At 52.7% G+C, this 57,671-nt stretch carries 53 protein-coding genes (1 of these 53 only partly in view); 30 read left to right on the top strand and 23 right to left on the bottom strand.

Translation table 11 applies throughout. The annotated features are described in order from the left end of the window. Together Q4563_RS09280 and mobA are read right to left on the bottom strand one after the other, a co-directional pair. Window positions 1–133: the 5' end (the start) of a SulP family inorganic anion transporter gene (locus tag Q4563_RS09280; protein WP_215975126.1), read on the bottom strand. The gene continues 1,352 nt to the left of window position 1, outside the view; only the first 133 of its 1,485 coding nucleotides appear in the window; it begins with the start codon at window positions 131–133; the stop codon falls past the left edge of the window. Window positions 134–265: 132 nt separating this feature from the next. After that, entirely contained in the window at window positions 266–892 is a 627-nt protein-coding gene (gene mobA / locus Q4563_RS09275) for a molybdenum cofactor guanylyltransferase MobA (protein WP_215975127.1), read from the bottom strand. A gap of 212 nt (window positions 893–1,104) precedes the next feature. Between mobA and pdxH the strand changes: the two genes are divergently transcribed. From pdxH to tadA, 6 genes are all read left to right on the top strand, one after another. Further along, window positions 1,105–1,746: a pyridoxamine 5'-phosphate oxidase gene (gene pdxH, locus Q4563_RS09270; protein ID WP_215975128.1), complete on the top strand. Its 642-nt coding sequence runs from the start codon at window positions 1,105–1,107 to the stop codon at window positions 1,744–1,746. A 40-nt stretch (window positions 1,747–1,786) separates the two neighbouring features. Then, the gene (locus Q4563_RS09265; RefSeq protein WP_303604339.1) at window positions 1,787–2,758 is read left to right on the top strand and encodes an NAD(P)H-quinone oxidoreductase; all 972 of its coding nucleotides are present in this window, start codon (window positions 1,787–1,789) and stop codon (window positions 2,756–2,758) included. Beyond that, window positions 2,748–3,968 carry a CaiB/BaiF CoA transferase family protein gene (locus Q4563_RS09260; RefSeq protein WP_303604338.1) on the top strand — a complete coding sequence of 407 codons (1,221 nt, stop codon included), beginning with the start codon at window positions 2,748–2,750 and terminating at the stop codon, window positions 3,966–3,968. Before Q4563_RS09265 ends, Q4563_RS09260 begins: the two co-directional genes overlap by 11 nt. 412 nt (window positions 3,969–4,380) lie before the next feature. Then, window positions 4,381–7,662, top strand: coding sequence for a TonB-dependent receptor (locus Q4563_RS09255; RefSeq protein ID WP_215975131.1), 3,282 nt, complete (start codon window positions 4,381–4,383; stop codon window positions 7,660–7,662). 122 nt (window positions 7,663–7,784) lie between these two features. Continuing rightward, a complete protein-coding gene (locus Q4563_RS09250) occupies window positions 7,785–9,317 on the top strand; it encodes a tryptophan halogenase family protein (protein ID WP_303604337.1) in 1,533 nt (510 codons plus the stop codon). Between the two features lie 65 nt (window positions 9,318–9,382). Continuing rightward, complete coding sequence (gene tadA, locus Q4563_RS09240) at window positions 9,383–10,135, top strand: tRNA adenosine(34) deaminase TadA (RefSeq protein ID WP_442903749.1); 753 nt, start codon at window positions 9,383–9,385, stop codon at window positions 10,133–10,135. Here the strand turns inward: tadA and Q4563_RS09235 are convergent. After that, on the bottom strand, window positions 10,132–10,575 hold the full coding sequence (locus Q4563_RS09235; protein ID WP_303604336.1) for a hypothetical protein: 444 nt from the start codon (window positions 10,573–10,575) through the stop codon (window positions 10,132–10,134). The genes tadA and Q4563_RS09235 overlap by 4 nt on opposite strands. 61 nt (window positions 10,576–10,636) lie before the next feature. Further along, window positions 10,637–12,151 (bottom strand): membrane-bound lytic murein transglycosylase MltF, encoded by a 1,515-nt coding sequence (mltF, locus tag Q4563_RS09230; protein WP_303604335.1) that lies wholly within the window; start codon window positions 12,149–12,151, stop codon window positions 10,637–10,639. Window positions 12,152–12,612: 461 nt separating this feature from the next. Between mltF and purL the strand changes: the two genes are divergently transcribed. The 8 genes from purL to Q4563_RS09190 all read left to right on the top strand — a co-directional run bounded on the left by purL (window position 12,613) and on the right by Q4563_RS09190 (window position 25,025). Next, window positions 12,613–16,485, top strand: coding sequence for a phosphoribosylformylglycinamidine synthase (gene purL, locus Q4563_RS09225; protein WP_303604334.1), 3,873 nt, complete (start codon window positions 12,613–12,615; stop codon window positions 16,483–16,485). Between the two features lie 309 nt (window positions 16,486–16,794). Continuing rightward, window positions 16,795–19,008: a catalase/peroxidase HPI gene (katG, locus tag Q4563_RS09220; RefSeq protein WP_303604333.1), complete on the top strand. Its 2,214-nt coding sequence runs from the start codon at window positions 16,795–16,797 to the stop codon at window positions 19,006–19,008. A 167-nt stretch (window positions 19,009–19,175) separates the two neighbouring features. Next, window positions 19,176–21,860, top strand: a complete 2,685-nt coding sequence (locus Q4563_RS09215) for a bifunctional acetate--CoA ligase family protein/GNAT family N-acetyltransferase (protein ID WP_303604332.1) — start codon at window positions 19,176–19,178, stop codon at window positions 21,858–21,860. Between the two features lie 88 nt (window positions 21,861–21,948). Continuing rightward, the gene (locus tag Q4563_RS09210) at window positions 21,949–22,281 is read left to right on the top strand and encodes a hypothetical protein (RefSeq protein WP_303604331.1); all 333 of its coding nucleotides are present in this window, start codon (window positions 21,949–21,951) and stop codon (window positions 22,279–22,281) included. Further along, window positions 22,278–22,520, top strand: a complete 243-nt coding sequence (locus Q4563_RS09205) for a Rho-binding antiterminator (protein WP_303604330.1) — start codon at window positions 22,278–22,280, stop codon at window positions 22,518–22,520. The genes Q4563_RS09210 and Q4563_RS09205 overlap by 4 nt, the downstream gene beginning before the upstream one ends. A gap of 759 nt (window positions 22,521–23,279) precedes the next feature. Next, the gene (locus Q4563_RS09200; RefSeq protein WP_303604329.1) at window positions 23,280–23,552 is read left to right on the top strand and encodes a hypothetical protein; all 273 of its coding nucleotides are present in this window, start codon (window positions 23,280–23,282) and stop codon (window positions 23,550–23,552) included. Window positions 23,553–23,776: 224 nt separating this feature from the next. Further along, a complete protein-coding gene (locus Q4563_RS09195; protein ID WP_336623032.1) occupies window positions 23,777–24,466 on the top strand; it encodes an ankyrin repeat domain-containing protein in 690 nt (229 codons plus the stop codon). Between the two features lie 82 nt (window positions 24,467–24,548). Continuing rightward, window positions 24,549–25,025: a GNAT family N-acetyltransferase gene (locus tag Q4563_RS09190; protein WP_303604327.1), complete on the top strand. Its 477-nt coding sequence runs from the start codon at window positions 24,549–24,551 to the stop codon at window positions 25,023–25,025. Between the two features lie 204 nt (window positions 25,026–25,229). Here the strand turns inward: Q4563_RS09190 and Q4563_RS09185 are convergent, their stop codons facing one another. The 5 genes from Q4563_RS09185 to Q4563_RS09165 form a co-directional block, all read right to left on the bottom strand. Then, window positions 25,230–26,156: a histone deacetylase family protein gene (locus Q4563_RS09185; RefSeq protein WP_303604326.1), complete on the bottom strand. Its 927-nt coding sequence runs from the start codon at window positions 26,154–26,156 to the stop codon at window positions 25,230–25,232. A gap of 36 nt (window positions 26,157–26,192) precedes the next feature. Further along, the gene (locus tag Q4563_RS09180) at window positions 26,193–27,398 is read right to left on the bottom strand and encodes a DUF5009 domain-containing protein (RefSeq protein ID WP_303604325.1); all 1,206 of its coding nucleotides are present in this window, start codon (window positions 27,396–27,398) and stop codon (window positions 26,193–26,195) included. Between the two features lie 58 nt (window positions 27,399–27,456). Continuing rightward, window positions 27,457–28,248, bottom strand: a complete 792-nt coding sequence (gene nagB, locus Q4563_RS09175; protein WP_215975143.1) for a glucosamine-6-phosphate deaminase — start codon at window positions 28,246–28,248, stop codon at window positions 27,457–27,459. Window positions 28,249–28,263: 15 nt separating this feature from the next. After that, window positions 28,264–29,415, bottom strand: coding sequence for an N-acetylglucosamine-6-phosphate deacetylase (gene nagA / locus Q4563_RS09170; RefSeq protein WP_303604324.1), 1,152 nt, complete (start codon window positions 29,413–29,415; stop codon window positions 28,264–28,266). A gap of 252 nt (window positions 29,416–29,667) precedes the next feature. Further along, window positions 29,668–30,486: a universal stress protein gene (locus Q4563_RS09165; RefSeq protein ID WP_303604323.1), complete on the bottom strand. Its 819-nt coding sequence runs from the start codon at window positions 30,484–30,486 to the stop codon at window positions 29,668–29,670. A gap of 277 nt (window positions 30,487–30,763) precedes the next feature. On the opposite strand from Q4563_RS09165, the gene Q4563_RS09160 reads away from it, so the two are divergent. Next, window positions 30,764–31,237, top strand: coding sequence for a MaoC family dehydratase (locus Q4563_RS09160; RefSeq protein WP_215975146.1), 474 nt, complete (start codon window positions 30,764–30,766; stop codon window positions 31,235–31,237). Between the two features lie 11 nt (window positions 31,238–31,248). Here Q4563_RS09160 and rnt read toward each other — a convergent pair whose 3' ends face one another. Both rnt and pyrC read right to left on the bottom strand, forming a co-directional pair. Then, the gene (gene rnt, locus Q4563_RS09155; protein WP_215975180.1) at window positions 31,249–31,857 is read right to left on the bottom strand and encodes a ribonuclease T; all 609 of its coding nucleotides are present in this window, start codon (window positions 31,855–31,857) and stop codon (window positions 31,249–31,251) included. A gap of 54 nt (window positions 31,858–31,911) precedes the next feature. Next, window positions 31,912–32,952 (bottom strand): dihydroorotase, encoded by a 1,041-nt coding sequence (pyrC, locus tag Q4563_RS09150; RefSeq protein WP_303604322.1) that lies wholly within the window; start codon window positions 32,950–32,952, stop codon window positions 31,912–31,914. 134 nt (window positions 32,953–33,086) lie between these two features. Between pyrC and Q4563_RS09145 the strand changes: the two genes are divergently transcribed. From Q4563_RS09145 to Q4563_RS09130, 4 genes are all read left to right on the top strand, one after another. Further along, entirely contained in the window at window positions 33,087–33,983 is an 897-nt protein-coding gene (locus Q4563_RS09145; RefSeq protein ID WP_303604321.1) for a MotY family protein, read from the top strand. Between the two features lie 255 nt (window positions 33,984–34,238). Further along, window positions 34,239–35,609: a Do family serine endopeptidase gene (locus Q4563_RS09140; RefSeq protein WP_303604320.1), complete on the top strand. Its 1,371-nt coding sequence runs from the start codon at window positions 34,239–34,241 to the stop codon at window positions 35,607–35,609. A 106-nt stretch (window positions 35,610–35,715) separates the two neighbouring features. Continuing rightward, window positions 35,716–35,961, top strand: coding sequence for an FAD assembly factor SdhE (locus tag Q4563_RS09135; protein WP_215975150.1), 246 nt, complete (start codon window positions 35,716–35,718; stop codon window positions 35,959–35,961). Further along, window positions 35,930–36,427 (top strand): protein YgfX, encoded by a 498-nt coding sequence (locus Q4563_RS09130; RefSeq protein ID WP_215975151.1) that lies wholly within the window; start codon window positions 35,930–35,932, stop codon window positions 36,425–36,427. The genes Q4563_RS09135 and Q4563_RS09130 overlap by 32 nt, the downstream gene beginning before the upstream one ends. On the opposite strand, the gene nadB is transcribed toward Q4563_RS09130, so the two are convergent. After that, entirely contained in the window at window positions 36,408–38,036 is a 1,629-nt protein-coding gene (gene nadB / locus Q4563_RS09125; protein ID WP_215975152.1) for an L-aspartate oxidase, read from the bottom strand. The genes Q4563_RS09130 and nadB overlap by 20 nt on opposite strands. Before the next feature lie 269 nt (window positions 38,037–38,305). Here nadB and rpoE point away from each other — a divergent pair, with 269 nt between their 5' ends. The 4 genes from rpoE (at window position 38,306) to Q4563_RS09105 (ending at window position 41,301) form a co-directional block, all read left to right on the top strand. Continuing rightward, window positions 38,306–38,899, top strand: a complete 594-nt coding sequence (gene rpoE, locus Q4563_RS09120; RefSeq protein ID WP_215975153.1) for an RNA polymerase sigma factor RpoE — start codon at window positions 38,306–38,308, stop codon at window positions 38,897–38,899. Between the two features lie 189 nt (window positions 38,900–39,088). Continuing rightward, the gene (locus tag Q4563_RS09115) at window positions 39,089–39,748 is read left to right on the top strand and encodes a sigma-E factor negative regulatory protein (RefSeq protein WP_215975154.1); all 660 of its coding nucleotides are present in this window, start codon (window positions 39,089–39,091) and stop codon (window positions 39,746–39,748) included. A gap of 86 nt (window positions 39,749–39,834) precedes the next feature. Further along, window positions 39,835–40,842, top strand: a complete 1,008-nt coding sequence (locus Q4563_RS09110; RefSeq protein ID WP_215975155.1) for a MucB/RseB C-terminal domain-containing protein — start codon at window positions 39,835–39,837, stop codon at window positions 40,840–40,842. 3 nt (window positions 40,843–40,845) lie between these two features. Continuing rightward, a complete protein-coding gene (locus Q4563_RS09105) occupies window positions 40,846–41,301 on the top strand; it encodes a SoxR reducing system RseC family protein (RefSeq protein WP_215975156.1) in 456 nt (151 codons plus the stop codon). Window positions 41,302–41,325: 24 nt separating this feature from the next. On the opposite strand, the gene Q4563_RS09100 is transcribed toward Q4563_RS09105, so the two are convergent. Beyond that, window positions 41,326–42,396, bottom strand: coding sequence for an MJ1255/VC2487 family glycosyltransferase (locus Q4563_RS09100; RefSeq protein WP_215975157.1), 1,071 nt, complete (start codon window positions 42,394–42,396; stop codon window positions 41,326–41,328). Continuing rightward, the gene (locus Q4563_RS09095) at window positions 42,396–42,929 is read right to left on the bottom strand and encodes a phosphatase PAP2 family protein (protein ID WP_215975158.1); all 534 of its coding nucleotides are present in this window, start codon (window positions 42,927–42,929) and stop codon (window positions 42,396–42,398) included. Before Q4563_RS09095 ends, Q4563_RS09100 begins: the two co-directional genes overlap by 1 nt. A 97-nt stretch (window positions 42,930–43,026) precedes the next feature. Between Q4563_RS09095 and Q4563_RS09090 the strand changes: the two genes are divergently transcribed. The 6 genes from Q4563_RS09090 to Q4563_RS09065 all read left to right on the top strand — a co-directional run bounded on the left by Q4563_RS09090 (window position 43,027) and on the right by Q4563_RS09065 (window position 49,800). Next, the gene (locus Q4563_RS09090; protein WP_215975159.1) at window positions 43,027–43,395 is read left to right on the top strand and encodes a diacylglycerol kinase; all 369 of its coding nucleotides are present in this window, start codon (window positions 43,027–43,029) and stop codon (window positions 43,393–43,395) included. Between the two features lie 213 nt (window positions 43,396–43,608). Then, window positions 43,609–44,715, top strand: a complete 1,107-nt coding sequence (locus Q4563_RS09085) for an efflux RND transporter periplasmic adaptor subunit (protein WP_303604319.1) — start codon at window positions 43,609–43,611, stop codon at window positions 44,713–44,715. Continuing rightward, window positions 44,708–47,836: an efflux RND transporter permease subunit gene (locus tag Q4563_RS09080; protein WP_303604318.1), complete on the top strand. Its 3,129-nt coding sequence runs from the start codon at window positions 44,708–44,710 to the stop codon at window positions 47,834–47,836. The genes Q4563_RS09085 and Q4563_RS09080 overlap by 8 nt, the downstream gene beginning before the upstream one ends. Before the next feature lie 58 nt (window positions 47,837–47,894). Further along, window positions 47,895–48,206 (top strand): BolA family protein, encoded by a 312-nt coding sequence (locus Q4563_RS09075; RefSeq protein ID WP_303604317.1) that lies wholly within the window; start codon window positions 47,895–47,897, stop codon window positions 48,204–48,206. Window positions 48,207–48,348: 142 nt separating this feature from the next. Then, on the top strand, window positions 48,349–49,296 hold the full coding sequence (gene trhO / locus Q4563_RS09070) for an oxygen-dependent tRNA uridine(34) hydroxylase TrhO (protein ID WP_215975163.1): 948 nt from the start codon (window positions 48,349–48,351) through the stop codon (window positions 49,294–49,296). A gap of 138 nt (window positions 49,297–49,434) precedes the next feature. Further along, window positions 49,435–49,800 carry a hypothetical protein gene (locus Q4563_RS09065; protein WP_215975164.1) on the top strand — a complete coding sequence of 122 codons (366 nt, stop codon included), beginning with the start codon at window positions 49,435–49,437 and terminating at the stop codon, window positions 49,798–49,800. Here the strand turns inward: Q4563_RS09065 and Q4563_RS09060 are convergent. From Q4563_RS09060 to Q4563_RS09045, 4 genes are all read right to left on the bottom strand, one after another. Then, a complete protein-coding gene (locus Q4563_RS09060) occupies window positions 49,790–50,323 on the bottom strand; it encodes a hypothetical protein (RefSeq protein WP_215975165.1) in 534 nt (177 codons plus the stop codon). The two genes, Q4563_RS09065 and Q4563_RS09060, sit on opposite strands and share 11 nt — an antisense overlap. 204 nt (window positions 50,324–50,527) lie before the next feature. Then, a complete protein-coding gene (locus tag Q4563_RS09055) occupies window positions 50,528–51,103 on the bottom strand; it encodes a DUF4202 domain-containing protein (RefSeq protein WP_303604316.1) in 576 nt (191 codons plus the stop codon). Continuing rightward, entirely contained in the window at window positions 51,096–51,857 is a 762-nt protein-coding gene (gene fnr / locus Q4563_RS09050) for a fumarate/nitrate reduction transcriptional regulator Fnr (RefSeq protein ID WP_215975167.1), read from the bottom strand. The genes Q4563_RS09055 and fnr overlap by 8 nt, the downstream gene beginning before the upstream one ends. 154 nt (window positions 51,858–52,011) lie before the next feature. Further along, entirely contained in the window at window positions 52,012–52,800 is a 789-nt protein-coding gene (locus Q4563_RS09045; protein WP_303604315.1) for a glutaminyl-peptide cyclotransferase, read from the bottom strand. A gap of 123 nt (window positions 52,801–52,923) precedes the next feature. Here Q4563_RS09045 and Q4563_RS09040 point away from each other — a divergent pair, with 123 nt between their 5' ends. Beyond that, window positions 52,924–53,574, top strand: coding sequence for a DUF502 domain-containing protein (locus Q4563_RS09040; protein ID WP_215975169.1), 651 nt, complete (start codon window positions 52,924–52,926; stop codon window positions 53,572–53,574). A gap of 23 nt (window positions 53,575–53,597) precedes the next feature. Here Q4563_RS09040 and Q4563_RS09035 read toward each other — a convergent pair whose 3' ends face one another. The 5 genes from Q4563_RS09035 to trmL form a co-directional block, all read right to left on the bottom strand. After that, window positions 53,598–53,996 (bottom strand): late competence development ComFB family protein, encoded by a 399-nt coding sequence (locus Q4563_RS09035; protein WP_303604314.1) that lies wholly within the window; start codon window positions 53,994–53,996, stop codon window positions 53,598–53,600. Between the two features lie 103 nt (window positions 53,997–54,099). Further along, window positions 54,100–56,151 carry a bifunctional tRNA (5-methylaminomethyl-2-thiouridine)(34)-methyltransferase MnmD/FAD-dependent 5-carboxymethylaminomethyl-2-thiouridine(34) oxidoreductase MnmC gene (gene mnmC / locus Q4563_RS09030; protein WP_303604313.1) on the bottom strand — a complete coding sequence of 684 codons (2,052 nt, stop codon included), beginning with the start codon at window positions 56,149–56,151 and terminating at the stop codon, window positions 54,100–54,102. After that, window positions 56,148–56,669 carry a flavodoxin FldB gene (gene fldB / locus Q4563_RS09025; RefSeq protein ID WP_303604312.1) on the bottom strand — a complete coding sequence of 174 codons (522 nt, stop codon included), beginning with the start codon at window positions 56,667–56,669 and terminating at the stop codon, window positions 56,148–56,150. Before fldB ends, mnmC begins: the two co-directional genes overlap by 4 nt. Continuing rightward, the gene (locus Q4563_RS09020; protein WP_303604311.1) at window positions 56,666–57,112 is read right to left on the bottom strand and encodes a flavodoxin domain-containing protein; all 447 of its coding nucleotides are present in this window, start codon (window positions 57,110–57,112) and stop codon (window positions 56,666–56,668) included. Before Q4563_RS09020 ends, fldB begins: the two co-directional genes overlap by 4 nt. 53 nt (window positions 57,113–57,165) lie before the next feature. Then, the gene (gene trmL, locus Q4563_RS09015) at window positions 57,166–57,639 is read right to left on the bottom strand and encodes a tRNA (uridine(34)/cytosine(34)/5-carboxymethylaminomethyluridine(34)-2'-O)-methyltransferase TrmL (RefSeq protein ID WP_303604372.1); all 474 of its coding nucleotides are present in this window, start codon (window positions 57,637–57,639) and stop codon (window positions 57,166–57,168) included. Window positions 57,640–57,671: the final 32 nt, after the last annotated feature.

Raw genomic sequence — 57,671 nt, 5'->3', positions numbered from 1 at the left:
CGACCTTGGGGTCGACGCCGGCAATAATAGAAAAGGCAATGGCCTCGGGGATCAGCGCCAGAGCCACTACGGCGCCAGAGAGCACATCGCCGCGAATATTGCTGAACCAGACTTCTTTAAGAGAGTTTTGCATAGTTGACTGCCGCCTTGGGCGGGGGTTACCTATATTTGAAACGACTGGGTGGGAGCGGGGCCAAAGGTCGGTGTACTTATTAGCAGAGCTCGCCGAGAAGGCGCAGCATTATACACGGCTTTGACGGTGTTTTCAGAGGTTGTCATGCTCGGCGAGAAGGTCTTCGGCCGCGTATAGATCCTGGGGGGTATTGATATTTGTAAACGGATCGCAGGGCTCGGTGTCAAACTCTACCGCAACATGGGGTCTATCCCGAATCCAGTGCTGCAGCCAAGGCACCTCATTTTGGTCCAGGGTGGCGCTTATTGTGGGTAATAGGTCAGTGTGCCAAAGAGCAAACACAGGGTGCATGCGGCCATCTGAGACGCACACTGCAATTTGACTATCCGCCTCTAGCGCGTCGACTAATGTCGACACCATGTCGCGCGGGAAAAAGGGCGTATCGCAGGCAAAACTTGCCAGCCAATTGCTCTGGGGCTGATGTTCCTGCATCCAGCAAAGCGCGGCGTGGATACCCGCCATAGGGCCGGGAAAATCCCGATATTCGTCTGGGACCACTGCCAAGCGTGTGCGAGCAAAGCGCAGTGCATTGCCGTTGGCGCTCAGCAGTAAGTCGCTAACCTGAGGTTGTGCACGCTCAATGCTGCGGCTAAGCAGGGTTTTATCCCGCAGGGGGAGTAAGCACTTGTCGCCTCCGCCCATGCGTCTTGCCCGGCCTCCGGCCAGTAAAACGCCGGTCGGTAGAATGTTTGCGCTCATGAGACCTCTAGTGTGGATAAGTGCGCCAAGCAGTATACGGGGAACTTATTATTGAGTGTAGCCTTGAACGTGACTTTTTACCTGTGCGGCACTCCACAGGTGGGTAAGTCCAACCAGTGCGCTGCTACGTATCTTTCAATAGCGATCGTTTACGCCGGTAGTGTGTAACCTTACCGTATAATAGAACAGATAAGTGAATAGTTGAGGTAACTATGAGTCATATGTTTGAAGCCAAGCGCCGGGAGTACACACAAGGTGGTTTGCGCCGCACAGGACTGACTGCGTGTCCGTTTGAGCTATTTGCTCGCTGGTTTGATCAAACCGAAGCGGCGGAATTGGTTGATCCCACCGCTATGGTACTGGCGACCGCCGATGCTATGGGGCAGCCGTCGCAGCGTATTGTTTTGCTCAAGCATCTAGATAAAGACGGTTTTGTGTTTTACACCAATCAGGCCAGCCGCAAGGGACGCGAACTGCGTGAGAACCCCAAAGCCAGTTTGTTATTCCCTTGGCATGCGCTGGATCGTCAAGTAAAAGTGGCGGGTAGAGTTGAGTCGGTGAGTCAGCAAATGGCCGCCGACTATTTTGCCTCGCGGCCCCGGCAGAGCCAGTTAGCAGCATGGTCCTCGGCCCAAAGTGAGGTGATAGACTCACGCCAAGTTTTGCTCGACACCTATGAGCGAATGGAAAAAGAATTCGACCAGGTTCAGATTCCCATGCCAGAAAGCTGGGGTGGGTACCGCGTCATTCCTGAGCGCATAGAGTTCTGGCAAGGTGGAGCCTATCGACTACACGATTGTTTCTGCTATATCCGCAGCGATGAGGGCTGGAGCGTTGAGCGACTAGCCCCTTAGTTTGACGTCAGCGTTACGCCGCTTCACTCATGGAGATAATATGCAAGCAATAGCTTATGCTGGCCCAGCAGCCACCGACTTGTACTTGGAGGAGGTGCGCATTCCCGAGCCCGCGGCCGACGAGGTGTTAATCAAAGTAGCGGCAGCAGGGGTCAATCGCCCCGACATTCTACAGCGACAAGGCTTGTATCCACCGCCTCAGGGAGCGTCCGAGCGTTTGGGGTTGGAGGTTGCCGGTGAAATCGTCGCGTGTGGCCGTGGAGGTAGTCACTGGCAGCCAGGGCAGCAGGTGTGTGCACTGGTCAATGGCGGCGGCTACGCTCAATATTGTGTGGCTAAAGCCGCTCAAACACTGCCGGTGCCCGAGGGAATGAGTATTCTCAGCGCCGCTGCCTTACCGGAGACTTTTTTTACCGTTTGGCACAACTTATTTCAGCGCGCGCAGTTGCGCCGTGGCGAGCGGGTTTTAATTCATGGAGGTAGCGGTGGTATTGGCACAACGGCGGTGCAAATGGCTACCGCAATGGGAGCACAAGTGATTACCACGGCGGGTAGTGACGCGAAATGCGACTTGTTGCGTACACTGGGTGCTCAGACCGCAGTGAACTATCGGCGTCAGGATTTCGTCGAAATAACCCGCAACTTGGGCGGCGCCAACGTTATTCTAGATATGCTGGGGGGCGATCATATTGCGCGCAATATTAAAGCGGCGGCGGCCGATGGCCGCATTGTGAATATCGCCTACTTAAAGGGCGCGGTGGTGGAGGTTAATTTTACCCCGGTTATGCTGAAACGTTTGACGCTTACCGGCTCGACGTTGCGCGCGCAAACTGACCGGGCAAAACAAGATATTGCGCAACAACTGCAGGAGCATATTTGGCCGTTATTAGCCGATGGCCTTATCGCCCCGGTTATCCATAAACATTTTAAGCTCGGCGAAGCTGCCCACGCACACAGAGTGATGGAGTCTCGCGAGCATATTGGTAAGTTGGTATTGGTAAATGACGACTGAGACAAACCCTCCTGTGCACAATAAACCTCTGTCCGGTATACGCGTGATTGAGTTCGGCCAGCTGATTGCCGGCCCTTTTGCCGGCTCTCTATTGGCGTACTTCGGCGCGGAGGTGATTAAGATCGAGCCGCCGGGCAAAGGTGACCCTATTCGCGGCTGGCGCGCGGTGGAAAATGGTACTTCGTTTTGGTGGCATTCCATTGGGCGCAATAAAAAAAGTGTGAGTTTAGATTTGCGCACCGAAGCGGGGGCCAAAATTGCCAGGCGTTTAGCAGGCACCGCCGACGTGGTGATTGAAAATTTCCGCCCCGGTGTTATGGAATCCTGGGGCCTGGGGCCAGAGTCGTTAAAAGTGGATAACCCCGATCTTGTCTACGCGCGTATTTCCGGTTATGGCCAAACTGGCCCCTACGCTAATAAGCCCGGCTTTGCTTCTGTATGTGAAGGTATGAGCGGGCTGCGCTATGTCAACGGGCATCCGGGCCAGGCACCAGTGAGGCCTAATTTGAGCATCGGTGATTCCATCGCCGGATTGCACGCAGCCTTTGGCATTGTAATGGCGTTGCTTGGGCGTGAGCGTAAACTCTGTCAGGGGCAGGTGGTCGATGTCGCGCTCTACGAGTCCATTTTCAACCTGATGGAAGCGGTGGTGCCCGAGTACTCGGGTGCCGGAATTGTGCGCGAGCCCTCGGGCACAACCGTGACCGGCATTGTGCCCACCAACACCTATTTGTGCCGCGACGGTAAATACATTGTCATTGGCGGCAATGGCGACTCTATTTTTAAACGATTAATGTGTGCCATTGACCGGGAAGATATGGCCAATGATCCGGCGCTCGCCGACAATGCCGGCCGAGTAGCGCAAGAGCCGTATATCGATTCTGTACTGGCCGATTGGTGTCAAAGCATCGATAGTCTGGCGGCCGTCGCGCAATTAGAGGCGGCTCGGGTACCGGCGGGGCCGATATACAATGTGGCCGATATGTTTGCCGACGAACACTATCAGGCGCGGTCTATGTTCGAGCGGGTGGAAATCGATGGCAAGCCGTTAGATATTCCCGCCATGGCTCCCAAGCTTGAGCAAACCCCCGGCGAAACACTCTGGAGTGGGCCCAGAGTGGGGGAGCATACCCAATCGGTGCTTACCGAGACTTTGGGGTTGTCGGAATCTGAGCTCAATGATTTACGCGGGCAACATATTATCGATTAAGTCGTGTGCACAAATTCCCAGGGCCAAAATTGCTGGTGAAAGAGGCGCACCAGAGCTACAGTGTAGCTTGTAGAAGCGGTTGTTATAGAATAAATATAAACAAATCAACAGCTTACTTTTTATTTGAAAGCTAATACCTGAGACTCTTAATGGGGGCTGCTAGGTTACTAACAGTTAGATCTATGAATAATAACTTCTTGTATAGATATCACCCACTATAACGGCCAAGGATTTTTTTTCGCCAGAGCTTGACAACGTTGTCCATAAAGTAGTTATATTAACTATCACCTAAGAATATATTTTATGAAAGTTAGTAACAACGGTTAATCGAAAAAGGTGACGGAGCGAGGGGTTGTCCTGAAGTAGGGGCAAGCAAAGGTTTTAATAAAGAATAAAAGGAAGGGGCAATAATATGCAATTTCATAAGAAGTTACTCAGTCTGGCAGTGTGCGCAGCAACAGCGGGGGTAGTGCTGCCTGCATACGGGCAAGACGAGGCGGCCGAATCGGAAGACCTAATAGAAGAGGTTGTGGTTCGGGGTATTCGGGTCAGTATTGAAAATGCGCAACAGCGCAAACGTTTTGCTGATACCGTCAAAGATGTCATCACCGCTACGGATATTGGTGCTTTACCAGACAAGTCGGTGACTGAGGCCCTACAGCGTGTGCCGGGCGTGACAATTGAACGCTTTGCCTCTTCCGATGACCCCAAACACTACGCCGATGAGGGGACAGGCGTGCTGGTACGCGGTTTGGATCGCGTTCGCTCAGAGGTTAACGGTCGCGATGCATTCAGTGCGAACCCCTATGGCGGTTTAAATTACGAAGACTTTCCGGCCGAATTATTGTCAGCGGTGGAGGTGGTAAAGAACCAAACAGCTGACCTTATCTCTGGTGGTATTGCCGGTACGGTAAATTTGATTTCACGTAAGCCTTTCGATTCCGAAGAGCAGATGATTTCATTTAACGCTAAAGTTAATTACGGTGATTTTCGCGAAGAGGCGACGCCGTCTTTCTCAGCACTTTTTTCCGATACCTGGGAAACAGAGGCCGGTAAATTTGGCTTTCTGTTGGCTGGCTCTTTTTCCGAGTATCAAACCCGTGGTGATGGTATTGGTTTAGGTAATTTTCATTCCCGAGGAATCGATGATACCCCGCCGGCCAGTTGGGATCACTGGGGTGGTATGGTATCCGAGCCGGGTAAGGTAGCCGGTTGGTGGGACAGCCCGTGCATGGATTGGAATGGTAATAACGCTTGGACGTGGTTTCCTGAATGTTCTGGCCCGACCGCAAATCTAATCACCGAAGACGAAGCGCATCAATCCCCTTACGATGGTCCAGGCTTGGAAGGACAGCCTGAGGGCACAACTTGGTATGCCCCAGCGCAATATCACATTAGCACCGCTCAAAATGATCGTGAGCGCACAGGTATTACTACCTCGTTACAGTGGGCAAATACCGATGAAACAATAGTTGCTACCTTAGAGCATATTAATTCTGAGGCAACTCTAGAGTGGGATGAACGGCGGATTAGCCAAGCCGCTCAAGGTTTTAAATCTTGGATGGGGCGCAGCCATAACTGGGAAGGGGACCCTGAAAACGGTCACCCACTTACTATCGATGATGAAGGGTTTTTAACCTCCGGTATTGGTCTTGGGGTCGAGCCCGAAGTCCCTTTGATGTATATCACGCGCTGGAACTATCAGGAAAATACGGTTGAGGATACCTCATTCAATTTGGCTTTAACCCCGAATGATCGATTGTCAATTGAGCTTGATTACCAGCACATTGAATCGGAGCAATTAGTTCACAACTACAGTTTGTCTGCACGTACAGCCGGCAGCGTGGTAAATCAGTTGCTGCCTTTTTACTTGGATCTGCGATCTGACCTCCCAACCATTGAATATTTAAACGACGATCTGGATCTGTATGGTTGGATCGAAGAGGGCGTACACCCCGCCGTATTTATGGGGTCGGGCATGCAGCAAGAAGAGCTTAATACGGCGGAATCAGATAGCTTTAAAGTTGACGCCACTTATGAGTTTGATGGTGTGTTCTCTGCAATTAAAGCCGGTGCGTATTATTCCGATAAGGAGTTAGTGGTGCGCAATACCGAATACTCGGCATGGCAGCCTATCTCAACCCCTTGGGTGGCCGAGCAACGTGTAGAGTCGGCATCCGCACTGCGCCCCGACTTGTATGATCAGATAGATCTTTCGGATTATTATCACGGCGATGTGTTGCAAGGCGATGTGCAATCGTTCTTATTCCCTGATTTAGACTTGGTGAAAAACTACGCCAATACACTGCGCAATGCATGCGACGAGGGTTGGTCAACTCAGGGCGACGAGGCGGGTAATGCGGCCGATGGTAGTGGCGGTTGCGCTCTACCTTATTCAGATATGGAAGGTCGTATAGATGGCGCATTTGCGGCGCATGATATCAGTAAGGCAAAGGAAGAGCGTGCCGAATTCTATCTGCGCGGTGATTTCGATTTTGACAGCGTCGGTATTCCGTTGAAGGGTAATTTGGGTCTGCGTTATGTCAGTTATCAATTGGAATCCACCGGTTATCTGGTGCTACCAGACAGCGCCAGTCGCGGCAGTGCTCAAACGGCTGAGTATCTAGAGGATGAATACAAATCGATTTATGATTTGGCCAATGGTGAGTCTATGCAGAGCACCGTTGAGGGTACTGACTACGATACATTGTTGCCAAGTTTGAACTTAAGTTATGGTCTTACCGAAGACATCGTGATTCGCTTTGGTGCCTCTAAAGGTCTGTACTTTCCAAGCCTCGTGGATACTCGTAACCGTGCAATTGTCGAGTTAACAGTTGACCCCTATTTGCAAGATGAGTCTCTACCGCAAGACAGCGAAACCAATCCGGTGCTTGGCATTGATAGTGTCGCGCTCAACGCCGATGCGAGTAACCCGTACCTGGAGCCGGAAGAATCCATTAACTTGGATTTGACCACAGAATGGTATTTTGCACCTGCGGGCTCATTGACAGTTGGGGTCTTTCATAAAGAGTTAGATAATATTATTCGCAGCCGTCAGTTTGATATGAATATTGAACACGCTGGAACACTTCATGCGGTGTCGGCTTACGGTCCTGCCAATACAGGCTCGGGTAATATCCGCGGTGTGGAATTTTCTTACTCACAATTTTATGATTTCCTGCCGGGTGTGCTAAGCGGTTTGGGGCTGCAGTTTAACTATACCTATATTGATCAAGAGGGTTTAGAAGATCCAACCAGCGCACCGCCACAAAGCAGTCGTTTTGATGCAGGAGGCACCCCTGAAGATGCAGCCACGGTTGATGAACGCAATACATTCCGTGTTTTCAGTGGGCTGCCATTACAAGGTTACTCCGATGAAAATTTAAATATTGTCGGTATGTATGAGTATGAAGATATATCTTTTAGATTGGCCTACACATGGCGCTCTGAGTATCTGTTAACGACTCGCGAATCGGAAGATTTTGCGCCGGTATACACAGAGGACTCTGGCATGATGGATGCCAGCTTGTACTATACAATTAACGACAATATCAAAGTGGGTATTGAAGGCAGTAACTTGTTAGGAGAAGAGACCAAAACACAATACCAATTCAATCAGCAAGGAGATAGAACTCAAGCCCTTAGTTTTACCACCGATCGTCGCTATGCACTGAGTGTCCGCGCGACTTTCTAAACCGTTTATATGTGGTAAATGGACCTCAAAACGCGCAGCATATGCTGCGCGTTTTTTATTGTCGGCAGGTTAATGTATGCTCGTAATCAGGTGGTGGTTGACGAGTTTGAGGTAAAGTGGTTATGCAAAACAAAAAAATTGCGATCGTGGGCGGTGGCACGGCCGGCTGGTTGGCGGCAAACCATATGGGGCTAGAGCTTGGCACCCGAGAGGGCGTCAGTATTACGGTGATCGAATCTCCCGATATACCCACTATCGGTGTCGGCGAGGGAACTGTCGCTGTGATTCGCAATAGCCTTGAGAAGCTGGGCATTAGTGAAGCGCAATTATTATTGCGCTGCCAAACGACGTTAAAGATGGGGATTAAGTTCGTGGATTGGCTGGCGCCCAAATCAGAGCGCACCGATAACTTTTTTTATCACCCCTTTGACCCACCGTACCCTGCCGGGGTCGATGCCACCGATTACTGGCTTGATAAAGGCAAAACTGGATTTTCACAATTAACCAAGTCCTACCGACTGGCTGAAAAGAACTTAAGCCCCAAGTTAAGGGGGGCAAAACCCTACCGGGGTGAGGTAGGTTATGCCTATCACTTTGATGCGAGAAAATTTGCCGAATTGTTGGCCGAGAATGCCAGAAAACGATTCGGTATTCACTACCAACAGCAAACTGTTACCTCGGCCAACTTGGATGAGAAAGGCTATATTCAATCGCTTAATTATGCCGATGGAAATTGTGAAAGTTTTGATTTTTACGTCGACTGCAGTGGCTTTTCATCGCTCATTCTCGGCCAAACTCTGGAAGTGCCCTGGGTGGATAAAAGCGAGCAAATATTGCCGGACCAAGCGCTTGCCCTGCAAGTGCCTACCGCACCCGAGGCGGATCTCGCTCCATACACGACTGCCACAGCACACAGCGCAGGCTGGATTTGGGATATACCACTCACCACAAGGCGCGGAACTGGGTTTGTTTATTCCTCGTCGCATATGACTGAGCAGCAAGCCGTCGCAGATTTTGCTCGCTATCACGGTGAAGACTTTAACGAAAATTACCTGCGAAAAATTCCGATGAAAACCGGTTACCGTCGATCTTTTTGGCAAAAAAATTGTGTGGCGCTAGGGTTGGCGCAAGGCTTCGTCGAGCCATTGGAAGCAACGTCTATAGTGATTACCGATTACTGCGCCGCCCTGATCGCGCGATTGTTGCCAGAGCGGCAAGAAGACATGCCAGCACGCTCACAACAAGTTAATCGGCGAGTGGAGTACATTTGGGAGCGCGTGATTGACTTTATCCAGCTGCACTATTGCATTTCAGATCGCAGAGACAGCAACTTTTGGCGAGACTGCACCGACCGGGCGGTCATGTCGGATGTCTTGCAAGAAAGATTGGCGTTGTGGGAAACCTATACCCCAATGCTGTATGACTTTTCGGCTGATATCGAATTTTTTCAACGCGAAAGCTATCTTTGCATACTTTATGGCATGGAATATTCTACACGCCCAGTGGGGCGTCTCAGTGACTACGATGTCTTCGTGGAGTCTAAAATAAGGGAGCATGCCCACACGGTCGATCAACTGGAGCGCTCATTAATTGGTCAGCGTCAATGGCTTAATGAGCTATATGCATACGCCGCTCATGCCCAAAAAACATCGTAACGCGTTAGAATAGAGTGTGGCCCACAGGACTCATCCGAGGGCCTTAACGCAAGAGTACAGTTATCGTGCAGATTAGTCCCGGCCTATACCGCCATTATAAAGGCGGTGAGTATTTTGTTTACCGCATTGCCACCCACAGTGAGACGAATGAGAGCTTAGTTGTTTATCGCTGCTTGTATGGAGACTTCTCTTGGTGGGTGCGCCCACTTACGATGTTTACCGAGTCGGTTACGCTGGAGGCTGGCCAGCAGCCGCGTTTTGCTTTTGTCTGCCCGATGAGTGTGAACGAGGCCGAGCGCCGTGCCTCAGGTGAAAGCCTTGAGGTACAGGCGTCGGCGGAGGATGCGCGCTTTATGGCGGAGGCCATCAAGCTTGCCGAACGCGCCTCGGATAACGACGAAGTGCCCGTGGGAGCGGTGGTGGTTCAAGATGGCCAAATTGTCGGGCGCGGGTATAACCGGCCTATTGGCGGTTGCGATCCGACCGCCCACGCCGAAATGATGGCGCTGCGCGAGGCGGCCCGCCATCTGCAAAATTATCGCCTCAATGATTGCACTTTATATGTCACTTTAGAGCCCTGCACCATGTGTGTGGGCGCGATGGTGCACTCACGTATTGGCCGGCTTGTATTCGGTGCCAATGAACCTAAAGCCGGTGTGGTACAAAGCCAGGCGCAACTGCTGGAGGCGCCGCATTTTAACCATCAGATTTGTGTCACCCCAGGGGTAGAACGCGCGGCTTGTCAGGCTCAGTTGCAAGGCTTTTTTAAACGCCGCCGAGCTGAAAAAAAGCGCGACGGCGCAGATAAACTCGATTAAAGGTTCGGGCTAATACTTTCTTGATGCGGCTCCCCCACATCATTAATAGGGGCAGCACCTATACGGCTGATCGTACGCGCCGGGGGCACACCCACCGGGTTACAGTTTTTGAGCGTCACCCGGCCTTGCAAGACATTACCTTTGGAGTATTCCGAAAAGTGGCAGGTATTGGTTTTGGGGTCGTAGTTTTCCACCCATAAATGGTCGTCTTTCCAGGTGGTGGCGATATGCTGCTGGCCATCGGGCACTTTAATCGTCATCACTCCGCCGTAACGCTTTACAAAGAGTTGTTCAAAGTGAAAATAATAGGCGGCCCAGCCACCGATAAAAATCACAAGTGCACCAATAATCGCGCTGCGCCAGAAGTTGTTTTTGCCCAGAAAAATAAGTACCAGCATCGCTAAAGTAATCACGACACCCCAGTAGAGGTAGGTAACCATAGGTAGATCCTTTGCAAAAGAATGAGTGTTGCGTGCGAGCCTAGAGGTTGTCGGTTTGGTTTTACAAAACGGACATAGGCATTAAAGCGGAATCATCAGGTTCTTCCGGCAACTCGGGGGTGTCTATATTATCGGAACCTGCGGCCATGGCTAGGCGACGCTGTTCTTGTTGGTCGTGCCAGGCAATGATGTCGCGATATTTGAAAATATTATTAGCGTACTTTACAGGTTCCCAGCCCCGGGCGTAACCATATTTTAGGCCGCTGTAATATTTGCGTTTGGCCAGTTTGGGCAAGTGCTTTTGTACATCTTCCCATAGGTCAGGGTTGTCCCCCAGGTGCTGAGTAAGGCGACGGGCATCTTCTAAATGGCCCATACCTACGTTGTAAGCGGCTAGTGCCAGCAATGTGCGATCAGGCTCACTGATACGGGCGGGAATGCGCTCGTAAAGTGATTTTAAATAACGGGCACCGCCGCGAATACTCTGCTCTGGGTCAAGTCGGTTTTTAATTCCCAGCTCGCGCGCTGTAGTCAGAGTCAGCATCATTAAACCGCGCACCCCGGTGTGCGAACGAGCTGATGGGTCCCAGTGGGATTCTTGATAGCTCATGGCCGCCAGCAATTGCCAGCTTAGCCCAGTTTCTTCAGCCACTGCCTGCATGGTGTCTTGCCACTGCGGCAGGCGACTTTCCAAACGATGGGTAAAGAGTAAGGCGCCACTGGTGCTGACCCGATCGGTGGTGTCAAAGTATTCATAAGCAAGTGCTTCGAGTTGGTCGTTCTCCTCCAGCATTTGCAAATAAGCTTGAGCTTGGTCGAGCAGTGAGCGATCCGCTTGGCGAGTAAAAGCCCACCCCAGTTGCTCTGCCTCGCCGAGTTCAAAAGCTAGCTGTGCTTTGGGAAAAGTCTGGGCATTAATAGCGTAGGCGTTAGAGTCGACAATGGCGTAATCGATTTCACCCCGGTGCACCATCTCCAATAAGTCGATCATCTCCAGGCTGCTTTGCTCGCGCCAACTAAGCTCGGGATATTCTGCCTGTAGCTCGCGCAGTCGCTCCACATGGGAGGAGCCTCCGATCACCAATAAGTCGCCATCTAAATCGGCGATGGATTTAGGTTTGGGAGCTCCACGGCGGTAGATCAATTGTTGTGTGACTTCGAGGTAGGGCTGGGTAAATAGCACTTTGCGAGCGCGTTGAGGGGTAATGCTGAGCCCGGCGGCGGCTAAATTCGCTTGGCCGGCTTCTATACGGCGCAACATGTTGGCGAGGCTCGCCTCGTCGAGGAGCTCGAGCTCAACGCCAAGGTAGTCCGCAAAGCCTTGCAGCAACGCGTACTCAAAGCCGGTTTTACCGTGGGGCCCCTCGTAATAAGTGGTGGGCCCATTGCGCGATAATACCTTGAGCGTACCGGTCTGTAATACTTGCTCCAGCACTGTGGGCGGGCGACTGGCGCCAAGCATGGAGCAAAGCATGATCAGTAGAGTGCTAAATAAAAGCCGACGCGCTCTTATGTGCGCGGGGTTAAGCCGCGCGGGAAGAGTATCAATATAATGTCTAACGGCAGCTAACAGCATGCAAAACAGCCTTCCGGGCATTACCGGCCAAGTGATCAGGGCTCTGACAACGTCAGAACCATATCATTCCAAGGTAACAATGCGCTTAGTGTGCAAAATTTGCGCAATTCTACCCATTATGAGTGTGATGTACCAGCTTGAATCGGGCTCACTTTTCTAGTAGGGCTGTTTAAATTTTAGTCGAAAGTAGCGTCTGCGTCTTAAATCAAATGGCAGTAAGCAACTCCATATTAAACAGGTTTTGGTTATGGCAGGCCTGATCGCGCTGGTAAGAGGGGAAAAAGGTTAGGTATTTAATGGGTGAAAGCTGCCAATGTTGATCAATTCAAGTACAATGTCGGCCCTCTCAAGGCTGCCCCCCCAGCTTGAGCCGACAACGGACTGACGTTGGCAACGGATGTTAATTAGGGCAGCACTATGTGTACACAACACCACCTGCAAGCTTGAGGTTGCTACTCACTATGCAAATACTGCCCGGTGCACCCGCACTTTCACCTTTTCGTACTCAAAAATTGCTCACCAGCCTGCAAAGCGTTGCGCCCGGTGTGACAGGCGTTGCCGCTGAGTTTACCCATTTTGCCGATTTGGCAGCCCCGCTCAGCGATACCGAGCTAGAGGTGCTGGGTCAACTGTTAGCTTACGGCCCGCGTATGGATGAGGTGTCCCACAGCGGTGAATTATTCTTAGTAGTGCCGCGCTTCGGCACGATTTCGCCTTGGTCATCCAAAGCCACCGATATTGCCCATAACAGCGGCTTGATGAGCGTTAATCGCCTCGAGCGCGGTGTCAGTTATCACCTGCAGGGCAGCATTGAAAGTTCACAGCGAGCTGCGGTGATTGCATTGCTGCACGACCGAATGGTCGAGACGGTGCTGACCGACTCGGCACTGGCCAGCGGCTTGTTCGATCACGCAGAGCCTGCCGAGCAAACTCGGGTGGATATCTTGGCGGGCGGTCGCGATGCGCTTGCCGCTGCCAACCGCGAGCTGGGCTTAGCCTTAGCCGATGATGAAATTGACTATCTGGTGGAAAACTTCCAAAAGCTGGGGCGCAACCCCGTGGATGTGGAGCTGATGATGTTTGCTCAGGCCAACTCTGAGCACTGTCGGCATAAAATCTTTAATGCCAGCTGGACCTTGGATGGCGAAGAGCAGCCGCGCAGCTTGTTTAAAATGATCAAAAATACCTTTGAGTGCGGTGGCGAAGGCGTTGTGTCGGCTTATGCCGATAACGCGGCGGTGGTTACCGGACCCGAAGCGGGGCGCTTTTACCCCGACCCCGACAGCGGTGAATACCGTTACAGCACAGAAAATATCAACTTGTTGATGAAGGTAGAGACCCACAATCACCCCACAGCCATTTCTCCTTTTGCCGGCGCCGGTACCGGTGCCGGTGGTGAAATTCGCGATGAAGGTGCGGTGGGACGCGGTTCTAAGCCAAAGGTAGGTCTTAATGGGTTTACCGTCTCTAACCTTAATATCCCTTCATTTATTCAGCCCTGGGAGCAGGATTACGGCAAACCGGACCGCATTGTCAGTGCGCTGGATATTATGCTTGAAGGCCCCATTGGCGGCGCCGCATTTAACAATGAATTTGGTCGCCCCAATATCTGCGGTTACTTCCGCACCTTTGAAGAAGATTATGACGGCGAGCGCCGCGGCTATCATAAGCCGATTATGCTGGCCGGTGGTTACGGCAATATTCGCAGTGAGCACGTAGACAAACCCCCATTTGAGCCCGGCTGCAAGCTGGTCGTGTTGGGCGGCCCGGCCATGTTGATTGGTTTGGGCGGCGGCGCCGCCTCGTCCATGGACTCGGGCAGCTCGTCAGAGGACCTGGATTTCGCCTCGGTGCAACGCCAGAACCCGGAAATCGAGCGTCGCAGTCAGGAAGTTATCGACCGTTGTTGGCAGCTGGGTGAACAAAACCCCATTGCCTTTATTCACGATGTGGGTGCCGGTGGTTTGTCCAACGCCTTCCCAGAGCTGGTCAAAGACGGTGGTTGCGGTGGTCGATTTGAGCTGCGCGACGTACCTAACGATGAGCCGAGCATGAGCCCGCTGGCGATTTGGTGTAACGAGTCGCAAGAGCGCTATGTGTTGGCGATTGCCCCTGAGAACCTAGCCCGCTTCGAGGCCATGTGCGCCCGCGAGCGCGCGCCTTATGCGGTGGTAGGTGAAAGTACCAGCGAGCAACATCTACTGGTCAACGACAAACACTTCGACGCCAAGCCGGTCGATTTGCCGATGTCACTGCTGTTCGGCAAGCCACCTAAAATGCACCGCGAGGCCGAGCGTTACAATCCGGCCACCGAAGCGTTTAATACCGCCGATATCAATATTAATGATGCGGCCGAGCGTGTACTGAAACATCCGACAGTGGCAAGCAAGAGCTTTTTGATCACCATCGGCGACCGCTCGGTTACCGGTCAAGTAGTGCGTGATCAAATGGTTGGTCCTTGGCAAATACCGGTAGCCGACTGCGCCATTACCACCGTGAGTTACGACACCAATCTCGGTGAGGCCATGAGTATCGGTGAGCGAACTCCCACCGCATTGCTCAATGCACCGGCATCAGGTCGCATGGCGATCGGTGAAGCGCTCACCAATATTGCCTGCGCTCCGATTGCGGATATTAAAGACATTAAACTGTCGGCCAACTGGATGTGTGCGGCCGGCCACAAAGGCGAAGATGAAAAGCTGTATCGCACGGTAGAAGCCGTGGGTATGGAGCTTTGTCCCGCTCTGGGTCTAACCATTCCGGTGGGCAAAGACTCCATGTCAATGCGCACCGCTTGGCAAGACGAAGGTACGGATAAAGCCGTGACGGCGCCTTTGTCGCTGATTATCTCGGCCTTTACCCCTGTGTCCGATGTGCGCAAAGCGGTGACGCCGCAGTTGCGCACCGATCAGGGTGAAACTGAACTGTTATTGATTGACCTGGGCGCCGGACAAAACCGTTTGGGCGGCTCGATATTGGCGCAAACCTACAATCAGCTGGGTGAAGATCCGGCCGATGTCGATGACGCCGAGCGATTAAAGGGCTTCTTTGAGGCGATGCAAAAAGCATTGGCGGACGAGCTAGTCATTGCCTACCACGACCGTTCCGATGGCGGCTTGTTGGCTACTCTGGCAGAAATGATGTTTGCCGGGCACTGTGGGCTCGATGCTAACCTCGATGGTTTGGGGGAATGCCCACTGGCAGCGTTGTTTAACGAAGAGCTGGGCGCGGTTCTGCAAGTGGCTAAGGCCAATACCGACAAGGTTAAAGCCCTGCTGGCCGATGCCGGGTTGGCGCAGTGCACACATTCTATTGGCTCGTTAAACGACGATGATTGGCTGCGAATTGCCCACAATGGCGAACAAGTTATTGATCAATCGCGGGTGATTTTGCAAAGCCTGTGGAGCGAAACCAGCTACCAACTGCAATCGCTGCGCGATAACCCAGACTGCGCGCGCCAAGAGTTTGAAAGCATTATGGCGGCCGACCCGGGTTTATCGGCCAAGCTTACCTACGATATTAACCAAGATGTCGCCGCACCTTATATCAACACCGGTGAGCGCCCGCGCTTAGCCGTACTGCGCGAGCAAGGTGTGAATGGCCATGTGGAAATGGCAGCGGCTTTTGATCGCGCCGGTTTTAATGCAGTCGATGTGCACATGAGCGACTTGTTGGCCGGTCGCGTTAGCTTAGAAACCTTTAAAGGGTTGGTCGCCTGTGGTGGCTTCTCCTACGGTGATGTTCTCGGCGCCGGTGAAGGCTGGGCCAAAACGGTACTGTTTAATAATCAGGTGCGCGATCAGTTCCAGCAGTTCTTCCACCGCGACGATACCTTCAGCTTGGGTGTTTGCAACGGTTGTCAGATGATGTCCAACCTCAAGGGGCTGATTCCCGGCGCCGACCACTGGCCGCGTTTTGTACGCAATTTGTCAGAACAATTTGAAGCGCGCGTATCACTGGTGAAAATCGAGCAGTCACCCTCGGTGTTGTTTAGCGGTATGGCCGGTTCCCACTTACCAGTGGCTGTTGCCCACGGTGAAGGTCGCGCTGAGTTTGCCGATAATGCAGCCATGAGCGGGTGTGATACCAGCGGCAAAGTAGCCATGCGTTACCTGGACAACAGCCTGGCGGTCACCGAGCAATATCCGGCTAACCCTAACGGTTCGCCTTTGGGGATAACCAGTGTGACCAGCGACGATGGTCGCGCCACCATTATGATGCCGCACCCTGAGCGGGTCTTCCGTGCGGTGACCAACTCCTGGCGCCCAGACGACTGGCAAGAAGACGGCGCCTGGCTGCGTTTATTCCGCAACGCGCGGGTATTTGTCGATTAGTCGTGTCGCAAGCATAAAAAAAACGGGCCCAGGCGGCCCGTTTTTTTTGGTCATATTTCCGCAGCTCTCAAGGTTGCACTAATCTCTCCGGTTTTCTCTGAGTGGCCCCTCAGCCTGCAATTTTTCGCGCTTTTCGACTTAGCGCATGGCGCCTTCCTGAACCATACTGACTCTGATGGGCTTGGCCTTAATGGATATAGGTTCAGGCTATTAGGCTGGTTGGTAATTAAAATTTAATTAATGGCTGCCACAGTTTTATAGTTTATCCAATGACTGAATAAACCCCCAATTGGAATTAGGAGAAAAATGATGAGTGCAACCAACGCCCCGGGCCAAGGTGGATGCCCCGTAATGCACGGCTCACGGACCAAACTTTCAAGCGAGCGTATCGGCAATGATCACTGGTGGCCGAATCAGCTGAACCTGAATATCCTGCATCAAAACCACCCGGCGGCCAATCCGCTGGGGGAGTCTTTTGATTACGCTAAAGCGTTTAGCGAGCTGGATTTACCCGCCGTTAAAGCCGATATCGAAGCGCTGTTAAAAGATTCGCAAGATTGGTGGCCGGCCGATTACGGTCACTATGGCCCCTTTATGATTCGTATGGCCTGGCACAGTGCGGGCACCTACCGTATGGGCGATGGCCGCGGCGGCGCGCGCACGGGTACCCAGCGCTTTGCCCCTCTCAACAGCTGGCCCGATAACGGCAACCTGGATAAGGCGCGCCGTTTGTTGTGGCCCATCAAGAAAAAATATGGCAACCAGCTTTCTTGGGCTGACTTAATTATTTTAACCGGTAATGTCGCGCTGGAGTCTATGGGCTTTGAAACCTTCGGCTTTGCCGGTGGCCGGGAAGACGTGTATCAGCCCGAAGAGGACATCTACTGGGGCGCCGAAAAAGAGTGGCTGGCCACCAGCGATAAAGAAGGCAGCCGCTACAGTGGCGAGCGCAATTTGGAAAATCCACTGGCCGCCGTGCAAATGGGCCTGATTTATGTCAACCCAGAGGGGCCAGACGGCAATCCAGACCCTCTGGCATCGGCGCGCGATATTCGCGAAACCTTCAGCCGAATGGCGATGGACGATTACGAAACCGTTGCCCTAACCGCCGGCGGCCACACCTTCGGTAAAACTCACGGTGCGGGCGACGCCGCGCATGTTGGAACGGATCCAGAGGCCTCCCCCATGGAGCAAATGGGGCTCGGTTGGATTAGCACCCATGGCAGCGGTAAGGGGCGTGACACCATTACCAGTGGCCTGGAAGGCGCCTGGACGCCCACGCCCACACAGTGGGATATGAGCTACTTCGATGTGTTGTTCGGTTACGACTGGAAATTGGCAAAAAGCCCCGCCGGCGCGCATATCTGGGTGCCTGAAAATCTGGCCGAAAAAGACCATGCACCGGATGCCGAAGATACCAATAAGCGGGTCGGTATTATGATGTCCACGGCGGATATGGCGATGCGTGAAGACCCGGAGTATCGCAAAATCTCCGAGCACTTCCACCAAAACCCGGACGAATTTGCCGACGCCTTTGCCCGCGCCTGGTTCAAATTAACCCACCGCGATATGGGGCCAAAAGCGCGCTACCTTGGGCCCGAAGTGCCGGCGGAAGATTTAATTTGGCAAGACCCTGTTCCCGAGGTTGATTATGAGCCGGTGAATGATGCCGATGTGGCCGAACTGAAAAAACAAATATTGGCTTCAGGGTTGAGTGTTAGCGAGTTGGTGTACACCGCTTGGTCATCTGCCTCTACCTTCCGTAGCTCAGATATGCGCGGTGGTGCTAACGGTGCGCGAATTCGTCTGGCGCCGCAAAAAGATTGGGCCGTAAACCAGCCCGAGCAATTGGCAAACGTGCTTAATGTATTGGCGGGCATTCAGTCGAGCTTTAACTCCGGCTCTAAACAAGTGTCTATGGCTGACTTAATTGTTTTAGGTGGTGTGGCTGCGATTGAAAAAGCCGCAAGCGATGCCGGCCTTAGCGTGAATGTGCCCTTTAATCCGGGGCGGGTCGATACCACAGACGAGCTGACTGATGCCGAATCATTCCAACCGCTGGAGCCGGAGGCCGATGGCTTTCGCAACTACAGTCGCACCCGTTTCACCACATCGCCGGAAGAAATGCTGGTGGATAAAGCCCAGCTGCTGGGCTTGAGTGCGCCGGAAATGACAGCATTAGTGGGCGGTATGCGCGTACTGGGTGGCAATTATCAAGGCTCAGAGCACGGTGTATTTACCGATAATCCCGGAACCTTGAGTAACGACTTTTTCGTCAACCTGACCGACATCAATACCGAGTGGAAACCCACTGCCGAAGAAGGTATTTACCAAGGCCGGGATATGGCATCCGGCCAGGTTAAGTGGACGGGCACACGGGTCGACTTAGTGTTTGGCTCTAACTCAGTACTGCGCGCCTTAGCTGAGGTTTATGCGCAAGACGATGCCAAAGAGCGTTTTGCACAGGATTTTGTAAACGCCTGGGCAAAGGTGATGGACGCCGACCGGTTTGATCTGAACTAAAAGTTTTTGGCCACAAAGAAACAAAAAAAGCGCTCTTTTGAGCGCTTTTTTTGTGCTTGAATATAAGTGTTTCTTTGCTGTTAACGTACAGCTCTATGGTGGGGTTTAGCCTTATGACAATGATTAACGCATAGGTGATTCGGGCAAAATAATCATATAATGTCGTTATGACTGTAAACGCTATTGATAAACTGTTAAAGCCCAACTCCGTCGCCGTTATTGGCGCCTCTAATCGTGCCAACCGCCCGGGTAATGCGGTGATGCGCAATTTGTTGCAGGCCGCTTTTGCCGGGCCGATTATGCCGGTCAACCCTAAATACAAAGCGGTTAACGGTGTCTTGGCCTATGCCGCTATTGCCGATTTGCCGGTGGTACCCGATTTGGCGATTATCTGTACCCGGGCCGACCGGGTGCCCGCCATTATCGATGAGCTGGGCGAGCTCGGCTGTCGCAATGCGGTGGTGATAGCGGCCGGGCTGGCATCCCTCCCCAGCGACACTGACCTTGCCTGCGTGCAAGAGGTTATGCTCGAGCGGGCCCGCCACTGGCAAATGCGAATACTGGGCCCCAACAGTTTGGGCGTTATGGTGCCCGGCATAGGTTTAAATGCGAGCTATGCCCACACCGGAGCCGAGGTTGGCAAAATTGCCTTTGTCAGCCAGTCCTCGGCGGTGTGTACAACGATTCTGGATTGGGCACAAAAGCGCAATATTGGTTTTTCTCATTTTATCGCTCTGGGTGATGCGGCGGATATCGATTTTGCTGAACTGATTGACTATCTCGGGTTGGATGGCAAAACGTCGGCTATCTTGCTCTATGTTGAAAATATACAAAGCGGCCGGCTATTTATGTCTGCCGCCCGCGCGGCGTCCACCAATAAACCTTTGCTTGTGATTAAAACCGGGCACTCGCTCGAGAGCCTGGAGTCGACGGTGAATTTGACTCGCGAACAAATTGGGGCCGACGCCGTTTACGATGCGGCTTTCAAACGCGCCGGTATGTTGCGGGTGGGCGAGCTGCGCGAGTTATTTGCTGCGGTGGAAACTTTGGCCCACGGCAAACCCATTCGCGGTGAACGCTTAACCGTGCTCACCAACGGCGTAGGCCCGGCATTAATGGCCGTCGATACCTTGCTCAGCAACGGCGGGCGGCTGGCACAATTAGGTGAAGCGACCATTGCGCGTTTACAAGCAGTGGTGCCTTTGGGAGGGCACAGTGTTAACCCGATTAATTTATTGGGCGATGCTGCGCCAGAGCTGTATCAAGATGCGCTGGACGTATTGCTAGAGGCGCCGGAGGTGGAAAATATTTTGGTTTTGCACTGTCCGTCGGCACTGGTTAGTGGCGAAACCTACGCCAGCAAAGTCATTCAAACGATTAAACGCAAAACCAAAAAAGTCCCCAATGTGTTGGTGGCGTGGATGGGCGAAAGCGCATCGGTGTCGGCGCGCGAGCGCTTCTCAAAAGCGGGTATTGCCTCATTCCGTACGCCCGAGGGTGCCGTGGGGGCATTTATGCATATGGTGCAATACCGTCGCAATCAGAAGTTGTTGATGGAAACGCCCGACTCCATCCCCGCCGACTTACAATACGATACCCTTGCGGCGCGCACGCTGGTTGCCAAAGTCTATCAAAGTGGTAGTAAGCAGTTATCACCCGAAGACTCGGTAGCACTGCTTGAGGCTTACGGTGTGCACACCGTACCGACCTCTACCGCCCATCGGGTAGAAGACCTGGCCGCCCAGGCGGAAATGCTCGGCTTTCCGGTCGCACTAAAAGTCATTTCGCCCGATATTATTCACAAGTCTGATGTGGGGGGCGTGGTGCTCAATCTGCACTCGGGCGAGGAGGTCGAGCGCACGGCGGCCAATATGCTGGAGCGAGTCGCGGCGACCTTGCCCAGCGCCAAGGTCGAAGGGTTTACCCTACAGCATATGGCGCGCCGCGCCGGTGCGCACGAAATTCGTATTGCGGTAAAAAATGACCCGGTATTTGGCCCGGTAATTTTACTGGGCGAAGGCGGCGCAGAACTGGATACTGAACGCCACAGCGTGGTGGCCCTACCGCCTCTGAACATGGCACTGTCGCGCTATTTGGTGATTCAGGCACTGGCCGAGGGCAAGTTGCGTGATACCAACTTACAGCAGCCGCTTGATCGCCACGCATTGAGTGTATTGCTCACTCAGGTTAATCAAATGGTGATTGACCACCCCGAGATACACGAGCTGGATATAAATCCGGCACTGGCGGCGGGGGGCGAGATGACCGTGGTTGATATCAGTGTACGTTTAGGCGACCCCAGCGCACGCAGCCTGGCCATTCGCCCTTACCCCAAACAGCTGGAAGAGTTGGTTACCCTTAAGTCGGGGCGTCAGGTTATTCTGCGACCCATCCGGCCTGAAGATGAAGCCACCCATAAAGAGTTTGACCGCAAGCTAACACCGGAGGATCGCTATAACCGTTATTTTGCCGAGCTGCCGAGCTTGGGGCATGAGCAATTGGCCCGCCAAACACAGATCGATTACGACCGGGAAATGGCGTTTATTGCCAGTGCAAACAATGCGCAGGGGGGCTTCGAAACCTTAGGCGTGGTTCGGGTACTTATGGACCCGGACAATATCGAAGGTGAATTTGCGGTTATTGTGCGCTCCGATACCAAAGGGCAGGGGCTGGGTAAAATTCTTTTGCAGAAAATGCTGCATTACTGTCGCGAATGTGGCGTTGCGCGTATTAGCGGTGAAACCATGCTGCAAAACCACGGCATGGCGGGCTTGGCGCGCTCATTGGGTTTTCAGGTGAAGCGTGATATTGAAGAGGGCATCATCACTATGGGTTATGAGTTTGTTGATTAATGGTTGCCACCCGCTTGCAGCTGCATTAATGCAATTATAATCGCTCTTAAAAACACTCGTAATTTGCTTTATTTAAATTGGCTATTGAATGATTGAAATCTTAAAGCAAGACCCAATGATCGTTACCTGCTTGCTAGTCACACTGGTGTTGGCTTGGTTTATCTTATTAATGCAAGCGCTCCTACACGAAGCTAAAGTTGCAATAATAGGAATCTTTGCCAGTGCTTTGTTAATGTTTAATATGAGCATGTCGGGTGTGGCTGCGGTTTATCTTTTTTGGCTTGCTTTGAGCATTAAAGTGCTGTTTATCATTTTATTTGGACGCAAGCACTATCGTAAGCCTTACTTCTATCTGCCGGTATTGGTTATGTCTGCCGTACTGCTATTTGCTTTCATTGCTACAGCGATTTCTGTCGAATGATTTCCTGCGATCAACACGATTTACTTGAGCTGGCTTGTATGCACAGTTATCGGCTGCAGCTGAGCTTGGTGAGTGGGGCTGTCATTGAGGGTGTGGCTTATAACACGGGTTACGATGAGCGTCGTTGGGAGTGTCTTGAGTTGCGATTGGAGGGTGGTAATAAGCAGGTTCCTCTGGAGGATATTGTCATCATTAAGGCGTTGTCCGATGGGGCAGCTTTTGCAGTGATTAGATTTTGAGGGTCGGAAAATGACGTCAGACTTTAATTTCCTGTCAGACATCTGTTTGTAATTTAAGCTTTGCCCTCTGTCGCCGGGCGGGCGAGCTACTTCTTTGGTGAGCAAAGAAGTAGCCAAGAAACTCACCCCGCACATCTCAGCCCTTCGGGTTCCCGAATTCGAGCCAATTTTGAGGGTCGGAAAAGATCGCTTCCCAGCGCTTTTCCTTAATTGCACATCCATGTGCAATTAACCCACAAAATTAGCTCGAATTCGGCTGGATGTGATGGGGAGTGGGGGCTTCGTAGCGAGTTTGGTTTTTGCGTCAGACATCAGACGTCCGACCTCAGACACTCACATCATCTATGCGCGATTAACCACCAAAATCAATCGGCATTCGGCTGGATGCGATGGGGAAGGGGACTTCGTAGTTGGTTTTGTTTTTGCGTCGGACATCAAAATCAAACTAAATACTACGTCAAATTCAATGCTGAACATGAGACGGCTTACTTTCGAATCCTCAATTTCTAGCCATATTTTCGATATTTCACTGGTTTTTCATGGGTTTAAGAGTCTAAGTTCACGAGACTTAATAAACATGATACATTGCCGATTGCTGTTCAAATTGGCTTCTTTACCTTTCTGTAAAAATGCGCCAATTTAAAGGAAATAATATAAAATACAGTGAGTTGTGGCGAGTTTCTAAAAGCAATCTAGGCGTGATACATTGTCAGGCGCATTTTTCAACTCGCACATTAATAAGCTGTTATGAGTATCCGTATGTCATATATCGATCAGTTAATAGAGGAAAGGTTGGGTGGCGATAGGTGTAGGTTAGCTGAACTATTCAAAAATGATGAAATATTGGAAGAACTAAAAAAGAACTCAAAAGATACAGGTTGGTACCGTTTCGAGGAACAAACATTTGATGGTGAATATTTAATTAAAAAAGACAATGAATATATTTGTTATCAGCAAGATAGAGGATTTAAGTTTTGGGAAAAATCCTTTCCTACTCTTTACGAAGCTGCCTTGTTCCTATTTAAAAAGTAATTTATACGGTAAACAAAAGTAAATAGTATGTGCAATAAAATAAAAATACTCATAACAAGGTTATCAAATTGACCCACATTGCTACGCTCCTTTTTGCGGTGGCTGCGCCACTTTACCGCAAAAATCCACTCCGCAATGTGGGCAATTTATAACGGCGTTAGGGTTTCTCCGTGCGCATAAAACCGCTCATTGCTACTTTGCTGCTCTTTTCGTTCGGAGTCTCAATGGCACAAACCAGCAGCCCAGAGATGCAATTGCACATTGCAGCCGGTTCAAACGATACGAAGACGATAGGCGTGCTGATCAAACAGGGTGTTTTGATTGATGCTGTAATCAATGGTAGCGTAACTCCGCTTATGACCGCAGCAAACAATGGAGCAACATCAGCCGTTGAAGATTTAATAAATCGTGGCGCAGATGTGAATCGGAAAACAAAAGCTCAGTGGACGGCACTTCTTTACGCAGCTGAGTATGGCAATGGCCCTGCACTAGAAGTCCTTCTGAAAAACGGAGCGGATATAAACGCCGTGCTCGCTGGCGGTGAAAGCGCACTTGTTCAAGCCTGTTTCAGAAAACGCCACGAGGTTGCGAACAAGCTAGTACAAGCAGGAATTAGTGTAAATTTGACTTCGAAAATTGGACTTACCGGCGGCATTGTTTGCGCCGATGCAGGTTACGTAGATGTCCTTGGGAATCTAGCTGCACGTGGAGAAAACTTAAATGCTTCGAATGCGTACGGCGAAACTGCACTAATTCGTGCAGCAATACAAGGGCACACTCATGTGGTTAAGTTTCTGGTTTCCAAGGGCGTGAACGTCAATTTAAAAGATAACCAAGGGAAGACTGCCGCCATGTGGGCAGTCGAGAATGGGCACGCCGATGTAGTTAAAGCACTTCAACCAAAAACCAAATAATTCAATCCAGGGGGCTTGCGTCAATCTGCCTCGAAGATTTTCGGTCATCCTTGATCTCAAGCGTTATGTCACAGAATAGAATATGAAGCTTAGAAAATTTACTTTAGACGATGCTGCTAGAGTGGCTTTGTTAGCTGGAGATGAATCGGTATCTGAATGGACTGCTAATATCCCTTTTCCGTATAGTGAGACGGATGCGATCAACTGGATTACAGCAACTTCAAATAACCCTGATCGCCATCCGTTCGCCATTGAAGTTTGTAACGAGATTGTGGGGTGTGTTTCCTACTGGCCTCATGATAGAAAGTCTGTAGAGGTTGGGTATTGGGTTGGCAAAAGTTACTGGGGAAAAGGTTTTTGTACTACCGCACTCCAATCTCTTATTAACTTAGAGTCTTTTCCAGTAAATATTAATATTGTCGCTAAAGTAATGGCCAAAAATATAGCATCAGAGAAGGTATTGGTAAAATGTGGTTTTTCCTTGTCTGGGCAGTGTGCAATCAAAAAGCATGGCAATGAAATTAGCGGCAAGTTATTTATTAAGCAGTCAAGGACATGACAAAAACAGTTAAGCAAGGTGTGCCGCGCGTATGCTGCAAGCGTTAGGCAACCAAACTCCTCCCAAACAAGTAGCGGCAGTCGAAGGGTGTAGTGAGTTCTAGAAAAGGGTTATATATTTTCAGGTATTGCTGCTCCCTTCGAGAGCTGGGGCGCGGATTATTGAACAGCTTCCAGGTTTTGAACGCTCTCTTTCAAGTTCGTATTACAACTTCCCCATCGCCTTAATATGCGCTACAACGCTGCGCCCTAATGCGGGTAGGTCGTAGCCGCCTTCCAGCATGGAGACTATGCCAAGGCAGAAGTCGTGATTATCCACATAGGCGCGCAATTCGGTGGTGACCCAGGCGTAGTCGGCTTCGGTTAGGCTGACGGAGGACATGTCGTCCAGTAGGTGGCCGTCAAAGCCGGCAGAAATCAATAATAGCTGCGGTTGAAATTGCTCCAGCGCGGGTAGCCAATACTGTTTTACCGCCTGGCGGAAGTCTTCACCTTTGGCGGTAGCGGCTAAGGGGGCGTTGACGATATGGCCGGGCTGGTTGATAAGTTCGGTGTTGGGGTAAAAGGGGTGCTGGAAGGTGGAGCAAAACAGAACGCGGGGTTCCTGTAAAAAAATATCCAGTGTGCCGTTGCCTTGGTGGACGTCAAAATCCAAAATAGCAACTCGCTCCAGCCCATGGTGGTCCAGTGCGTATTGAGCGGCCACGGCGATGTTGTTGTAAATACAAAAACCCATAGCGCGGTGGCGCTCGGCGTGGTGCCCCGGCGGGCGTACATTGCAAAATACGCCCTTGGCTTTTCCGGTAAGTACAAGGTCGACCGCCTGCACGCCACTGCCTGCCGCGTGGCGGGCCGCTAGCAGTGTTTTAGGGCTCATCCAGACATCGTTATCAAATACCCGAATACCGTTTGAGGGCGGCAGTGACTTGAGTGAGGTCAAGTAGTCGGCATCGTGTACGGCTTGCAATTGAGCGTCCGTGACTTCTTGCGCATCCCGCTCATTCACCACAAAGTCCAGCCCACTGGCAATCATTTGGTTGCGAATAGCGTCTATCCGTTCGGGGCACTCGGGGTGACCTTCGGGGGCCAAGTGTTGCTGGCAGCTGGGGTGGCTAATGATTACAACGGTCATAAGTTATTATTGTCGGCTATAGGTATTTATTTTGGGTTACAGTTTCAATTTAACACCCATTTTACTCATAATGGCGGCTATCCACATTATCACAAGGGCAAAAAAGGCGGACCAGAAAATACCGGCGGGGCCACTGTCAAAAATTGCGGGGCGGTAATTTATACCCGCCAGTTCAACCGCTGCCAGCAATATAAAGGGAAGTATATAAACCAACAGTGGGTTGGCTGCCGCCGGGGCGAAGAATTGGCACCAGCGGGTATGTTTTTTGACTTCGACGATATAGTGAGTAACCGTAAAAATCAGGGTGCAGAAAAAAATACTAAACAGCGCCCAGGTCGGGGTCGCCCATATTTTTGAAATCGGGCTCACGGGCCAGATGGCGAGGGCCGCTATACCACTGCACAGTATAAGCATCATGACATAGCGCCGACGATGAGTCACTAGCGCGTTGTGGTAAAAAAGCGTGGCCAGTATTGCCCCCGCTAAAACGATGGCGGTGTGGGTATTGTTGCGGTTATTTTCTACCAATAATTGTAAGGCCGAGCCTTCAAATTCCCGGGTGCCATTGAGTAATAAATAAAGGCCTAAAAAGCCCAGGGTAGCCAGCGTTAAAAAGGCGATTTGAGCGTGGGCTTTGTCGATTTGCAGCGCGCCTAAGTAGACGATACCTGCCATTAGGTAGGCCCAGCCGATCAGCCCTAAAATACCCCACCATTGGGTCGTCATGCCTGTGTTGGCTTTGCCTTGATATAAATACCAAAGGGTGACCAGTAGCGCGGCGCCGAGTGTGCGTAACCCTATAGGGATGGCAGCAGGCCAGTGGCTCGGGTATTGGCACCAGAGCAACAGCACCGCGCCGTACATCAGCAGGGTCCATAAATGAATAGCAATAGGCATGGTGTAGGGGTCATACCCACTTAGGGTATTCACCATAAACACACCGATAATAATAAGGCTAATGCTGCGCAGGGCAATATGACCAAACAGTTGGCGCAGGCTGTCGCCTTTGTGCAAACGGGCCGCACAGGCAAAAGGAATCGACATGCCGACAATAAACAAGAAGGCGGGAAACACCAAATCTACAAAAGTCATGCCGTTGGCATCGGCGGCGAGATGTTTCATCCAGCCGGGGATGTCGGCAATGCCGGCCAGCTCGTTGACAAACACCATGGTTAAAATAGTGATACCGCGAAAAACATCGATCGCCAGTACGCGTTTGGCGGCAAGATCGGGTTGTTTCATTATTATTCCTGTTATAGCGTTTTTTCGGGCCCGCGCCATGCGCGGGCCGCGGTGGGCTTTACAGGCCCAGGCGTTCTTCCAGCTTTTGGTTTTCGACTTCGATGTGTTTGTAAAAGGCCTTGTCTTTTAATTTGGAGGCGGCGCCTTCGTCGACAATAATAATGGCATCTTTGTGCATTTGCAGGGCAGACGCGGGGCAGGCGGCGGTGAGTGGGCCTTCCACGGTCGCGGCAATAGCCTCTGCCTTGGCTTCGCCCGTGGCCAGTAACACCACTTTCTTGGATTCCAAAATCGTCCCGATACCCATGGTAATGGACAGATGTGGTTGGTATTCATCGTCTTTAAAAAAGCGTGAATTATCGTTAATGGTATCCATGGTTAGCGTTTTCACACGGGTGCGTGAAGCCAGAGAGCTGGACGGCTCGTTAAAGCCAATATGGCCATTGCGCCCGATACCCAAGAGTTGAATGTCGATACCACCGGCGTTGCTGATGTCGTTTTCGTAATCGATACACGCGGCAATAGGGTCGTCGGCGTTGCCGGGCGGAACCTGCGTATTGCTTTTGTCGATATCGACATGGTCAAACAAGTGCTCATTCATAAAATGGCGATAGCTTTGTGGGTGCTCGCCATCCAGCCCTAAGTATTCGTCTAAGTTAAAGCTGGTTGCTTTGGCAAAAGACAGTTCATTGGCTTTATTCAAAGCAATCAGTTCTTTGTAAAGAGCAACAGGCGTGGAGCCGGTGGCTAAACCCAGAACCGAGTTGGGTTTTTTCTGCAGTTGTTTTTTAAAAATATTGGCGCCGTAGGCGGCAACCGATGCGGCGTCTTCTAAGATGATAACTTTCATGATTGCTCCGGCAAATCAGTGTTGTTGGTAGTCACCGGCCACCCAGGTAGCCGTAACGTTAAAGTCGTCGGTAAAGTGCACTAAATCTGCTCGGTAGTGCGGATCTATGCGGCCCAGTGTTTGATTGAGTTTCATATATTCAGCGGGGTACAAAGAGGCCATCCGCAAGCTTTCACTTAAGGAAATGCCAACATCGCGATGGGCAATACGCACCGCATCGATCATGCCGATGGCACTGCCAGCCAGCCGGCCTTCGGCGTTTACCAGAGCGCCGTTGTGCTCGAAAATCTCTTCGCCGTAAATGGTGAACGATTTTTGTTCGCTGCCTACCGTGGACATTGCATCGGTCACCAGGTATAGCTTGCCTAAGGGCTTGGCGTTGAGGGCGACTCTGACCGAACCGGGGTGTACATGGTGGTTGTCGCAAATAATGCCGCACCATGTGGTGTCGCTTTCGAGTGCTGCCCCCACCACGCCGGGTTCGCGCCCGCTTTGTGGGCGCATTGCGTTAAATAAGTGGGTAAAGCCCGTTAAGCCGTCAGCAATGGCCGCTACCACGTCTTCGTAATGGGCATTGGTATGGCCGGCGGCGACGAAGATGCCCGCCTGACACAGCTGTCTCACTTGGCCGCTGGCGGCGTGCTCGGGGGCCAGGGTGAGCATTACTTTGAATCCCTCAATGGCGGTCAGCCATTGCATATCTTCCTGCTCGATACCGCGGATGTACTTGGCGTTGTGCGCACCGCGCTTGTCCATATCGAAAAAAGGACCTTCAATATGAATCCCTAAAATACCATTCATGCCCGCGTTGATGGCGTCGGATACGGCTTTCACTCCGGCCTGATGAGTGGGGCGTGTATCGCTGATAAGTGTAGGGAGCATACTGGTAGTACCGGTAGGGCGGTGACCGTCTAGCATGGTTTGCAGGGCGCTGACGCTGGGGTCATTGGTGAAAAATGCACCGCCACCGCCATTGACTTGTAGGTCAATAAAGCCGGGGGCGAGAATGCCACCTGCAAGGGGGATGATCTCCGCATCAGGATACTGACGGACAACGTTGTCATTTTCGGGTAATGAAATAACCTCAGTGCCTTCGATAACCACAGCCCGATTGTCGAGAAATTGATCACCGGTAAATATACGCGCGCCCACAAGAGCTTGTTTCATGTCACTTTAACCTGCGATAGTCATAAGATAGGCCGCAGCCCAATATCGTTCTTATTATCGACCGGAATTGGGCATTTTGCAATCACTGAGCACCATTACGGTGATTGACGAGGGTTTTCAGCCATACTTAATCATCCATGGCCAGTATGGTACCACTGTAACGTTTATGCGTTCGGCGACCGTTAGCTAAGGCGTAAAAAACCAAAAGCCCGCTAATAAGCGGGCTTTTGGGGGGTGATTTAACGCCTATCATTAGCCGTGGTTAATCACCATTACATCGGTATCGAGTGCGTCAATTAGGCGCTCGGAAGTGTTGCCCCGGCGGGTTTTGGTCATACCGTTTTGGCCCAAGGTACCCATAATCACCAAATCGGCATTGATGTTTTCCGCAATTTTAGAAACCACATCGGAGGTGTAGCCGTGATCGACATGAATTCGATCGGTGTCTACGCCGGTTTCTTTCGCGAGTCGGCCGCGATCGGGGTAGTTCATGGAGTCCATGTAACCGTTAACTACATGCATATCTGCGTTGTAAACACCGCAGATATTGCGCGCCGTTTCCAGAATTTTCTCGTTCAATTCAATTTGAACATTACGAGTGGCCTGGAAGTTGACGGCGGCCAACACGGTTTTGCGTTCTTCGTGCGCGCCCGGGCGAATCAGAACCACTGGGCAGGAGGCGCCTTTAAGCAGTTCCCACTTGGATTCGGTAAACAGAAAACGTCGGTTGGCAGTTTTGGCGTGCACCGGCAAGTAAATCAGGTCAGCATTGGCTCGTTTGGCCGCTTGCATGATGGACTCTTGCCACTCAGATGACCAAGAAACTTCAATTAAATGCTCCACCCCCGCTTCGTTAAGCGTGCTGCGGATTTGTTCGTCAAACCAGCTTTGGTCGCGAACCAGATTGGCATTGTAAGCGCGGGTGTCGACGGCATCGCCATCAACAGCGACAAAGACGTGGACGAAAGGCTTTACTTTCTGTAATTGCGACGTGCGTTTGACCCGCTCTAGCGCGACGTGTTGTTCGTCGTTTGGGTCCACAACAACAAACATCTTCTGCTGCTTGGGCATGGATTCTCCTAAGTATTCTCGGTGGTAACGGTAAGCCTGTGGGGCTTGCCGGTTTAGCGTTCACCGGGGCAAAAATATTAGCATTTTGTAGCCCCGGAGCCTGTTATAAGGCGGTCAGCCAAGTGCAGCTATCAGTCTGTGCTTGGGCAATAGCTGTGACTTGGCCAGATCATTTCCGCTTCAAACCTAAGCATATCAACTTGCTCGGCTCCTTGGTAGCAGAGAAAGTCTCACTAGGGGGTACAATAGCGCTTTTGTACACAATTAAGAGGTAAATATGACTCAGCTTACAAGCATCGGCTTTGATGACCTGGCGATTGATCAAACCGCGAGCTATAGCAAAACGTTGACCGAGGCCGATCTGGTATTGTTTGCGGCCACCAGTGGCGATGTCAATCCGGTTCACCTGGACGCCGAGTTTGCGGCCGGTACGGTGTTTGGCGAAAGAATTGGCCACGGTATGTGGTTGGGGGCATTGGTATCGGCTGCAATTGCCACGCAATTACCGGGCCCAGGCTCAGTCTACCGGAGCCAATCCCTGCAATTTAAGCAACCCGTAAAGCTTGGCGATACCGCCACGGTGACCTTGACCGTTACCGGCCTAAAGGCTCGCATGAAATTGGTGACCTTAGCGTGCAGCGTGACAAATCAGAATGGAGTGGTTTTGGCCAAGGGGGAGGCCGATGTGATTGCACCGGCTGCGGGCGGAACTTTACAGGCGCCAGATTTACCCGCCATCACGATCGACTGAGCAGGGCCAGCTTACAGTGGCGGCGGCCAGCCGCCCAGGTTGTGCCAACGATTGACAATGTTGCAGAACAGCTCGGCGGTTTTTTCGGCGTCGTAGGCGGCACTGTGAGCGGCGCTGTTGGAAAATTCGATACCGGCTAATTGGCAGGTTTTGGCTAATACGGTGTGGCCGTAAGCCAGGCCGGAAAGCGTAGCCGTATCGAAACAAGAAAACGGGTGAAAGGGATTGCGTTTAATATCGCAGCGCTCAATGGCCGCATTGACAAACCCCAGGTCAAAGTGGGCGTTGTGGCCCACCATCACGGCGCGGGTACAGCCTTGCTGGCGTACAGCGCGGCGAATGCCCTGCAATAGCTCGGTCATTGCCATCTCTTCCGGAATCGCTAGTCGTGTTTCGCTGTCGAGATCGATTCCGGTAAAATCCAGTGCCGACTGTTCAATGTTGGCCCCCTCAAACGGGTCGACATGAAACTCCAGGGTCTGTTCGGGAATAATCAGGCCGTTGCTGTCCATGGTCAGAGTTACCGCTGCTACCTCTAGCAGGGCGTCCCGGGCGCAGTTAAAACCGCCGGTTTCAACGTCAACCACCACCGGCAAAAAACCGCGAAAGCGTTGCGCCATGGGGGATGCGTTATCTTTTTCAAACTCCGGAGGGCTTGGCTTCACGATAGATCCTTAAGCGATAGTCGCCAGTTTCCAATTGAGGGTTTCTCCCGCACACAGAGGGACAATGGTTTCATCGAGATAGGGCAGTGTTTGCGGCAATTGCCAGCTCTCGCGGGTCAGCGTTATGGTGTCTGTGTTGCGCGCCAGACCGTAGAAGTCCGGCCCAAAATGACTGGCAAAAGCTTCCAGTTTATCCAGTGCTCCGGCCCGATCAAAGGCTTCGGCGTAGAGTTCAATAGCGCTGTAGGCAGTGTAGCTACCGGCACAGCCACAAGCGGCTTCTTTTTTGTTTTTAGTGTGCGGTGCAGAATCCGTGCCCAAAAAGAACTTGGGATTGCCGCTGGTGGCGGCAGCCACCAGTGCGTCTTGATGGGTCATGCGCTTGAGAATCGGCAGGCAATAGTAATGCGGCTTAATCCCCCCCACCAGCATATGGTTGCGGTTGTACAACAGGTGATGAGCGGTAATCGTGGCCGCTACATTAGCATTGGCCGATCTAACGAAGTCGGCGGCATCGGCGGTGGTGATATGTTCCAGTACGATTTTTAAATCGGGGAAGTCACTGACCACGGGGCCCAAAATGGTGTCGAGAAACACCTTCTCCCGATCGAAAATATCAATCGCGCTATCGGTGACTTCGCCGTGTACTAAAAACAGAATGCCTTCGCGCTGCATGGCCTCCAGTACCGGGTAAATATTGTTGATATCTGTGACGCCCGAGTCGGAGTTGGTGGTAGCGCCGGCGGGGTAGAGTTTACAGGCCACTACTCCGGCGGCTTTGGCAGCTACGATATCTTCCGGCTGGGTATTGTCGGTTAGATAGAGCACCATAAGGGGTTCAAACTGAGCCTGTGCGGGAGTGGCGGCTTTGATGCGCTCACGATAAGCCGAGGCCTCATTGGCATTGGTGACCGGGGGTACCAGATTGGGCATGACGATGCTGCGGGCAAATTGCCGGGCGGCATCGGGTACCGTGCGGGCGAGAGAGTCACCATCTCGCAGGTGAATATGCCAATCGTCGGGCCGAATCAGGGTAATTTTGTTTGTCATACCAATGCACACAGGGAAGTTTAAAGCCGTGCATCCTAGCAAAAATGGGGCTAAAGCGCAGCAGGATTAGGCCGATAACCCCTGTGATCTCTCTCGGGATCGTCACAAATGACTAAATCGTTGGAGCCGCACGGGTGAAAATACGCGTTATTGACATAGGGTTGGGATTGCTGGGCTGGTTGGTTGTGGCACCGAGTTTCGCTGCCACCTACGCAGGCTCTATGGAAAACACTCAGTGGCAGGTCGATGCTAGTGTCTTTGCCTGCCAGATGCGCCAAGATATTCCCCTGCTGGGGGAGGCCGTCTTTATGCGCCGGGCCGGCGAGACTCAGCGCTTCTCGCTGACCGAGCTTAACCGCCAATTAAAACCGGGCCAGGCCGAGTTGTTTTCTCTGGCTCCGCGCTGGCGCAGTGTTGGTGAACACTATTCGATGCGTGAATTATCGGTGGGCGATACCGATTCGGTCAGCCTGGATTGGCGAGACTCACAACAGTTATTGCAAGAGCTGGTAGAGGGGCGGCAACTGTTGTTGCGTGGCGACAGTTGGTACGAGTCGAGCGATGTGGTGGATGTGATTATTGAGCCGATACGCATTCGTCAGGCGCTGGCGGAGTACCAAACGTGTTTATCCGGCTTGCTGCCTGTCAATTACGACCAGGTGCGCCGCACATCCATTCTCTTTCCTGGCGGTACGGATGAGTTTGACGATAGCGAGCAGCAAACGCTCGACAATCTGGCTCGCTATGTTTTAGCCGACCCCTATATCACCGCACTGGTGATTGATGGCCATGCCGATGGCGCCGGGCTTCGTGCCGATAACTTGGTTCTGTCGCAAAAGCGTGCGGAATATGTGGTGAATTATTTAATCGAGCGCGGTGTACCAGAGGGGTTAATCGAAGTGCGGTGGCACGGAGAGCGCTACCCCATTGCCTCCAATCGAAGCGCTGCAGGGCGGGCGCAAAATAGGCGCGTCACCGTGCGCGTTGACCGTTTCGAACCGGATCCCGAAGCGCTTGCCCGAGCCAACTAACCCTTGTGAGAGGCATTTGAATCGCGCACGCTCGACGGTTTAATGCTGCCGTCTACTTGCATTGGAATTGGTGCCGAGCCCCGTTGCCTGCAAGTGCAAACCCCTTTCGTTTTATTCACTGCGTAAAAATATATTAAGCTTCGGAATTTTCCTCTAGTGCGTTGGTCAAAACCCTCGATATTGACGCCCTCGGCTGTTGCCGAAGGGTAGGGTCCAATCTATAGAGGTAGTGATTGCATGCAGCACAGAGTGTTGATGACACAGATAGTAATGAGTGTGGTTTTGGTGTTTTCTGGCATGGCCGTTCGTGCGGCAGCTCTGCCTGAATTTACCGAGTTAATTGAAAATAGTGTGCCCGCGGTGGTCAAAATCACCACCAGCAAAACTGTATCGGGTGGCCCATCCTTTTTGGATCAGATTCCCGAGTCGCACCGACACTTTTTTGGCCAGCCCAATCCGCGCGAGCGCAATGCCCGGTCGATGGGGTCGGGTTTTATTATTTCCTCCGAGGGCCATGTGCTGACCAACAATCATGTCATCGACGATGCCGATGAGGTGGTGGTGCGTTTGTTTGATCAGCGTGAGTTGGTCGCCGAGGTGGTGGGGGTAGATCCATTGTCGGATTTGGCCCTGCTAAAAATAGACGCTAAAAATCTGCCGACCTTGTCGTTTGCCCCAGCCGAGAGTTTAAAAGTGGGGCAATGGGTGGTGGCGATTGGCTCGCCCTTTGGTTTGGACTACTCCGCCAGTGCCGGTATTGTCAGCGCCATGGGCCGCTCCATTAGCGCCAATGAAAGTTCGTATGTTCCGTTTATTCAAACCGATGTAGCCATCAACCCCGGCAACTCCGGTGGGCCGTTGTTTAATCTTAACGGCGAAGTGGTCGGTATTAATTCGCAAATTTATTCTCGCTCTGGAGGCTCCAATGGCCTGTCTTTTTCCATTCCCGCGGATGTAGCGCAGGAAGTGGTCGAGCAACTGATGGATGATGGGCGGGTACAGCGCGGTTGGTTGGGCGTATATATTACCGATGTTAACCGCGATCTTGCCATTTCCTTCGGCTTAGATAAGCCCATGGGCGCACTGGTCAATGATGTGGAAGATGAAAGCCCAGCGCAAAAGGCAGGGTTGTTGCCCAGCGATATTGTGATCGAGTTCGATGGCAAAACGGTAGAAGACTCGGGCACCTTGCCGCAACTGGTCGGTCGTGTGGCACCGGGCACCGAAGTTGAACTCACTGTAATGCGCAAGGGCAAACGTAAAACACTAGAGGTTACTCTGGCCGAGCGGGCCGGGGATGACAGCGAGCAGTCCTCGGGCAAATCGCGCCACAGCGGCGCTCTGGACCGCTTAGGCATGAAGGTGGATGACATAGACAGCCGCTATCGTGAGCGCTGGAAACTCGATGGAGGTGCACTGGTTAGGCAAGTGGAGCCAAACTCTCCCGCGGCTGAAACCGGCTTGCGTCCCGGGGATGTGATTGTTCAACTCGGCCATGACGAGGTGAGTGACGCCGATGATTATCGCGATCTGTCCTCCGAACTGAAAGAGGACAAGCTGTATCCCATACGCTTTTATCGGCGTGGTCAGCCCCTGATTCGCACCATTAATATCGACACTGAGTGATAGAGTCGTGATAACCCGGGCCATAACTTGGCCTGGGTTGTATAAGCCGGTGAGGAACTTAGGTTATACTGCGAACGTTAAAAATCGTCTGTTCGGAGCAATTTAAGTGGAGCGTAATCGCCTATTTTGGGGAAGTCGTCGTGGCATGCTGGAGCTGGATTTAATCTTGCTGCCATTTTTGGACAATATATACCCCTCCCTTGAGCAAGCCGACAAGGAACGTTATTGGAAGTTATTGGAATGTGAAGATCAGGATATGTTTGCCTGGCTGCTGCATCGCCAAGACCCTGAAGATCCACAGCTGCAAAGGATTGTGCACATTGTCAGAGAAAATACCGGAAAAGCGCCGTAAAGCCTCGGCCACATCACCTCCCCTTGCCGATCCCGGTGAGGGGGTTTATCTCGATACCACACTGTTCCCCTCCCGGATTTTATTGTCATGGCACCTTGCAGTGCACAGCTTGGCAGGTTTTGCTTTGTTGGTCGTGACGGCTCTTAAGTGGCAAGAGTCCGCATGGTGGCTCATCTGCAGTGGGTTGTTAGTGGTCGTTGTGGCGGTTGTGGGCAGCAGGGGGCGGGGTGAACTCAAGCGAATTTGGCATTTGCGCTTAGAGGCCGGCAGTTGGTTTTTGGCTCCGGAGGGTGGGCACTTACAACCGGTTCGGTTAAAAGGAAAATTAACCCTATGGCCCGGCTTGGTCGGTTTGAGCTTGAGTCCGGGCCGGGGGAGCACTCACTTACTGCTGGCACCTGACTCCATGGCCCATGAGGATTATCACCGTTTGCGGGTGTGGTTGGTTACTCAGGTGCAGCACTGACAATAATGTCTTGCGCGGCAAAATTGGTGGGCACCAAAATGGTATTGCGAGCAATACTGCTTAAATTGGGGTGATCCAGCGAATAATGCAGGCCGCGGCTCTCTTTGCGCTCCATTGCCGAGCGGATAATCAGCTGTGCCACCGTCACCAGGTTGCGCAGTTCGATCAAATCCCCGCTCACTTTGTAATTGCTGTAGTACTCGGCAATCTCTTTTTGCAGCAATTTTATACGGTGCGTGGCTCGCTCCAGTCGTTTGTGAGTGCGCACAATGCCAACATAGTCCCACATAAAACGCCGCAGCTCGTCCCAGTTGTGAGAGATAACCACGTCCTCATCGGAATTGGTCACGCGCGACTCATCCCACTTGGGGCTGTCGGCGGGGGTGGCCACTGAGTCGATTTTGCCCTTGATGTGCAAAGCGGCCGATTGCGCGTAAACAATACACTCCAGCAGCGAATTCGACGCCATACGGTTGGCGCCGTGTAGGCCGGTAAAAGAGGTTTCGCCAATGGCGTAGAGGTTTTCCAGATCGGTTTGGCCGTTGCGATCGACCACCACGCCGCCACAGGTATAGTGCGCCGCCGGTACTACTGGTATGGGGTCTTGGGTTATATCAATCCCAAATTCCAGACAGCGGGCTTTGACCGTAGGGAAATGCTCGCTAATAAATGCCTCGGATTTGTGGGATATGTCCAGATAGACGCAGTCGCAGCCCAGCCGCTTAATCTCATAGTCAATGGCGCGGGCGACGACATCCCGGGGGGCCAATTCGCCGCGTTCGTCAAAGCGGTGCATAAAGCGCTCGCCATTGGGCAGCTTTAAATAAGCCCCTTCGCCGCGCAGCGCTTCGGTGATCAAAAAGCTTTTGGCTTTGGGGTGGTACAAGCAAGTGGGGTGAAACTGATTGAATTCCATATTGGCGACCCGACACCCGGCGCGCCAGGCCATGGCGATGCCATCGCCCGAGGCACTGTCGGGGTTGCTGGTGTAAAGGTACACCTTGCTGGCGCCGCCGGTAGCCAATACCACTACCTTGGCCTGAAACACGCTGACGTGGTCATTGCCTCGGTTAAGCGCATAGGCGCCTGAGGCGCGTACTTTACGTGAGCCGGAATCAGCCTGAGTGATCAGGTTGAGAGCCACATGGTTCTCAAAAATCTCGAGGTTGGGGTGGGCCTGAACCCGGTCTATTAATGTGCTGTGTACCGCCTTACCAGTGGCGTCGGCGCTATGAATGATACGCCGATGGCTGTGCCCGCCCTCTTGGGTAAGGTGGTAGTCGTCGGAGTTGGATTCGCGGGTGAAGTCCACCCCCTGTTCAATCAGCCACTCAATCGCGCTAGTCGAGTTTTCCACGGTAAAACGCACCGCGTCTTCGTGGCAGAGGCCAGCGCCGGCAACGAGAGTGTCGGCAACGTGTGCATCGACCGTGTCTTGATCGTCCAGTACCGCAGCAATTCCCCCCTGGGCATACCAGGTTGAGCCTGTATTGATCGCGCTCTTGCTGAGCACGGCAACCCGGGCTGTTTCCGCTAAACTTAACGCTAAGGTTAGCCCGGCTGCGCCGGAGCCAATAATCAGGACATCGTGGTGGTGGTGCTGTTTCATACACGCTCGCTATAACGAATAGGGGCGAATTATAACAAGTTGTTGCACGCTACGCCCCCGCTGAGGCTTATTTAACCAATTGCACCGGTTTATCCCAGTGGTAGAGAGAAATACGTATAATGTGTGGAACTTCTTATTAGAAGTGTGTGTCTATGGGCGTCAATGGGGAATGAGGCGCCGTTTGGCTCACCGTGACGGTCAGTGCCGGCTATGGCACAGTGGAATTTGAATGTCACCGGCTTATCGAGCGGGTGTTTGGGGGTTTACGAATGACAGCGCAATCTGCGCCTGATACTGACCAGCAACTGGTCGAGCGGGTACAAAAAGGCGATAAACGCGCTTTCGACCTGTTGGTACTTAAGTATCAACACAAGATATTTTCCATTATTGGCCGCTATATTCGCGATCACGCCGAAGTGCAGGATGTCGCCCAGGAGGCGTTTATCAAGGCCTACCGGGCACTGGCAAAGTTTCGCGGTGAGAGTGCCTTTTATACATGGCTCTATCGCATCGCCATTAATACCGCAAAAAACCATTTGGTGTCGCGCTCGCGGCGTCCTCCTGCGTCGGATGTCGAGATGGAGGACGCTGAATATTACTCCGGATCGGATCTGTTGAAAGATATGGAGACGCCGGAAACCAGCCTAATGTGCGATGAAATTCAGCGCGAGGTGGATGCGGCTATTCGGGAGTTGCCCGAAGATCTACGCTCGGCGGTGACCCTGCGAGAGATGGAAGGGCTCAGCTACGAGGACATTGCCGCAATTATGGACTGCCCGGTGGGAACCGTGCGCTCGCGTATTTTCCGGGCACGCGATGCGATTGATAAGCGTATTCACCCTTTGCTGGAAAAAACTGATTAATTCCTGAATGGAAGCTGAACCTTTGTCTGGAGGGAGTGTCAGACAGGATTAGCAGATGTAAATCTTTGTAATGTGGCCCGCACTACGCTATGTTAGCGTTCGGTTTTTGTACAGCGGGTACCGATTGACTGAATCGCCGTGTTGAGCTGATTAATAGGCAAAAGGCGGTAAATAAAGGTAAATGCGAGCATGACAGACACGTCTCACAAGGCCCAATTGGCCGAATCCGTTTCAGCCATGGTGGACGGCGAAGCCAGCGAGCTAGAGTTTGCTCGGATCTTAAAATCCAGCGGCGAGCAGCCCGATGTACAAGCGACTTGGTCCCGCTATCAGGTGGCAAGCTCGGCGATACGTTCTGATTTGCCGCCCCAAATGGCGCCAGAAGGTTTTGCCGCCAGCCTCAGTGCTGCACTTGAAGATGAACCAACGGTTACCACCGGTCGATTGTCACGCGTGTGGCGCGGCATGGGGCAAGCGGCCATTGCCGCCTCCGTGGCCGGTGCTCTGGTGGTGGGCGCTCAGTTTTATCAGGGCGAAGATCTCACCGCTGAAATTATGGCCGATGCCACCCCAGCAGAAAAAACCATTACCGCCGCTGATGTATCGCTGCCAGTAGGCTTTAACGCGCCGGCGCTGCCGACCCGTCAGGTCAGTGCTCAGTCGGTCTACCAACCGGCGACTCGCCGCCCGGTAGTGGTAGAATCACGCCGCCCCAATGTGCAAGTTTCCAGTGACGAGGTAAAACACTATTTGCATCAGTTGTTAGAGCAGCACACCGATCAAGCGGCTGTGAATAGCGCTTCTGGTATAGTTCCTCACGCTCGGGTGCCTCTCATTGAAGAAGAGTAGTAACCCGTTTATACAATATCTGTGCAGTTTGCCGCGCACCCCAAGGTAACCTGTACAGAGCAAAGTCACCAGCAGAGAAAACAACCATGAGTCGGCTAGCCGGCGCCTTGATGCTGATGGCCTTGTCCATCGGCGCTGTACAGGCGCAAACCACCACCCTCCCAGATAACGCCCAACAGCCCGGCAATACCACCGACGAAGTCACTATACGTTCGGTCAGCGAGCTGTTGGTGAAAATGTCCGAACACCGACGTGTGCTAAATTATGCCGGTACCTTTACCCACCAAGACACCATCGGCACCGAAAGTTTTCGGCTCCAACACTGGGTGGACGAGGGCACTGAGTATCAGCGGCTTTATTATTTACAAGGCCCCGAGCGCGAAGCCCTAATCAGTAAAGATCTAGAGTGCCGTATGATGAGTGATCAGTTGATCACTCATCGCGCCGATAAACTGGCCGATGAGTATTCCCGGCTGGAGCAGTTTTATCATTTCAGGGTGCTGGGGTTAGAGCGTATCGCTGGCCGGGCCGCCACGGTTTTGCATATTGTGCCGCGCGATGCCTTCCGTTTTGGCTACCTGTTCAGTATCGATCGCGAAACCGGCTTAGTCCTTAAATCTACGTTGTTGGATAACAATCAGCGCCCGGTGGAGCAATTTCAATTTGTTGAGCTAGAAGTGGGGGTGGCGACCGAGCAGTTTAGTAGCGAGCGCGGCGCCCATATTTCCCACCGGCTGGCGGCAGAAGAGGTCGCCCAGTGCAATCCGGCGGCGGATGAACAGCCCGATACCTGGCAAATGGGTTGGATTCCAGAGGGTTTTGCGTTCTCTGGTCAGCGGGAAGTGCGCGATAAGGTCGACATGCTAATGTATACTGATGGTCTGTCGACGTTTTCGGTCTTTCTCGACCCTATCGCCGGCACGGTGGCAATGGAAGCCCGTGCACAGCGTGGGGCCACCAATTTTTACCTGGGTGGTGTTAGTCGCGCCGATCAACTCTATCAACTCACCGTCGTGGGCGAGATTCCCGCTGCCGTGGCCGAGCGAGTTGGCCAGTCGATTGTCCCCCTAGACGAGAAACAACCAGCAGGTTAGTGCGTGTTAATAGAATCGGGTAAAGTCGTAGCCGTTGAAACAGATGGCCTGTGGGTGGAAACCATCAGCCGTTCCACCTGTGGCTCCTGTGCGGCGCAAAAAGGTTGTGGCCAGAGCTTGTTGGCTAGATTCGCCGGCCACACCACTTACCTGTGGGTGTCACTGGGCGGGCGCGATAGTACCGACTATGACGTGGGCGATGAAATTGAGCTGGGTGTGCCAGAGGCTGTCGTGGCCAATGGCTCTATGCTTGTCTACCTGTTGCCACTGATCTCCATGCTCGGCTTTACTCTTGGAGCTCATCAATTAGGGTGGGGCGAAGGCCTAACCACATTGGCGGGTTTGGCTGGGCTTTTGGGTGGAGGCGCACTGGTGCGTTGGCGCGCTCATGTCACCCGCCACGACAGTCGTTTACAGCCAGTGCTAGTCGATCACCAGCAAGTGGTTCACGTCAGCTAATTTCCCCATTGGTTTTCCGGTCATTTACGCTTGCTTTAATCTTTGGTTAAGATCTGGTGTTGTCAGAGGGCTGATGGCGACCTGTTGCCACAGTGCATTGCTTAACTGTGGCAAGTTCTTGGCCCCGTCTTTTACCATCCAGCGGGCAATTGCCTGGGCGACATCGGGGTAATGCAGTGGCGCCGGCTTGGGCAAGGTTAGCCAATGGCGTATCACCTGTTCGCTTATTTTATCTGTAGTTGTCGCATACCCCAGCGCTTGCAGTGCGAGTGCGTTCGACTGCTGTTCCATTTGCGAGCGCACAGGTTCTACCAACAGCTTTTTCCCCAAGGTAATGGCTTCACTGGGCAACTCAAAGCCCGCACTGCACATAACGCCCTCGGCGGAGTGTAAATCCTGCTGAAAGCCCTCGCGAGAAAACGGGCGCAAATGGATATGGCCGCGATCTTCTGTTTGCTTAAACTTGTGATACACATAAAACTCGTGATCTTTAAACGGTGCCAACAGCGGCAAAAAATCATCGACGTCGGCAAACGGTAGATACACCAAAATCTTGCCTTTTTGCGCTGTGTTGGGGTGCTCGGAGGGCTCCACAATCGGTGGCAATAGCGATTGGTCAAAGTGGTGCCAGTGCACGCCAACCGGGGTGTCGATGGGGGCAAACCAACGCATAAAAATATCAGTAATAAAATTGCTGGCTTTTTTCGGTATGGGGTAGAGAAAGGCGCATTGATGCGATACACCGATAGAGCGAACCCCGTGCATACGTGCAGCCCAAGCGGTGACAGGCTCGAAATCGCTGACGACTAAATCATAATCACTGGCGTTAAGTGCACGAACATCTTGACGCAATTGCCGGAGGTTACTTTTTAAAATTGTTTTGGGCATATTGACCTTGCCCTTTTTTGTTTGCAGTGTCATGCCGCGATAGCAACGAAAATCGCCAAAGGGTTGCATATCAAAAAAGTCTTCGCGGTTGCGTCCGGAAAATACCCAGTCGACTTTAACATCGAGTTTGGCAAACGCCTTTGCCATAGATCGGGCTCGGGTCAGATGACCATTGCCCGTGCCTTGCACGCCATACAGAATTTTCATTACACGGGGCCCATGATGTAATAGGTGCCTACAATTGCGCAGGAGGTTCCAAGCACTGCACCGGCTAAAATATCAGTGGGGTAATGCACACCGAGTAAAACACGTGATGAGCCTATCAAGCAGGCGCCAATGTAAGCCGGCAAACCAAACATCGGATAGAAATAACTAATAAGAAAGGCAAACACAAAAGCCGCCGCCGTATGTCCCGAGGGAAAGCTAAACTTATCTGACGGGGTTACCCAGCTCTCAAACGCTTCAATGTTGACCGCGGGGCGGTTGCGTTTAAAAGAGTTTTTGATGAGCAAATAAAAACTGACGTCCAGCGCATAGCAAACGAGGCCCACCTTTAAAAACAAAACACTGTTAGGGACTTCAAACGCGATTAACAGCAAAGCGATGGCAACGTACAGCGGGCCATCGCCGCAGCGCGATACCCAGCGTACCGTCCGGCGATATGGAAAACCTTTAGTCACATGAAGCCAGACGAATGCCAATGTGTCGATCTGGTGGACTCTTTGCAAAAAAGCATTCATAGTTTCACCCCGTTTGCGGTGGTATTTGTCTGTTTGGCTAATGAATACCACTGCTCTATGACGCTTATATGACATACATTTAATGGAGAGATGAAAAATGAAGCCAGGAAAGACTGGGTTCACCCGTGTGGCGCATGCATTTGGCTATTCACTGCAGGGGATAAACGCCGCCTGGAAGCACGAAGCCTCGTTTCGCCAAGAGATTTGGATGGCCGCGGTGCTCCTGCCTCTGGCAGTGTGGCTGGCTACTAGCCATATAGAACTTATTTTACTGGTGGCGAGTGTTTTTTGGGTCATTATTGCTGAGCTTATTAACTCATCGGTAGAGGCCGTGGTGGACCGCACTGGCTCCGAGGTGCACGAGTTATCGGGCCGGGCAAAAGATATTGGCTCGGCAGTGGTGCTTTTTTCCCTAATTTTGTTGGCGCTGGTGTGGGGCATTATTGCCTGCCATCGCTTCTTCTAACACCTTGCCAAACAGCCAGGCCCATATCTCTGTGGGCTTGGTTTAACCGCCACAACTCACTGCGAAATTCCGCGCCGATATAAGCTCTAGCAGTTTACAGTTCCTTACCCTCAACAGGTGCAGCCTGAATAAACACATCGTACAATCTATGTCATCTTGCGGACATAATTCTCTGCATTCGAGATAACCACTATACGGATAATTATTATTGCTATGCCTGCCTCAGTGATCTCTCTTACCTACCGCACTTTGCTCTGCTGCTTTTGTGTGGTGTTGATAAGCGCTTGTTCCGATACAGCCCCCGAAGCCAGTGGGCGCGGTGGTATTCAGCCCAAGCCGGTGATTGCCGCGCAAGTGGAAACCAGCCCCGAGCAAGTTAAGGTGGAGGCGGTTGGTACATCGCGAGCGGCCAGCTCGGTGGCAATACGGCCACGAGCCGCCGGTCAGGTAGTGGCTGTGAAGGTTAAGCCGGGGCAAAAGGTCGCGGCGGGCGAGGTGTTGTTTGAACTGGATAGCCGCAATGAAGCTCTGGCGCTGCGCAACGCCGAGGTAGAGCTGGCCGATGCCCAGCGTTTGTTAAAGCGCTATCGCCAGTCGCAAGATAGTGGTGCGGTCACTCAGTCAGATCTGGACGATGCGCAAAGTGCTGTTGCCCGGGCTCAGATTGCGGTAGAGCGCGCCGCCGTTGAGTTGGAGTACCGCCAGGTTCCTGCGCCGTTTACGGGCATTGTGGGACTGACGGATATCGACCCCGGGGCCTGGGTGGATACTAACACGGTACTGACCACTCTCGACGATCGCTCCAGCCTGTTGGTGACCTTTGTACTGCCCGAGTTGTTGCTTAATCAAATCGAAGTTGGGCAGCCGTTAGAGCTTGCCACCTGGCGCAAGGATGCGGTCGAGGCCGCAGGGAAAGTTGTGGCTATCGATAGCCGGGTGAACGAGGCCGAGCGCACTTTCAAAGTTCGCGCCGTGGTTAACAACCCCAACGACCGCTTGCGCCCCGGTATGAGCTTTCGGATTTCACTCAACCTAACGGGCAACGATTATATTTTGGTGCCGGAATTATCACTGCAATGGGGCCCGCGGGGCTCTTTTGTGTGGGCTATTGTCAATGGTGTCGCCGAGCGCCAGGTGGCGACGATTGTCCAGCGCCGCGCGGGCAAGGTGCTGGTCGATGCCGATTTGAGTGCCGGGGCTCTGGTCGTGCTTGAGGGGATTCAAATGGTGCGCGAGGGGTTGCCTGTTGCCATTGCTCAAACTGTGAATGTTAACGGAGTTCCCGTTGGGTCGAATCAGTCTGAGGTGAGCGGTGAGTGATTTACAAGAAGACCTGCATAAAGAGGATATTGCCAGCCTGAGTATTCGCCGGCCCATTTTGGTGTTGGTGTTAAATTTATTGGTTGCCATTGCCGGTATTGCTGCCGTGATGGCCGTTGAGATCCGCGAGCTGCCGGATGTGGACCGCCCGATTGTTTCGGTGCGCGGCAACTATCCCGGCGCTTCCCCCGAAACTATGGACGCTGAAGTCACTAGTATCGTTGAAGGTGCTGTGGCCCGTGTTTCGGGTATTCGCAATATTCGCTCGTCCAGTGAAGAGAATAATATGCGTCTGCACGTGGAGTTTTCGCCCACGGTGGACCTCAATACCGCCGCGTCCGATGTGCGCGAAGCGGTCAGCCGGGTGGAGCGGGATTTGCCCCCCGATATCGAATCGCTCACCGTGATTAAAGCCGATCCCAACGCCAATCCAATAATTAATTTGGCGCTGGTGAGTGAGACGCTCGACGAACTGCAAATGACCCGCCGGGCAGAGCAAGATCTGATTCCCGAATTGGTGTCCATTGACGGCGTAGCCGACGTGGTGATTTTTGGCGAGCGGCAAAAAGTGTTGCGGGTGGTGATGGACCCCGTACGCCTGGCAAGTTTTGGTCTGGCCGTGAGCGATGTGGCCGACGCTTTGCGCGAGGCTCCGTTCGATGTTCCCTCGGGCAGTTTTCGCTCGGGTGATTTAGAGTTGCTGGTGCGCGCCGATGCCTCAGTGGTTACCGAACAGGCTATGGCCGATATAATCATTAAAGAGGATACGCGCTTAGCGGATGTGGCCCAGGTGTTTTTTGCCCCCGAAGATGCCTCTTCCTATGTGCGCTTAAACGGCCTGCCAGTGGTGGGGCTCGGGGTCGTGAGGCAATCGCAATCCAACACTTTGGATATCGCTGAAAAAATTCACAAAGCGGTGGCGCGGATCAACGAGCGCTTCACCGACTTTGAAATGGTGGTGACCGAAGACAGTGCCAAGTTTATTAAAGGGTCGATGCGCGAAGTACTGATCAGTATGTCGCTGACGATCTCCATCGTTATTCTGACCATTTGGCTGTTTATCGGCTCGCTGCGTGTGACACTGATTCCTTCCGTGGCCATCCCGGTAGCACTAATCGGCACCGTGGCGACCATTTGGGCGCTGGGGTTCTCTTTAAATATTTTGACCTTATTGGCTCTGGTGTTGGCCACAGGCTTAGTCGTGGACGATGCCATTGTGGTGCTGGAGAACATTCAGCGCCGGCGCAATCAGGGCCTGGGAGCCAGGGCGGCCGCGGTGCTGGGCACGCGGCAGGTTTTCTTTGCCGTGATTGCCACCACCGCAGTGCTTATTTCGGTGTTTGTGCCGGTGGCGATGTTGCCCAGTACGGCGGGGCGACTGTTTCGCGAGTTTGGTTTTGTACTGGCCTTTGCCGTGGCAATCTCATCCTTTGTGGCTTTATCGCTGGTTCCGGCTATGGCCGCCCGTATTGTGCCTGAGTCGAACAATGAGCCACACCCGGTGCGGGATAAGTTAAAAGCGGTTGGTAACCGTTTGTCGGCCGGCTACACCCGCTCGCTAGACCGAGCACTGGGTCTTGGTATTTGGGTTGTAGTGGTGGCCATGAGCGCGATTGTGGGCGCTGTACTGGTTTATCACAATGTGCCTCAGGAGTTGTTGCCCGAGGAAGATCGCGGCGTTATCTATGTCGATGCCACCGGCCCCGATGGTACCGGACTGGAGTACACCGAGCGCCAGGTCAATGCCATGGAGCAGCGGGTACAACCCCTGCTGGATTCGGGCGAAGCTGCGCATTTATTTTCGATTGTCGGGCGCTACGACCCCAACCGCGGCCGCGTGATTTTGCCTCTGGCCGATTGGGATCAGCGCGATCGCACCCAGCAGGAAATGATGGCCCAACTCGAGGCCCCAATGCGTGAAATACCCGGGGCGTTTGTACGGGTTCGCAGCACCAACAGCCTTGGTATTGGCGGCGGTGGCGGCGGTATTGAAATCGCGTTGGTGGGCAGTGATTACGACAAAATTTTTGCCGCCGCCGAGCAATTTGTCGAGGTCATCGGCGAGCGTCTGCCCCAACTGTCGGACCCGGATATTAATTTTCAGCCCACCCAGCCCCAATTGGCAGTGACCATTGACCGGCGCAGAGCCTCGGAACTGGGCATTCCTCTGACTAATATCTCGACGACTTTGCGCGCCATGGTGGACGGGTACGATTTGGTGGATTTGTCGGTGGGGGATGAAGCTATTCCGATTATTTTGGAGTCCTCCGGTGATCAAATTAACGACCCCGGGGATTTGGTTAATTTATACGTCAGCACCGAAGATGGGCGCTTGCTGCCACTGTCGTCGGTGGTGACCATTACCGAAGAGGCTGTGGCGGCCGAGCTGGATCGGCATAAGCAGCGCCGGGCGATCGAAATTGAGATGGATGTGGCGCCGGGCTATGCCTTGGCTTCGGCGGTGGACGATTTGCGCCAGTTGGCTGATACAGAGCTGCCGCCGGGCATTGGTTTGATCTTTTTGGGTGAGGCCGAGACTCTGGATGAAACCTCAAAAGAGGTCGCCATCACTTACATCATTGCATTGCTGGTGGTGTTTTTGGTGCTCTGTGCTCAATTCGAAAGCTTTAGCAGCGCGCTCATCGTTATGCTCACAGTGCCTTTTGGTGTAGCCGCGGCGATATTTGCTCTGTTGTTGACCGGCACCAGCATTAACGTCTACTCGCAAATTGGGTTGGTGATGTTAATTGGTTTGATGGCCAAGAATGGTATTTTGCTGGTGGAATTTGCCGATCAGCTGCGCGACCGCGGGTACAGTGTGATCGAGGCGGTGCGCCATGCGGCCCAAGTGCGTCTGCGGCCTATTTTTATGACCATGATGTCGACTGTATTTGGCGCACTGCCTTTGATTTTAAGTGCGGGTCCGGGCTCCGAGGCGCGCAACTCGATCGGTTGGGTTATTTTTGGCGGTTTGGGTTTAGCCGCGGTCTTTACTCTGTATCTAACGCCTGTGGTTTACACCTTGGTGGCGCGCTGGACCAACCCCCGAGCCGAGGAGGGCGGGCGCCTGGCGGCCGAGCTCGAGCAAGCCCAAGGTATTCCGGATCGCCATGAGGGCTAAGGCGTCCGGTGGTATAATGGGGTTAATTTAATCGTCACAAGTGGTTATCAGGAGCGATATGAAACCTGTTCAAACTCAAATTGAAGCTGATTTACAGCAGCATTTTGCCCCAGCTGTACTGCAGGTGGAAAACGAAAGCCATATGCACAGTGTGCCGCCCAACTCAGAAACACACTTTAAAATCACCCTGGTGAGCGAAGCGTTCGCGGGCAAAAGGCCTGTGCAAAGGCATCAGGCGGTCTACGCCGTGCTCACCGAGCAAATGGCCGGGCCGGTGCATGCGTTAGCCCTGCATACATTCACCCCCGAGGAGTGGCAAAACGCCCAGGTGCCAGATTCCCCTAATTGCTTAGGCGGCGGAGGCAAGTAATTAAACAGTTTTTTTAGCGCGAGTTGAGCGAAATCAACTCTCGCTGAAAAATACTGGCTGTATAAAAAACAACCCGCTATAATCCCGCCCCCTCGCCGTTTACAACGGTAAAGACTGACCAATCGGAAGACTGAAAACGACTATGAGCCAAATTGTTGTCGCCGCCATGTACAAATTTGTTGAACTACCTGATTACCAAGCGATGCGCGAGCCTCTGCTTGCCGCGTGTGATCGTTTTGGTATCAAGGGCACCTTGCTGCTGGCGGCAGAAGGCATTAATGGCACGGTTTCAGGAACCCGGGAGGGCATCGATCAGCTGCTTGACTACTTGCACAGTGACGAGCGCCTAGCGGATATAGAACACAAAGAGTCGCTCTATCAGGAGAAACCTTTCTATCGCATGAAGGTAAAACTCAAAAAAGAGATTGTGACCATGGGTGTTGAGGGCATAGACCCGAAACAGATTGTGGGCACCTATGTAAAACCGCAGCAGTGGAATGAGTTGATCAGTGATCCGGACGTATTGGTGGTGGATACGCGCAACCAATATGAGTGCGCCATTGGTACCTTTGCCAATGCGGTTGATCCTGAGACCGAAACCTTTCGCGAGTTTCCCGCTTACGTCAAAGATAATCTCGATCCTAGCGAGCACAAAAAAGTCGCGATGTTTTGCACCGGTGGTATTCGTTGCGAGAAGGCATCGGCCTACATGAAAGAGCAGGGCTTCGATGAGGTGTACCACTTAGAGGGCGGCATTTTAAAATACCTAGAAGAAATTCCCGCCGAGCAAAGCCTGTGGCAGGGTGAGTGTTTTGTGTTTGATAACCGTGTCGCTGTGGACCACGATCTACAGCGCGGCCAGTACGACCAGTGTTTTGGTTGTCGCCACCCCATTACGGAAGATGAAAAACGCTCTGAACACTACATGAAAGGTGTGTGTTGCCCGCGTTGTTACGACAAGCTCACCGATGAGCAAAAGACACGTTTTGCCGAGCGACAAAAACAAATTGAACTGGCCAAGGCTCGCAACGAAGCTCATCTCGGGGCCGAACCGCCGGCTCGTCAGAGCAAACAAGCCAGTCGCTCCTGAGATCACGTCGTAAATTTGTCATCTTTACGTGGTAGTCTCGGGTTATAATTGTCTGCAACAACGCCGTTTGGCACGAGCTTGTGACTCACTAACAGTGACTGAAGGTGTCCTTGAGGGGACTACGTAAAGGTAAAGTGAATGGATTTTGAACAGTGGCAGGTGGATATTAACGCTGGAGAAGCTCGCCATGAGTGTGGCTTGATTATTCGGGTAGAAGGCGACCCCGCTAACCCATCCTCCGTTGATCCGAACAACTTCCCTAAATCTTTAAGTTTTGTCGACCAGGCCCGGTTGTTGCGCTGTGGCATGGAGGCACTGGCCAGCGCCGCACAAAGTGGAGGCTACCGCTCCAGCACGGGCCCGAGCCCGACTCGGGTCAAAAGCAAAACTGCTCAATCACTGGAAGAAAAAGCGCGCTTGTTTGCCGAAAACCCCGACAAGCCCAAGCGCGCTGTATTATCTTTAAAACGTCGTAAACCGTCCGAGCCTGCTTCTAGCGATTAACCAGCTGGCCGCGCAATTGTAGAACGGTGCGATGTTGCTCAAGCTGCTGCATCATTTGATCGAAATCTTGCTGCGCGATATCCAGACCATTGGTGACAATCACCTCTTTGCTACCGTTATACACTAGCTCATTGAGCTGTTCGGAAACTTTATCGATAGCGCCGAAAATCTTATCGGTGGTGGTTTTGTCGTGAAAGACGCGGCCCTGATCGGTTAGACGCAAGTAATCATCGCACTCCACCAGCCACTCTTTGCGCTGATCCAGCATTTTTCGAATATTATTCATGCCGCCCTTATGGCCGCCCGGCAATTGCGAGGTGCGGTACTTCTCTAGGCTACGATAATCTTGCAGCAGAAAGTCTGAGCGGGTGGTGCGGCAAAATTCTGAGTCAAGGTAGCCGGCAAAATTGACGCCGTGTTCTGTTTCGGCTTGAGCTTTTTTACAGGCCTCATCACAGGCCAGTGCGGAACCACTGAACACCGCTAAAAGCAATAGGAAGGCTTTAACCGGTAGGTGTTTCATAATCGAATACCCTTAGTTGTCGTTTTTGTTATCTAAGTCACACTTTTGGTATAAAGGAGTTTGCTCTTAAGGTCAAGTAATTACATAAACTAAGGCGTTCTTATTCGAAATTGATTCAATTGTTCAAAAATTAATGCGATAGAGTTTTATAAATTGGGGCTGGCTGGGCAGCACAACCCCAGATCAAACTTGAAAAGTGTTTATTTATGCGCCAAGCGCTTTGCCGACCAATGCAGAGACCGAGTCCGGCAGTGGAATCTTAAGTGCTGCAGCGTGTCCATCGGCCGACATTTTATTCCAGGTTTTTTGGATAATACTGATCAGTTTAGGCTCGTCGTGTTTGCGGGCAAAGTCTTCCAGGTAATAGCGAATAAACACCAGACAAATCACATCCTCCAGCGTCTGCACCTGTGGGTCGCGTTTTAACCGTTTCTTTTGCAGCATATCGGCAACACTCTGGCAGTCGGCTGCGCTGTAGCCATGATTGTGCATTAAATCGGCGGTTCGCTGGGCGTGATGCACACCGAGTTCGGTACGCCATTTTTTATAGCCGGCACGATCCATTGGGTAGTCACTGCGAGCAATTACCCAGCGTTCAATGTGTTGGGCTCGGGCGGCTATTTGCAATAGCTCGTCGGCATCGGGGGCAAATTCGGACAGCTCGCGGCTCATACGCTGGCCGTAAACCAGCTCTTTAGGACTGCCATCCGGCTCTTGATTGGGGTCTTGGCGATTAATATCGTCAATCGTGTTGAGCAGGTCGTGCAGTGGCTTAATCATCAAAATTATCCTTACAGCTTTTGTGGGTTAGGGCCTGAAGCTGCTCTAGGTCATTAATCACAAGGTCTTTGCGGTTAGTGCTGAGGATCTTGAGCTTTTGTAAACGCCCGAAAACGCGGCTGACCGTTTCCAGTGTGAGCCCTAAAAAATTGGCCATATCACTGCGCGACATGGGCAGAGTAAATGCTACCGCCGATAAATTGTGCCGGGCGAGGCGGGCCGAAATGCTCAATAATAATGAGGCTACGCGCACCTCGGCCGAGGTACGGCCAAGCAGGTTGCGTTGTTTCTGATCGGCATTGATTTCTCGACTTAAAAGCTGCAATAGGTTGCGTTGTAGACCGGGCACCTGTCGACTTAGGGCTTCAAGCCGTTGATAGGGAATGGCGCAAACAGAGGTGGTTTGTAAGGCAATGGCGGAATTAACATGCTGGTTATCAGCCGGACCATCGAGCCCGACGACCTCACCGGGAAGGTAAAGTCCGGTGATGTGTTGCTCGCCATCGGTGTTGGTGCTAAAGGTTTTAATGGCGCCCGAGCGAATGGCAAATAAAGCTTTAAATGAGTCGCCTTGGCGATAAATAGCATCACCTTTTTGCAGCGGTTTACCGCGCTCGACAATAGAGTCGAGCTTATCAATATCGGAAAACTCTAAACTTAGAGGCAGGCAAATACTGTTCAGGCGGCAATCGCTGCAATGGGTATAGGCCGCGCTATGAGCAGACGTGCAGATTCTATGCTGGTGTTGATTCATCGGGATAGATCCTAAAGCCAAATACCTATAAGTGGTTACCAGTCTACGCGATTGTGCCGCTTGGTTTAAGCAGTTTGAACCCTCAGAGGGTTGGCTCGCTGGAGATGAGGGGCGGTTAAAGCGTGCAGAGGTGCTATGGATGGGAGGTGTCGGCCTACTTCACCTCTGGCAAATTAATGTCAATACGGTACCAATGTTGCCAGCGCTTTCCGGTAAGCCAGTAATGACCGGTGCTGGCATCGTAGGCAATACCATTGAGTACATTGTCAGGGTCTTTGTAAGCTTCTTTCGGTACTAGACGGCTGACGTCTAACTGGCCGACTACCTCACCGGTGGTCGGCGCAATGGCGACGATGGTATTGGTTTGCCAGATATTGGCCCAGATATACCCCTCGGCAAACTCCAGCTCATTGAGCTTACGCAGCGGTTGGCCATTGCGCGATACGGTCAGGGTGCTATCGAGTTCGAAATCGGGGGCGCGATGAAAATATAAATGTTCACTGCCATCGGAGCGAATGAGATGAGTGTCGTTATGGGTCAGGCCCCAACCTTGACCTTGATAGCGAAATTGGTCGAGTACTTGTCCGGTCTTAGGGTTGAGCCGCCAGCCGGTGTTGTGACGCCAGCTCAGCAGATACACATTGCCTTTAAACACACTGCTACCCTCGGCGAAAATCGGGGCGGATAATCCTAAGCGCCAGTGTGGCTCTGTCTGTGAATTATCGGGGTGGGGTAAGCGCTCGATAAACGATTGCCCCACCAGACCACTGCTGTGAATAAGGTCGCCCTGATAGAGCTCTAACCCCTGGGTAAAGGCCGGTGCACGCTTTTGGATTGCAACCAAATCGTATTCAAACCAAGGTGCTTGCGTAACGGCTTGTGCGCTGAGTAAACATAAGCACAGAGATGCGAAAGCGACACGGTGAATCAACGCTGGCAACAATTCTCTTTCCTCTGGATCGATTGACGGTTCATAATACCTTTTATTGTTGTCAAAGACAGTGTTGCTGATTCTTGGTGTTTGTAAAATCGGCATATTTTTTACCACGACAGAACAGGCAGTTGTATGACTCGTTTGCGTTCGTTTATTACTCTAACCTTGCTCGGTGGCCTAACCGTTGTGCTGCCCATTACGATATTTCTATTATTGGTGCAGTGGCTTGTCAGTTTTATTGATAGCGCGATTGAGCCGCTCAGTGCGTGGCTGGCCGGTTATGTCACCGTCAGTGGCCATGTGGCAGATATGCTGGGGGTGGGGCTGATATTGGCCGCTTGTTTTACTATTGGCTTGCTGGTGAAAACCGGTATTGGTCGCTGGTTACACCGCAAGGTGGACGGGTTGCTTTCTAAGCTCGCCCCGGGCTACAGCACTATTCGCGAAATGGTCTCGCAAATAGTCGGTGGCGAGGGCAATGCTTCATTGTTAAACGGTAAAGTGTGTCGTGCTTATATCATGGGCAAAAGCAGCCCCGTGTGTGTGACGGGCATTGTGACTGCCGAGCACGAACAGGGCAGCTATACCGTGTATGTCCCTACCGCTCCGGTACCCACCTCCGGGTTTGTTTACCATTTGCCCGCTGATTGCATTGAGCTGTTGCCCGGTGTGACGGTGGAGTCGGCCATGCGCACGGTGATTGCTTGCGGCAGTGGTTCGCAGATTATCATGGCAGAGGTGGCAGACAAGAGCTCCCAAACAATTGAACCCAAGGAGCATTAAACGCTTGCTGGAGTGTCGGTTATCTACTTAGAGCTTTTCGCTTTGTTTTTGCTCGCGGCTTTACCGCGCCCTTTTTTAGCCGGCTTTTTCACCACAGGTGGAGCCTCGGGGGCTTCTTGTTTGACCTCGCTGTTGGTGACATAAACGATAGCCTCGTTGACCGCCGAGGTGACTTTATCGGCCATTTCTTCTAGCTCCTGCGGCGACATAAAAAAAGTCATATCCACATCAAATCGAATATAGCGCGGGGGCAAGCGGTTGAGTGCCACACAGGCCACGTCGGCGATAAAATCGCGGTCGCCGGCACGGGCTCTTTCGCTGGCTTCGTGAATGGCCTGTACCACATGTTTTTCGTAGTAATTATGAAAAGTGTCCAACTCGTCTTGGCTGATAAACGCGGTATGGCCGGGGGAGGCGAGCATTTGGTCTTCTCCTGTCAACGCAAATAAACTTGAGTATAGACCTATCAGCCGTAGGGCGCACAGTAGCGCCTAGAGCCTGTAAGAGCGTAATGGCTCTTGTGTGTTATTGGCCGCGAATGATCTGGCGCAGTAAAAAGCGCGCCGGGTGCAGCGCCTGAGCTAGCGCGCGCTCTAACGGTGGGGGTTCACGGTTGATCAGGCTGGCTAAAAATTCGGCGGCCAAGGGCGTGTAGGCCAGCCCGCGTGAGCCGTGGCCACAATTGATATACAGCCCCGGCCAGTAGGGAGCAGGGGTATCAAGTCGTCGCCGCGCATTTTGAGCCAAACCGGCAAAGTTTTCTGCCGCCGCCATCGCGTCAACCAGAGGCCCTACCACGGGCAGGTAGTCGGGCGTCGTGCAGCGAAAGGCCGCTCGTCCTTCAAGCGAGGCGCTATCGGCTGGGGCAAGCTCGCGGTGCAACTCCGGGCTGATGGCCCGCAGGTGCTCCAAATTCTCGATATGATCATCTTGGTTTAGGGCCAGATTACTTTGGCCAAGATTAAACGTTGCCCCGACGCAATGCCCACTGGGTGTGCTTGGGGCAATATAACCCCGGCTACACAGGGCTGTTTTAAGCTGGGCACTGAGATCACTGGCGGGTAAAAAGCTGACCTGGCCGCGAATCGGTTTGAGTGGCAGGTGAGCACTTTGGCTAAACTCTTGCGCGGAGTGGGCACACGCCATGATAACCACCCGGGCTTGTGCGATCTCTGTACCTGTCGGACCCAGCGTCTGCCAGTGTTCTTCGTGGCGCTCCAGTGATGCTATGGGTGTGTCGGTGCGCAGAGTAATGGCTGGGTGGTCGAGCAAACTTTCGCACAATGCGTGCGGGTTAAACCAACCGCATCCGGGAAAATACAAACCGCCCTGTGATAATTCAACACCGGCCAGTTCAGTTGCCTCGGTGGCACTGACCAGACGGCACAGTTCACTCTGCCCCAGTGCGACTGCCGTTTGGGTCAGTGCCTGGCTTTTGCGCTCGGTATCGGCTAACTGAATCAACCCCGAGCGCTGGCCGTTAGCGGCCTTTTGCCAGTAGGGCCGGTAGTATTGTTGAGCGTAATTAAGTGCTGTTAAATTCCAGCGCGGCAGGGTTTCATCGCGGTGGCTGAGTTTAGCGTAGAGTAGCCCTTGGGGATTGCCCGAGCCTTCTTGGGCGATGTCATGACGGCGTTCAATCACCAAGACTTTCCAGCCGCGCTCGGCCAGTGCCCGCGCGGTATGGCAACCGGCCAGCCCCGCGCCAATCACCAGCGCTGTTTTTACCCCTGCCGGATGAGTGGCCCGCTGCACCACGCCGACCGCACCTTCGCCTTTGCCGGGCGTCACGTTTGTCGGAGCTTGCTGCCAGGCGGCCTGAATCATCTCGCGTTTGCGGCCAAAACCCGGCGTTTTATTAATGCGAAAGCCGGCCGCTTGTAGCCCGCGTTTGACGATGCCGGCAGCGCTGAAGGTGGCCGCTGTGGTCTTTGGGCCGGACAATTGGGCGATGGCGGCAAACAGCTCATCCGACCACATCTGCGGGTTTTTGCTCGGAGCAAAGCCATCGAGAAACCAGGCGTCTACGCGAAAATCTGGCCGACTGTAGGCGGTATCGATGCTCGGTAATAGTTGGGAAAAGCCGCAAGCGGCATCGTTGATGATTAAGGTTAGGTTGACTCGCCCCGCAAAATGCAGCCGGTGAATGCCGGGGCCTAAGTGGCTGGGGTAAGCCGCCAGCAGTTGTTGGCTTAGGCTGGCAAGCTCCGGCCACAACGCCAGTGCGCGGGTAAGATCGCGACGATTGACAGGGAATTTCTCCACACTGATAAAGTGCAGCTGGGCATCATCCGGCGCCTGTTCCAACCACAGCTGCCAAGCGGCCAAAAAGTTTAGGCCGGTGCCAAACCCCGTTTCGGCGATCGTAAAATGCTTGGGCGCTGCGTTTTGGCCGAGCTGGGCAAAGCGCTCGGTCAGTTGGTTGCTGGCTAAGAACACATGGCGGGTTTCGGCCAGACCATTGTGGCGGGAGAAGTACACATCACCGAAATGGGAGGAGGTGGGCTGACCGTCCTCGCCCCACTTAATGTGGGCAAAAGCGGGTGCCTGAGGGCTGTCACCGGTGTTTTCAATCACAGGCCAAATTCGCGGGTGATTTGCTCGCACCAGCTCTGGATGCGCTGCTCAGACAAGTCAAACTCGTTTTCGTCATCCAGCGCTAGGCCGACAAACTGAGTATCGTTATTGATCAGCGCCTTGGACGCCTCGAACTCATAACCTTCATTGGGCCAGTAACCGCAGGGGGTGGCGCCAAGCTTGGCAACTTTGGTGTGTAAGTAGCCCATGGCATCGAGAAACCACTCCGGGTAGCCAATTTGATCGCCCAGCCCATAGAGGGCGACTTTTTTGCCCTGCCAGTCAATATCGTCGATATCGTCCCAAATTTCGTCCCAATCCTCTTGCAGCTCGCCGTAGTCCCAGGTGGGGATACCCAAAATAATGCAGTCGTAGAATTGCGCTTCAATAATAGGGGTCTCGGCGATGTTGTACACATCGACCAGATGCTCCCCCAGGGTTTGGCGAATTTTGTCCCCCGCCATTTCGGTATAGCAGGTGGAGCTACCGTAAAACAGGGCAATCGGTGCTTTACTCACAGCAACTCCAACCACTCAGGTAGCCAAGCGGCTACTTGTTCGTGTGGATCATCGCCGCTGCTGGCGTCCAGCACCAGTGGCTCGCCGACGCGCTCAGCGCCAATATCGCCCATGGCCTCGTCGATGGCGCGCCCGGCCTCGGCGAAGGTGGCGTAACTGCTATCACCCAGGTTAATCACACCGTAGCGCCGCCCGGCAATCGACGGGAAGTCGCGAGTTAGCTCCAGATATAAAGGCTGAATATTGCCGGGTAAATCACCGGCCCCGGTGTTGGAGGTGCAAATTAAAATAATGTCCTGCGGGTTGTCAGTGATATCCGCCGCCTCGGGCAGAGGATTGACCATCGCAGTATGACCGGCATCGTCGATCAGGTCTTTGGCGGTGGCGGCGACGGACTCAGCAGTGCCCATTTCTGAGCCCACCATGATTTGTATGCGTGCCATAAAAATACCTCTCGCCCAAAAGGGCTGCATGATAAAGCTTTTAGTCGCTAAGGTTAAGCGGGCGGCGCTGCGCCGGCAAAATCCAATTGGCGCCAGGCTTCGTAGACAATCACCGACACCGCATTGGATAAATTCATACTGCGACTGTCCGCCAGCATGGGGATGCGCAATACTTGCTCGGGCGGCAAAGACTCCCGTACATCCGCCGGTAGCCCTCGGGTTTCGGGGCCAAACAACAGGTAATCACCCGCTTGAAACCCGGTATCGCTGGGGCGGGGCTTGCCCTTGGTGCTGAGAGCAAAAATTCGTTCGGGCTTGGCCTCGGCAAGAAAGGTGGGCCAGTCGGCGTAGGTTTTTAAGTCGCGCCACTCGCCGTAGTCCAGCCCGGCCCGGCGCAGGCGCTTGTCGTCGAGTTCAAACCCCAGCGGCTCAATCAGGTGCATCTGACAACCGGTGTTAGCGGCCAAACGGATAATATTGCCGGTGTTGGGCGGAATTTCGGGTTCGAACAATACAATATGAAACATAGCGGTTGGTTTGGCTCTTGGGTCGGTTTTCA

It is taken from the genome of Gilvimarinus sp. 1_MG-2023, from assembly GCF_030548285.1.
This window is presented reverse-complemented; position numbering and strand designations above follow the sequence as displayed.

Excerpts from the sequence above, each read along its gene's own strand:
- mobA (WP_215975127.1), bottom strand. The coding sequence starts at position 892 with ATGAGCGCAAACATTCTACCGACCGGCGTTTTACTGGCCGGAGGCCGG.
- pdxH (WP_215975128.1), top strand. The coding sequence starts at position 1,105 with ATGAGTCATATGTTTGAAGCCAAGCGCCGGGAGTACACACAAGGTGGT.
- Q4563_RS09265 (WP_303604339.1), top strand. The coding sequence starts at position 1,787 with ATGCAAGCAATAGCTTATGCTGGCCCAGCAGCCACCGACTTGTACTTG.
- Q4563_RS09260 (WP_303604338.1), top strand. The coding sequence starts at position 2,748 with ATGACGACTGAGACAAACCCTCCTGTGCACAATAAACCTCTGTCCGGT.
- Q4563_RS09255 (WP_215975131.1), top strand. The coding sequence starts at position 4,381 with ATGCAATTTCATAAGAAGTTACTCAGTCTGGCAGTGTGCGCAGCAACA.
- Q4563_RS09250 (WP_303604337.1), top strand. The coding sequence starts at position 7,785 with ATGCAAAACAAAAAAATTGCGATCGTGGGCGGTGGCACGGCCGGCTGG.
- Q4563_RS09235 (WP_303604336.1), bottom strand. The coding sequence starts at position 10,575 with ATGGTTACCTACCTCTACTGGGGTGTCGTGATTACTTTAGCGATGCTG.
- mltF (WP_303604335.1), bottom strand. The coding sequence starts at position 12,151 with ATGCTGTTAGCTGCCGTTAGACATTATATTGATACTCTTCCCGCGCGG.
- purL (WP_303604334.1), top strand. The coding sequence starts at position 12,613 with ATGCAAATACTGCCCGGTGCACCCGCACTTTCACCTTTTCGTACTCAA.
- katG (WP_303604333.1), top strand. The coding sequence starts at position 16,795 with ATGAGTGCAACCAACGCCCCGGGCCAAGGTGGATGCCCCGTAATGCAC.
- Q4563_RS09215 (WP_303604332.1), top strand. The coding sequence starts at position 19,176 with ATGACTGTAAACGCTATTGATAAACTGTTAAAGCCCAACTCCGTCGCC.
- Q4563_RS09210 (WP_303604331.1), top strand. The coding sequence starts at position 21,949 with ATGATTGAAATCTTAAAGCAAGACCCAATGATCGTTACCTGCTTGCTA.
- Q4563_RS09205 (WP_303604330.1), top strand. The coding sequence starts at position 22,278 with ATGATTTCCTGCGATCAACACGATTTACTTGAGCTGGCTTGTATGCAC.
- Q4563_RS09200 (WP_303604329.1), top strand. The coding sequence starts at position 23,280 with ATGTCATATATCGATCAGTTAATAGAGGAAAGGTTGGGTGGCGATAGG.
- Q4563_RS09195 (WP_336623032.1), top strand. The coding sequence starts at position 23,777 with ATGGCACAAACCAGCAGCCCAGAGATGCAATTGCACATTGCAGCCGGT.
- Q4563_RS09190 (WP_303604327.1), top strand. The coding sequence starts at position 24,549 with ATGAAGCTTAGAAAATTTACTTTAGACGATGCTGCTAGAGTGGCTTTG.
- Q4563_RS09185 (WP_303604326.1), bottom strand. The coding sequence starts at position 26,156 with ATGACCGTTGTAATCATTAGCCACCCCAGCTGCCAGCAACACTTGGCC.
- Q4563_RS09180 (WP_303604325.1), bottom strand. The coding sequence starts at position 27,398 with ATGAAACAACCCGATCTTGCCGCCAAACGCGTACTGGCGATCGATGTT.
- nagB (WP_215975143.1), bottom strand. The coding sequence starts at position 28,248 with ATGAAAGTTATCATCTTAGAAGACGCCGCATCGGTTGCCGCCTACGGC.
- nagA (WP_303604324.1), bottom strand. The coding sequence starts at position 29,415 with ATGAAACAAGCTCTTGTGGGCGCGCGTATATTTACCGGTGATCAATTT.
- Q4563_RS09165 (WP_303604323.1), bottom strand. The coding sequence starts at position 30,486 with ATGCCCAAGCAGCAGAAGATGTTTGTTGTTGTGGACCCAAACGACGAA.
- Q4563_RS09160 (WP_215975146.1), top strand. The coding sequence starts at position 30,764 with ATGACTCAGCTTACAAGCATCGGCTTTGATGACCTGGCGATTGATCAA.
- rnt (WP_215975180.1), bottom strand. The coding sequence starts at position 31,857 with ATGGCGCAACGCTTTCGCGGTTTTTTGCCGGTGGTGGTTGACGTTGAA.
- pyrC (WP_303604322.1), bottom strand. The coding sequence starts at position 32,952 with ATGACAAACAAAATTACCCTGATTCGGCCCGACGATTGGCATATTCAC.
- Q4563_RS09140 (WP_303604320.1), top strand. The coding sequence starts at position 34,239 with ATGACACAGATAGTAATGAGTGTGGTTTTGGTGTTTTCTGGCATGGCC.
- nadB (WP_215975152.1), bottom strand. The coding sequence starts at position 38,036 with ATGAAACAGCACCACCACCACGATGTCCTGATTATTGGCTCCGGCGCA.
- rpoE (WP_215975153.1), top strand. The coding sequence starts at position 38,306 with ATGACAGCGCAATCTGCGCCTGATACTGACCAGCAACTGGTCGAGCGG.
- Q4563_RS09115 (WP_215975154.1), top strand. The coding sequence starts at position 39,089 with ATGACAGACACGTCTCACAAGGCCCAATTGGCCGAATCCGTTTCAGCC.
- Q4563_RS09110 (WP_215975155.1), top strand. The coding sequence starts at position 39,835 with ATGAGTCGGCTAGCCGGCGCCTTGATGCTGATGGCCTTGTCCATCGGC.
- Q4563_RS09100 (WP_215975157.1), bottom strand. The coding sequence starts at position 42,396 with ATGAAAATTCTGTATGGCGTGCAAGGCACGGGCAATGGTCATCTGACC.
- Q4563_RS09095 (WP_215975158.1), bottom strand. The coding sequence starts at position 42,929 with ATGAATGCTTTTTTGCAAAGAGTCCACCAGATCGACACATTGGCATTC.
- Q4563_RS09090 (WP_215975159.1), top strand. The coding sequence starts at position 43,027 with ATGAAGCCAGGAAAGACTGGGTTCACCCGTGTGGCGCATGCATTTGGC.
- Q4563_RS09085 (WP_303604319.1), top strand. The coding sequence starts at position 43,609 with ATGCCTGCCTCAGTGATCTCTCTTACCTACCGCACTTTGCTCTGCTGC.
- Q4563_RS09075 (WP_303604317.1), top strand. The coding sequence starts at position 47,895 with ATGAAACCTGTTCAAACTCAAATTGAAGCTGATTTACAGCAGCATTTT.
- trhO (WP_215975163.1), top strand. The coding sequence starts at position 48,349 with ATGAGCCAAATTGTTGTCGCCGCCATGTACAAATTTGTTGAACTACCT.
- Q4563_RS09065 (WP_215975164.1), top strand. The coding sequence starts at position 49,435 with ATGGATTTTGAACAGTGGCAGGTGGATATTAACGCTGGAGAAGCTCGC.
- Q4563_RS09060 (WP_215975165.1), bottom strand. The coding sequence starts at position 50,323 with ATGAAACACCTACCGGTTAAAGCCTTCCTATTGCTTTTAGCGGTGTTC.
- Q4563_RS09055 (WP_303604316.1), bottom strand. The coding sequence starts at position 51,103 with ATGATTAAGCCACTGCACGACCTGCTCAACACGATTGACGATATTAAT.
- fnr (WP_215975167.1), bottom strand. The coding sequence starts at position 51,857 with ATGAATCAACACCAGCATAGAATCTGCACGTCTGCTCATAGCGCGGCC.
- Q4563_RS09040 (WP_215975169.1), top strand. The coding sequence starts at position 52,924 with ATGACTCGTTTGCGTTCGTTTATTACTCTAACCTTGCTCGGTGGCCTA.
- Q4563_RS09035 (WP_303604314.1), bottom strand. The coding sequence starts at position 53,996 with ATGCTCGCCTCCCCCGGCCATACCGCGTTTATCAGCCAAGACGAGTTG.
- Q4563_RS09020 (WP_303604311.1), bottom strand. The coding sequence starts at position 57,112 with ATGGCACGCATACAAATCATGGTGGGCTCAGAAATGGGCACTGCTGAG.
- trmL (WP_303604372.1), bottom strand. The coding sequence starts at position 57,639 with ATGTTTCATATTGTATTGTTCGAACCCGAAATTCCGCCCAACACCGGC.